Annotated in this window: 42 protein-coding genes (2 of these 42 cut by a window edge); 18 read left to right on the top strand and 24 right to left on the bottom strand. The window is 43.6% G+C overall.

Annotated features, from left to right (window positions below):
• On the bottom strand, window positions 1-1,156 hold the 5' portion of the coding sequence (locus ACVBIL_RS07110; RefSeq protein WP_447166283.1) for an FAD-dependent oxidoreductase. It extends 68 nt beyond the left edge of the window; only the first 1,156 of its 1,224 coding nucleotides appear in the window; it begins with the start codon at window positions 1,154-1,156; the stop codon falls past the left edge of the window.
• Window positions 1,157-1,220: 64 nt separating this feature from the next.
• On the bottom strand, window positions 1,221-2,747 hold the full coding sequence (locus ACVBIL_RS07105) for a phytoene desaturase family protein (RefSeq protein ID WP_447166282.1): 1,527 nt from the start codon (window positions 2,745-2,747) through the stop codon (window positions 1,221-1,223).
• A 203-nt stretch (window positions 2,748-2,950) separates the two neighbouring features.
• Between ACVBIL_RS07105 and ACVBIL_RS07100 the strand changes: the two genes are divergently transcribed.
• Window positions 2,951-3,184, top strand: a complete 234-nt coding sequence (locus ACVBIL_RS07100; RefSeq protein ID WP_447166281.1) for a hypothetical protein — start codon at window positions 2,951-2,953, stop codon at window positions 3,182-3,184.
• Window positions 3,185-3,391: 207 nt separating this feature from the next.
• Here the strand turns inward: ACVBIL_RS07100 and ACVBIL_RS07095 are convergent, their stop codons facing one another.
• Together ACVBIL_RS07095 and ACVBIL_RS07090 are read right to left on the bottom strand one after the other, a co-directional pair.
• Window positions 3,392-4,729, bottom strand: a complete 1,338-nt coding sequence (locus ACVBIL_RS07095) for an NAD(P)/FAD-dependent oxidoreductase (RefSeq protein ID WP_447166280.1) — start codon at window positions 4,727-4,729, stop codon at window positions 3,392-3,394.
• Between the two features lie 66 nt (window positions 4,730-4,795).
• Window positions 4,796-5,836, bottom strand: coding sequence for a proline racemase family protein (locus ACVBIL_RS07090; RefSeq protein ID WP_447166279.1), 1,041 nt, complete (start codon window positions 5,834-5,836; stop codon window positions 4,796-4,798).
• A 178-nt stretch (window positions 5,837-6,014) separates the two neighbouring features.
• On the opposite strand from ACVBIL_RS07090, the gene ACVBIL_RS07085 reads away from it, so the two are divergent.
• From ACVBIL_RS07085 to ACVBIL_RS07065, 5 genes are all read left to right on the top strand, one after another.
• Window positions 6,015-6,929 (top strand): dihydrodipicolinate synthase family protein, encoded by a 915-nt coding sequence (locus ACVBIL_RS07085; protein ID WP_447166278.1) that lies wholly within the window; start codon window positions 6,015-6,017, stop codon window positions 6,927-6,929.
• A gap of 118 nt (window positions 6,930-7,047) precedes the next feature.
• Entirely contained in the window at window positions 7,048-8,049 is a 1,002-nt protein-coding gene (locus ACVBIL_RS07080; RefSeq protein ID WP_447166277.1) for a 4-hydroxyproline epimerase, read from the top strand.
• 42 nt (window positions 8,050-8,091) lie between these two features.
• Window positions 8,092-9,657: an aldehyde dehydrogenase (NADP(+)) gene (locus tag ACVBIL_RS07075; protein WP_447166276.1), complete on the top strand. Its 1,566-nt coding sequence runs from the start codon at window positions 8,092-8,094 to the stop codon at window positions 9,655-9,657.
• 108 nt (window positions 9,658-9,765) lie between these two features.
• Window positions 9,766-10,437: a GntR family transcriptional regulator gene (locus ACVBIL_RS07070; RefSeq protein ID WP_447166275.1), complete on the top strand. Its 672-nt coding sequence runs from the start codon at window positions 9,766-9,768 to the stop codon at window positions 10,435-10,437.
• 97 nt (window positions 10,438-10,534) lie between these two features.
• Window positions 10,535-11,599: a beta-ketoacyl-ACP synthase 3 gene (locus ACVBIL_RS07065; RefSeq protein WP_447166274.1), complete on the top strand. Its 1,065-nt coding sequence runs from the start codon at window positions 10,535-10,537 to the stop codon at window positions 11,597-11,599.
• Between the two features lie 51 nt (window positions 11,600-11,650).
• Here ACVBIL_RS07065 and ACVBIL_RS07060 read toward each other — a convergent pair whose 3' ends face one another.
• The gene (locus ACVBIL_RS07060) at window positions 11,651-12,241 is read right to left on the bottom strand and encodes a lecithin retinol acyltransferase family protein (protein ID WP_447166273.1); all 591 of its coding nucleotides are present in this window, start codon (window positions 12,239-12,241) and stop codon (window positions 11,651-11,653) included.
• Window positions 12,242-12,559: 318 nt separating this feature from the next.
• Here ACVBIL_RS07060 and ACVBIL_RS07055 point away from each other — a divergent pair, with 318 nt between their 5' ends.
• Both ACVBIL_RS07055 and ACVBIL_RS07050 read left to right on the top strand, forming a co-directional pair.
• Window positions 12,560-13,093 carry a heme NO-binding domain-containing protein gene (locus ACVBIL_RS07055; RefSeq protein WP_447166272.1) on the top strand — a complete coding sequence of 178 codons (534 nt, stop codon included), beginning with the start codon at window positions 12,560-12,562 and terminating at the stop codon, window positions 13,091-13,093.
• 23 nt (window positions 13,094-13,116) lie between these two features.
• The gene (locus tag ACVBIL_RS07050; RefSeq protein WP_447166271.1) at window positions 13,117-14,847 is read left to right on the top strand and encodes an ATP-binding protein; all 1,731 of its coding nucleotides are present in this window, start codon (window positions 13,117-13,119) and stop codon (window positions 14,845-14,847) included.
• Between the two features lie 85 nt (window positions 14,848-14,932).
• Here the strand turns inward: ACVBIL_RS07050 and ACVBIL_RS07045 are convergent, their stop codons facing one another.
• From ACVBIL_RS07045 to smc, 12 genes are all read right to left on the bottom strand, one after another.
• Window positions 14,933-15,610 (bottom strand): exonuclease domain-containing protein, encoded by a 678-nt coding sequence (locus tag ACVBIL_RS07045; RefSeq protein ID WP_447166270.1) that lies wholly within the window; start codon window positions 15,608-15,610, stop codon window positions 14,933-14,935.
• Between the two features lie 2 nt (window positions 15,611-15,612).
• Window positions 15,613-17,460: a DUF294 nucleotidyltransferase-like domain-containing protein gene (locus tag ACVBIL_RS07040; protein WP_447166269.1), complete on the bottom strand. Its 1,848-nt coding sequence runs from the start codon at window positions 17,458-17,460 to the stop codon at window positions 15,613-15,615.
• A 138-nt stretch (window positions 17,461-17,598) separates the two neighbouring features.
• A complete protein-coding gene (locus ACVBIL_RS07035) occupies window positions 17,599-19,317 on the bottom strand; it encodes a sodium:solute symporter family protein (RefSeq protein ID WP_447166268.1) in 1,719 nt (572 codons plus the stop codon).
• A 29-nt stretch (window positions 19,318-19,346) separates the two neighbouring features.
• Complete coding sequence (locus ACVBIL_RS07030) at window positions 19,347-19,613, bottom strand: DUF4212 domain-containing protein (RefSeq protein WP_447166267.1); 267 nt, start codon at window positions 19,611-19,613, stop codon at window positions 19,347-19,349.
• Between the two features lie 637 nt (window positions 19,614-20,250).
• Complete coding sequence (locus ACVBIL_RS07025; protein WP_447166266.1) at window positions 20,251-20,658, bottom strand: GNAT family N-acetyltransferase; 408 nt, start codon at window positions 20,656-20,658, stop codon at window positions 20,251-20,253.
• Between the two features lie 511 nt (window positions 20,659-21,169).
• The gene (locus tag ACVBIL_RS07020; protein ID WP_447166265.1) at window positions 21,170-21,808 is read right to left on the bottom strand and encodes a thiol:disulfide interchange protein DsbA/DsbL; all 639 of its coding nucleotides are present in this window, start codon (window positions 21,806-21,808) and stop codon (window positions 21,170-21,172) included.
• 93 nt (window positions 21,809-21,901) lie between these two features.
• The gene (locus tag ACVBIL_RS07015) at window positions 21,902-22,756 is read right to left on the bottom strand and encodes an SDR family oxidoreductase (RefSeq protein WP_447166264.1); all 855 of its coding nucleotides are present in this window, start codon (window positions 22,754-22,756) and stop codon (window positions 21,902-21,904) included.
• 87 nt (window positions 22,757-22,843) lie between these two features.
• The gene (locus ACVBIL_RS07010; RefSeq protein ID WP_447166263.1) at window positions 22,844-24,040 is read right to left on the bottom strand and encodes an HD-GYP domain-containing protein; all 1,197 of its coding nucleotides are present in this window, start codon (window positions 24,038-24,040) and stop codon (window positions 22,844-22,846) included.
• A 557-nt stretch (window positions 24,041-24,597) separates the two neighbouring features.
• Window positions 24,598-25,080: a DUF2919 domain-containing protein gene (locus tag ACVBIL_RS07005; RefSeq protein WP_447166262.1), complete on the bottom strand. Its 483-nt coding sequence runs from the start codon at window positions 25,078-25,080 to the stop codon at window positions 24,598-24,600.
• Between the two features lie 200 nt (window positions 25,081-25,280).
• Window positions 25,281-27,287, bottom strand: coding sequence for an NAD-dependent DNA ligase LigA (gene ligA, locus ACVBIL_RS07000; protein WP_447166261.1), 2,007 nt, complete (start codon window positions 27,285-27,287; stop codon window positions 25,281-25,283).
• A gap of 111 nt (window positions 27,288-27,398) precedes the next feature.
• Entirely contained in the window at window positions 27,399-28,331 is a 933-nt protein-coding gene (gene zipA / locus ACVBIL_RS06995) for a cell division protein ZipA (RefSeq protein ID WP_447166260.1), read from the bottom strand.
• Between the two features lie 23 nt (window positions 28,332-28,354).
• The gene (gene smc, locus ACVBIL_RS06990; protein WP_447166259.1) at window positions 28,355-31,798 is read right to left on the bottom strand and encodes a chromosome segregation protein SMC; all 3,444 of its coding nucleotides are present in this window, start codon (window positions 31,796-31,798) and stop codon (window positions 28,355-28,357) included.
• 215 nt (window positions 31,799-32,013) lie between these two features.
• On the opposite strand from smc, the gene cysZ reads away from it, so the two are divergent.
• Both cysZ and ACVBIL_RS06980 read left to right on the top strand, forming a co-directional pair.
• Window positions 32,014-32,787: a sulfate transporter CysZ gene (gene cysZ / locus ACVBIL_RS06985; protein WP_447166258.1), complete on the top strand. Its 774-nt coding sequence runs from the start codon at window positions 32,014-32,016 to the stop codon at window positions 32,785-32,787.
• A 234-nt stretch (window positions 32,788-33,021) separates the two neighbouring features.
• Window positions 33,022-35,358: a DUF5916 domain-containing protein gene (locus ACVBIL_RS06980; RefSeq protein WP_447166257.1), complete on the top strand. Its 2,337-nt coding sequence runs from the start codon at window positions 33,022-33,024 to the stop codon at window positions 35,356-35,358.
• A 392-nt stretch (window positions 35,359-35,750) separates the two neighbouring features.
• On the opposite strand, the gene ACVBIL_RS06975 is transcribed toward ACVBIL_RS06980, so the two are convergent.
• Together ACVBIL_RS06975 and ACVBIL_RS06970 are read right to left on the bottom strand one after the other, a co-directional pair.
• Window positions 35,751-37,007: a diguanylate cyclase gene (locus tag ACVBIL_RS06975; RefSeq protein WP_447166256.1), complete on the bottom strand. Its 1,257-nt coding sequence runs from the start codon at window positions 37,005-37,007 to the stop codon at window positions 35,751-35,753.
• 198 nt (window positions 37,008-37,205) lie between these two features.
• The gene (locus ACVBIL_RS06970) at window positions 37,206-38,447 is read right to left on the bottom strand and encodes an RDD family protein (RefSeq protein ID WP_447166255.1); all 1,242 of its coding nucleotides are present in this window, start codon (window positions 38,445-38,447) and stop codon (window positions 37,206-37,208) included.
• A gap of 229 nt (window positions 38,448-38,676) precedes the next feature.
• Here ACVBIL_RS06970 and cysK point away from each other — a divergent pair, with 229 nt between their 5' ends.
• Window positions 38,677-39,645, top strand: a complete 969-nt coding sequence (gene cysK, locus ACVBIL_RS06965; RefSeq protein WP_447166254.1) for a cysteine synthase A — start codon at window positions 38,677-38,679, stop codon at window positions 39,643-39,645.
• A gap of 58 nt (window positions 39,646-39,703) precedes the next feature.
• Here cysK and ACVBIL_RS06960 read toward each other — a convergent pair whose 3' ends face one another.
• Complete coding sequence (locus ACVBIL_RS06960) at window positions 39,704-40,369, bottom strand: TetR/AcrR family transcriptional regulator (RefSeq protein ID WP_447166253.1); 666 nt, start codon at window positions 40,367-40,369, stop codon at window positions 39,704-39,706.
• A gap of 171 nt (window positions 40,370-40,540) precedes the next feature.
• Here ACVBIL_RS06960 and ACVBIL_RS06955 point away from each other — a divergent pair, with 171 nt between their 5' ends.
• The 3 genes from ACVBIL_RS06955 (at window position 40,541) to ACVBIL_RS06945 (ending at window position 46,098) form a co-directional block, all read left to right on the top strand.
• Window positions 40,541-41,614, top strand: coding sequence for a methyltransferase (locus ACVBIL_RS06955; RefSeq protein ID WP_447166252.1), 1,074 nt, complete (start codon window positions 40,541-40,543; stop codon window positions 41,612-41,614).
• 266 nt (window positions 41,615-41,880) lie between these two features.
• A complete protein-coding gene (locus tag ACVBIL_RS06950) occupies window positions 41,881-42,867 on the top strand; it encodes a TDT family transporter (RefSeq protein ID WP_447166251.1) in 987 nt (328 codons plus the stop codon).
• Between the two features lie 519 nt (window positions 42,868-43,386).
• Window positions 43,387-46,098, top strand: a complete 2,712-nt coding sequence (locus ACVBIL_RS06945; protein WP_447166250.1) for a TonB-dependent receptor domain-containing protein — start codon at window positions 43,387-43,389, stop codon at window positions 46,096-46,098.
• Between the two features lie 111 nt (window positions 46,099-46,209).
• Here the strand turns inward: ACVBIL_RS06945 and yfcC are convergent, their stop codons facing one another.
• From yfcC to focA, 3 genes are all read right to left on the bottom strand, one after another.
• On the bottom strand, window positions 46,210-47,790 hold the full coding sequence (gene yfcC / locus ACVBIL_RS06940) for a putative basic amino acid antiporter YfcC (protein ID WP_447166249.1): 1,581 nt from the start codon (window positions 47,788-47,790) through the stop codon (window positions 46,210-46,212).
• Between the two features lie 135 nt (window positions 47,791-47,925).
• A complete protein-coding gene (panF, locus tag ACVBIL_RS06935) occupies window positions 47,926-49,371 on the bottom strand; it encodes a sodium/pantothenate symporter (RefSeq protein WP_447166248.1) in 1,446 nt (481 codons plus the stop codon).
• Between the two features lie 487 nt (window positions 49,372-49,858).
• Entirely contained in the window at window positions 49,859-50,806 is a 948-nt protein-coding gene (gene focA / locus ACVBIL_RS06930; protein WP_447166247.1) for a formate transporter FocA, read from the bottom strand.
• Between the two features lie 1,141 nt (window positions 50,807-51,947).
• On the opposite strand from focA, the gene pflB reads away from it, so the two are divergent.
• Both pflB and pflA read left to right on the top strand, forming a co-directional pair.
• Entirely contained in the window at window positions 51,948-54,230 is a 2,283-nt protein-coding gene (gene pflB, locus ACVBIL_RS06925) for a formate C-acetyltransferase (protein WP_447166246.1), read from the top strand.
• Window positions 54,231-54,294: 64 nt separating this feature from the next.
• The gene (gene pflA / locus ACVBIL_RS06920; RefSeq protein ID WP_447166245.1) at window positions 54,295-55,035 is read left to right on the top strand and encodes a pyruvate formate lyase 1-activating protein; all 741 of its coding nucleotides are present in this window, start codon (window positions 54,295-54,297) and stop codon (window positions 55,033-55,035) included.
• 24 nt (window positions 55,036-55,059) lie between these two features.
• Here pflA and yfbV read toward each other — a convergent pair whose 3' ends face one another.
• Window positions 55,060-55,503: a terminus macrodomain insulation protein YfbV gene (yfbV, locus tag ACVBIL_RS06915; protein WP_447166244.1), complete on the bottom strand. Its 444-nt coding sequence runs from the start codon at window positions 55,501-55,503 to the stop codon at window positions 55,060-55,062.
• Between the two features lie 195 nt (window positions 55,504-55,698).
• Between yfbV and ackA the strand changes: the two genes are divergently transcribed.
• Both ackA and pta read left to right on the top strand, forming a co-directional pair.
• Window positions 55,699-56,895, top strand: a complete 1,197-nt coding sequence (gene ackA, locus ACVBIL_RS06910) for an acetate kinase (protein WP_447166243.1) — start codon at window positions 55,699-55,701, stop codon at window positions 56,893-56,895.
• Between the two features lie 105 nt (window positions 56,896-57,000).
• A protein-coding gene (pta, locus tag ACVBIL_RS06905; RefSeq protein WP_447166242.1) for a phosphate acetyltransferase crosses the window boundary here: on the top strand, window positions 57,001-57,671 show its 5' end (the start). It continues 1,477 nt past the right edge of the window; the window shows 671 of its 2,148 coding nt (coding positions 1-671); it begins with the start codon at window positions 57,001-57,003; its stop codon lies off the right edge, out of view.

Here is a 57,671-nt window from a genome sequence, read left to right as displayed (position 1 = left end):
CATACAGATAAGCTCCGACATAATAGCTATGGTTACTGCCATTATTGTCGATAATATCGTGGCGATAATAAAATGCTTCGACGCTATAAAGTGGCGTATGGTGCTCAAAAGTTTGAATGACATTTTCTTTGGCTATTAAACAATCAATATTATAGCCCAAACTGTATCGCTGCTCTGTTGGCAAGTCACAAATACGATTTAAGTTTGCGTTATAGCCCCAGCCTGCTTGAGTCTGAAAAAAATCAAACTCCGAAGGATGAGATATACCATAACGCTGGTAAACCAAAGAGTCTGTGTGCAGAACAGTTGTAGCTGCATTCTTTTTCCAAGGGGAAAACCTCTCGATTTCAGTGGCTGTAGGGTCGGATATCAGCGTCAAAACCTGATCTGGCGGAACGGCTAAGATTAGCTTATCAAAATGCTCCTCGATATTATCACCCCATTTAAGAGTCACCCCACTATCAGATCGCCTTATTGAAGTTATATTGGCATTTAGGCGTACACTACCATTTAGTTGCTGTTCAATTTTCTCGATATAGCTGTAGACCCCTCCATCAATACGTTTCCAGTCAGCCCAAAAGTAGCGCCTAAAAATAGTAAATGCCAATTCTGCAGGAACCTTGACAATCGCTTTGTAGGGCATTGAAAAACAATACATAGTAAACAGCTTTAACCAGGTATTTTTAATCTTATGTTGACCCACATAATCCGCCAAAGGCTTACCTCTTAGCGTTGAAGCTGGTTTAAGGTATACCTGCAGCAATAACCAATTTGCTGAGAGGTAAACAAAAGCCAGTTTAACGAACTCGACTAAAAGACCAGCACCCTTTATATTTCCGGTGATCACAGAGGGGGAAAGAAAACGTTTCTGATTACGTTTAAATAGGGCCGAGCCCACTTTTAAAGGCTTAAGTTCAACACCGAGTTCTTGCATTAGTGAGCGGAAATGCTTGAAGTTACTAGAAAACTCAACCACCCCACCTTCAAGAGTGATCTTTGGATCGATCCCCGCTATTTTTACATTCTTATTAACGGTGCGAATATGACCACCTAATATAGGCTGCTTCTCAAACACGGTGACAGTATGCCCTAGCTTACTCAGATAGTAGGCCGTCACCATCCCACTGGCACCACCACCGATAATCGCAAACTTCATTGCGTCCTCCCGACTCTCATTCTACTGAACAGGTATGGGGATCATTTAATGATTCAATCAGTAATTAAATACGCTCTCCACTGAGCTTTTGATACAAGTTTGCACCGGTCCAGAATGTCCCAGCAAATCCCGCATAACCGGATGAAGCATTACAGAAATAGAGATCTTGCAACGAGCTGTTCTCGGTTAATCTCCACAAGTTAAAATAAGCAGGTGTCATCGCCGAACCATAGGAGTTCCCCTCAGGACACCAGCAAAAGTTTTCATTAGTCGTCGGACTACCGGTATTTTTATACGCTAAGTAGTCTCTAAAATCTGCAATATAATGCTTTTCAACCGTATCGATTATGGCGTCAAATATCTCTCGTTTTTTGTTTCGATATGCTCTGGGATCACTTTGTTTTAACGCTTTAAAGTATTGGTAGTCAGCAACCGTTAAAAACTCTATAACCTGCTGTCCTTCAGGCCTATCAGAACAGTCATGGGTCAAAAAACCTGGGGTAGAAATTGCAAAACTCGGAGCCGAATAATCGTGCTGGTAATACATGGTATCAAAAGCGGTATTAAGATCTTGATGACTGGTGTGGAAGATATTCCACTTACCAAAACCATAGTCTTCTAACTTGATATCTTTGACCACACAGTAGGCCATAAAATTTGAAGGGGAGTAGGCATAATCTAACTGTTTTCTGAGCCTAAAAGAGAACTTTTCTATACCGATTAAATGAGCCGCTTTTTTAGGATCCATATTACAAATAGTGCGCTTACCTTGATAGCGGCTCACTTCCTCGCTGACAAGGTTTCTTGCTTCAACCCCGATAACCCGATTACTTTCGACGATAAATTTCTCCACTTGAGTCTGATAGATAATCTGCCCACCATTGGCAGTAATCGTATCGACTAACGAATTGATGACATGTTCGAAATGATGTGTCGGGTAGTAGGCTCCCCTCTGATATCCGGTAAATAGTAGAACCCAGGCACAAAATGAAAGCTGATTAGGCGGCAGTAAAAAATCAGGCCACTGAAGTGCCAGTAGTGTTTGCGCCTCTAGCGGTAAATGGTGTTTATCAAAGACCTGTTGCAGGGTAAACCTTATGTTTCTACATGCGGTTACCGTTTCTCTTAAATTTGCGAATATATTCTTATAGCGTTCGTCGCCTGATAGCACTGCTAAACCATCGGCCGTTCGTCTTACTTCATCGATAAAAGCCGTGCATTGTGTCCCATGGGCAGGAAAAAGGGATTTAAGTCTTTTAAGCAGTTGCTCTGTATCATAGGGGATATCCAACTGGTATCCCGGCATTCTCATATGATCGAAGCCTTGAGGATCAAATGATTCAAAAGTGACCTGTTTATCCAATTGTAGTTTTTTTAGTACCTTGTTAACCGTCTCCCCCTCCCCGCAGTTCCAAACATAATGCAGCTGTGCATTAAATCTATAATGCTTGCCAATTGGGAAGGTATGACCAAAACCACCAGGGTATTGATGCGCCTCTAACATCAGTACTTTACTTCCCGACTTTGCACTGAGAGCACCAAAAACTAACGCAGATAAACCACTACCAAGGATCAAATAATCCGCATCCATTATCCACTCCACTTGTATCGTGAGGGTAAAGTATCTTAAACAGCCTTATTGATTGTAGTGCGCGGTTGACTCGCCAGCAAATAAGCCAATCGCGATAAACAAGTACTGGCAACTCATCTGTGCGACTTACACTACACCAGCATCGATGTGATAGGTTAATCATATCAATGACCCTAGATCATAGCCTATGCTTAAGGAATATCATGGATAATACGGAAAACGTGGAAATGATAAAGTCCCAAGCAGTCATGCTTAAAATTACAAAAGTAGTCGAAACAGAATGTCATCAAGACGCCTGCGCACTACTGAACGAGGGATTTGTTTTACTGGGGATAAATACCAACGTATTTGAAGACAGTGAAAATCGCTTTGTGTACTCGCTTGGCTTTCCAAAACCTGCAGATAAACTCAGTGATTGGGCTAGATCAAACTTTTAAGAGTCCAATCATCTTTGTACTGTGAAAATCAGCAGGAATACTGCAAAGATAAATCCATCCAGTACTTCAACAACAGAAACATTGTAAATGAAGTTAGGCTCAACTCCATTTACAACCACAGATGCTGATATTTAAATCGCCTGCTTAGTTAACTTCCAGCCACTCTATTACTTAACGATAAGCTGTTAGCTCTAAAGATAGGCCAACCTAGTTAAACCTATCGATTCGATAGGGACTTAAGTCGATATTAGCTTGCTGACCTAGCACCTCTTGAGTCAACAGTTTAGCCGTTAACGCCGACCAGGTAAGACCTAAATGTTGATGGCCGAAAGAGAAAAACACATTGGCGTGGGTTTGACTACGACCTAATACCGGTAGGCTATCAGGCATAGACGGCCTAAAGCCCATCCAGCGTTCTCCATCATTAACTGAGGCATCGGCAAATAAATCTGGCAATAATGCCTTACCATGGGGAAATAAACAGTCAGCCCTAGCATCGACTAATGGCGCTTTTAAACCGCCAAACTCCACCGTTCCGGCTAATCGCGTGCCATCGAGCATAGGCGTTATAATGAACTTACGGTTATAAGATGCCACGGGCCGAGATAAGCTACTTTTTTGTGGCATCATTAAATGATAACCACGCTCAGTTTCCAGCGGCACAGAATAACCTAATTGCTTAACAAAAGGCTTTGACCAAGCACCAGATGCTATCACCAACCTGTCAGTATTCTCGCTAGCACCAGAGCCCATATCCAGCTTGATGCTCGAGCTGGTATTCACCGTGTTGATTTTAACAACCTCTTCTGTGCGTAGCTTGCCACCTAACGCTTTAAATTTGGCTTCAAACGCTTGGCATAAACGGAAAGGATCGCTTGTGTGACCGACATGGGTAAAATACAAACCATGGGTGATCTTGTTACTCAGTGATGGCTCCAGCGCCCTAACTTGATCCCCATAGAGTAGTTGCACTTCTACACCCGCATCAGCATAAGCTCGAAACTCCTTTTGAACTTCCTCTATCGCTGTGGCTTCAAAAACCAATAAGCTACCATTGAAAACCAATAAGTCTTCACAGCCACAAAACTTAGCAAGCGATTTCATTGCCGCTATTGAATCTTGATTAAGCGCCTTGATTGCACGGCTATTTCTAGCTCTACGTGATGGCAACATATTGTGTAAAAAGCGCATAAACCAAGGTAAGGCTTTAAAAAAGTACTTAGGCTGAATACGAAATGGCCCTAGGGGATCCATTAACATTCCAGGCAACTTTGGCAGCATGGCAGGATCGGCTAGTGGGAATACCTGCTCAGTGGCAAAATGCCCTGCATTGCCCTTAGACGCCCCGGCACCCGTCCCCTCTTTATCTATAACCGTGACATTAAACCCTTCTCGTTGCAGCTCAATCGCTGCAGATAAGCCCACGATTCCTGCACCAATGATAGTGAGATCACCAGGTTGGCTATGATTTTGATTGTGACTGTGCTGATTTAGACTCTGGTTTTGATCCAGGCCCAGCTCTGAACCTTGACTACTGCTGTTCATTTATATCTCTCCAATCTCGTTCTCCATTTACTGTTGTAACCGCTATTTAACCCAATCTCAGGTTATTTAACGCAACATAAAGCCATCTTGGAAGACGTCATCAGGGTCAATAAAGAACTGATGTTTCCCTGTGATAAATGAGCGGCCTGACACTTCTGGGATCACCGCTTGCTTGCCATAAAATTCGGATGTTGCAGCGGCACTAACAATCATTCTGCCATCAACAATACTCTCAATCATCAGCGGTGTATTTAGCTCGACCTCACCTTTTGCGTGCAACAAGGCAATACGACCCGCCACACCAGTGCCGGTCGGCGAACGGTCGACTTCACCGTCAGCAAAAATGCACACATGACGAGAATGAGCCTCAGGGTTTGTTACCTTTTTAGAGGTAAACATGGTGCCATACAAAAAGCTTAGGTCTTCTTCTAATGGGTGCGTTAATACGTGAGTCGCCATAACGGCATGCTTAATACGACGCCCGATATCGATTAATTGAGCGACGTTATCTTGACCACAGCTGATCCCATGTTCATCAGCATCGACATACGCATAGTAAGCCCCACCAAAACCAATATCGTATTTTACCTCACCAAAACCATCAACATTCACGCTGCAATCCAACGCGTCCGCCCAAGAGTCCACATTTTTAAAACTCGCGTGAATTTTACCCGCTTGGTCGCGATAGGCTTTTGCCGTGATTAATCCTGCTGGCGCATCTATTTTTATAACTCTAGACGAGTCCGTTAATTCAATCGTTCCGGTTTCACACATGACTTTAACCAAAGCCAAGATGCCATGACCACACATGCTGCTATAGCCTTCGTTGTGCAAGAATAGTACGCCAAAATCAGCATTTTCAGTCACGGCTTCCGTAATAAGTGCACCATACATATCCGCATGACCTCGTGGTTCATGCATTAGCAACTTACGGTAAGTATCTAAATGCTGTTGCACGTATTGGCGCTTTTCTAAGATTGTATCGCCCTTAATCTCTGGGTAACCAGAAACGATTATCCTTAACGGCTCACCTTCTGTGTGTGCATCTATAGTGACAAAGTCTTTGAAACTACTCGCCAATTCTGCGTTTATTGTGATCGACTGCATTTTTTTATTGCTCCCGCATTAACATTTGGATATTGTATACAATAATTCTTGTGGTTTTAGTAGCACTTTCTCAGATACATACCCTAAACAAAAGGGTTTCAATTTGAAAACATGCGTATACAATATACCAATCTATGCATAACTCCAAACGCTACACTGCAGTAAATAGAGGCTTAGTATGAAGGTAAATTGGCAAGGTGTTTTTCCAGCAATATCAACACAGTTTAATGAAGATGGTTCAATCAATTACGAGTCAAATTCTCGTATGTTGGAAGACTTAATCAGAGATGGTATTGACGGAATTATTGCTTTAGGCACAATTGGAGAGAACGCCTCTCTTAGCTCAGAAGAAAAGCGTGAGTTCATCAAGCACACTGTTGAAACTGTAAAAGGTCGTATTCTTGTTTTATCAGGTTGTACTGAAAACACTGCAGAAGTCGCATCTTTATATGCACAAGATGTAGAAAAGCTAGGTGTTGATGGCCTGATGCTACTTCCTGCTATGGTATATCACGGCACTGACCGTGAAGTGGTAACTCATTACCAAACCGTTGCTCGTTCAACTAAATTACCTATCATGATCTACAACAACCCTGTTGGTTACGGTATTGACATCGATCTTGAAATGACAGCGATTCTTGCAGAAGAAGAGAACATCGTTGCAATCAAAGAGTCAACCACTGATACGCGCCGCCTAACAGAGCTGCAAACCCGTTTCGGTGATCGTTTCAACATTCTATGTGGTGTTGACGATATCGCACTTGAAAGCCTATTCCTTGGTGCAACGGGCTGGATTTCGGGCCTAACAAACGTATTCCCACGCGAATCAGTCACCCTTTATAAGCTAGCACGCGCAGGCCGTATTGAAGAAGCACGTGAAATCTATCGCTGGTTCATGCCACTGCTGCGTTTAGACACCATCCCAACACTTGTACAGTGCATCAAGTTTGCCGAGCAAATTGTCGGTCGCGGTAGCGAGAACGTTCGTCTTCCACGAATGACACTCATCGGTGAAGAGCGTGCATACGTTGAGCAAGTTATTGCTAAAGCACTTGAAACTAGAATCGACTTAGACAAGTACAACCTCGACTAATAAAAGTCGGTTCCGTAAAAGCCAGCCGTTTAATGCAAGTTAAACGGCTGACTTTGCTCACTTTATCAATAACGAAAACAATAATGAAAACAACAATGATTACAATGGAGTATTTTACATGCTGAAAGGCACTTTTTTTTGTGTAGATGCCCACACTTGTGGCAACCCAGTTAGACTTGTCACCAGCGGCCACCCTCACCTGCTTGGCGACACCATGAGCGAAAAACGCCAACATTTCCTTCGAGAATATGATTGGATCCGTAAGGCATTGATGTTTGAGCCACGTGGCCACGATATGATGTCAGGCGCCTTTCTTTATCCTCCCTGTTCTGACAATGCTGATGCTTCAATCCTATTTATCGAGACCAGTGGCTGCTTACCTATGTGCGGGCACGGTACTATTGGCACCATCACCGCTGGAATAGAATCAGGTTTGCTTACCGGTAAAACCCCCGGCCAACTCATCATTGACGTACCAGCGGGTCAAATCAAAATCGACTACCAGCAAACAGGTGAAAAAGTCGACTGGGTAAAAATCTATAATGTTGCTGCTTACTTAGCCCATCGAGACCAAATCCTTGATGTTCCAGGGCTAGGCACATTAAAAGTTGATGTGTCTTACGGTGGTAATTACTACGTTATTGTTGACCCACAAGAAAACTTCCCCGGACTTCGTCATTGGAGCGCGGGTGACATTTTAAAGTGGAGTCCGATTGTAAGAGAAGCAGCTCAACAGCAACTGACCTGTGTTCACCCAGACGATCCAACGGTGAGTGGCGTAAGTCACGTACTTTGGACTGGTGACACGATAAGTGAGGGGTCCAACGGCGCCAATGCCGTTTTCTATGGCGACAAAGCCATCGACCGTTCACCTTGTGGAACAGGCACCAGTGCACGTCTTGCACAACTTTATACCAAAGGCTTATTAAACGTGGGCGATGAATACACCCACGAAAGCATTATCGGCAGCCAATTTGTTGGTCGTATCGAAGCCGAAACTAGGGTCGGCGAACACAAAGCAATAATGCCGAGCATAAAGGGTTGGGCGCGAATTATTGGGCAAAATGCCATCACAGTTGATGACAGCGATCCATACGCGTTCGGCTTTCAAGTCATCTAACCATACGAATTTCTAAATGAGCTTTAAAACTCAGGAGTAAACATGACAGATTTAAACAAAGTTGCCATCTCTGGCCAGCATTTTGTAAACGGTGCTTGGACTAACCAAGAAACTGAATTTAGCAGTACGAATCCTGTTACCAACGAAGCGCTAGTTTGGCGCTTTGCCAACGCTAGCAAAAGCATTGTTGAAAACGCAGCCACCGCCGCCAAGCAAGCATTTGTTCAATATCGCAGCTTAGCGCCAACGCGTCGTGCCGAATTTTTAGACGCGATTGCCGATGAAATACAAGCCGATATTGCAGCGATTACTGAAACAGCCCATTTAGAGACGGGGTTACCAATGGCACGCCTTCAAGGCGAAACAGGCCGTACTTGTGGCCAATTACGACTATTTGCTGGCAACCTAAGAAATCCAATTGATAGTCGCTATGTGGATTTAGCCAACCCAGAAAGACAACCACTGCCTAAACCCGATACCAGACTTACAACTTTGCCACTTGGCCCAGTTGCTGTATTTGGCGCATCGAACTTCCCACTAGCCTTCTCTACTGCTGGCGGCGATACAGCATCGGCACTCGCAGCAGGTTGTAGTGTGGTCGTAAAAGGTCACCCGGCTCACGCAGCGACAAGTGAACTGGTAAGCCGTGCAATAGAGCGCGCCGCTGTTAAGTGCGATATGCCAAAAGGTGTTTTTAACTTGGTTCAAGGTGTCACGCCAGAAGTATCGACCCAGCTAGTAACAGCCACTGAGATTAAAGCCGTTGGTTTTACAGGATCACTAAAGGTTGGCCGTATTTTGTCAGACCTTTGCGCCGCGCGCCCAGAGCCGATCCCATTTTATGGCGAGCTAGGTTCAACTAATCCACAGTTTATTTTGGCGAATATCCTAGAAGAGCAAGCAGAAAGCTTAGCCTCGACTCAAGTGCAATCAATGCTTATGGGACACGGTCAATTTTGTACTAGCCCTGGCGTGATTGTAGCGATTAAAGGTGACGCGTTAAATCGTTATACGGCGACGCTCGCACAAGACGTTGCTTCTCAAAGCGCGGCAAGCATGCTGACTGCAGGTATTGCTAGCACTTATCAAGCACAGATTGACGCCTTGTTAACTAACCCAAAAGTTGAACTCATTGCTCAAGGTGAGTCTTCACCTGCCAATCACTTTACCCGCCCTACAGCGTTAAAAGTGACGGCTGCAGACTTTATAGCTTCAAGAGCGATCCAACAGGAAGTGTTTGGTCCTTGCGCAGTACTGGTTGAGTGTGACGATTGTGCACAAATGCAAGTTATTGCAGAGCAACTCGAAGGCCAGCTAACAGCAACGGTTCACGGCTTAGTGTCAGAGTTTGCCGATAACAAAACGTTAATTGAAGCCATTGCATTCAACGTAGGCCGCTTAATTTTCAATCAAATGCCAACGGGTGTTGAGGTTTGTCACTCCATGAATCATGGCGGTCCATACCCAGCAAGCACTGACAGCCGAACCACCTCTGTTGGTTCTGCGGCCATGGCGCGTTTTGAGCGACCTATTTGCTATCAAAATATGCCAGAAGCTTTACTGCCTACTCGCATAACTGAAGGCGAAACAGGCGTCATCACCTTCTAGAAATGTCAAAAATATGGAAGGGAAACCATCGGTTCCCCTTTCATTATATTGGCATTAGCGGTAACCTAGGACAGATCAACTTGCATAAATAACAAAAAATCGGGAACTATGAGCAGAACAACACCTATCGTCCATAAAACTCGCACACAAATTGTGGTCGAGGTGCTTAGGGAAAAAATCCTTTCTGGTGAAATCGCGGCAGGCAAACCCTTACGTCAAAGTGCCTTAGCTGATGAATTGAATGTTAGTCGAATTCCAGTAAGAGAAGCCTTATTGCAATTAGAGGCCGAAGGCTTAGTTAAGTTTGAAGCTCATAAAGGTGCAACAGCAACACTACTTTCAGTAGAGCATGTCACCGAACTTTTTGATTTACGAGCATTGATCGAAGGCGACTTACTGGCTAAGTCGATACCGAATTTAAGTGAAGAAGACCTCAACCAAGCCGAAAGTATTCTGCAAGAAATGGATGCGGCTTTCCAAGATGAAGAGCAAATTGAAAATTGGAGTGGTCTAAACTCACAATTTCATATATGCCTTTATAGTGCGGCGAACCGCCCACACACACTTGAGGTTGTTCAAGGATTGAATACCAACTGTGACCGTTACGTTCGATTACAACTATTTTTAGCAAGCGGTGTGCCTAAAGCGCAACAAGATCACCGTGAGTTACTAGAATATTGTAAGAAGAAAGATGTCGATAATGCAGTGCAAGTATTGCGCGCACATATCTTACACGCTGCCGAAGCGATCCGCATATTAGTTAGCCAACAAGAGGGCTAGCTCACTGTTGCTTAGCAATATTATTGCTAAGCTTTACTTATACAGATCCCATAAGGCAGAGCTCAGGTTCTGCCTTTTAAGTTAAGAGAATACCTAGATGCAGTACGCCACAATTACGGGGTGGGGAAAGTGTGTCCCACCAGCAGTCCTAACAAATCATGATCTTGCAACATTTATCGAAACGTCTGATGAATGGATTAAACCACGCACCGGGATCAGCCAAAGACATATTAGCCACGTTGACACCTCAGAGCTTGCCTCTGTAGCAGCTCAAAGAGCACTTGCAGCAGCGGGTATTGATGGTAGTGAACTAGATATGATTATTCTAGCCACTGCAACGCCTGATACGTTAATTCCAAATATCGCTTCAACTGTCCAAGCAAATATTGGCGCAACCTGCGCGGCTTTTGACATTAACGCTGCATGTAGTGGCTTTTTGTATGGTGTAGGCTTAGCTAGCTCACAGATCAAAAGTGGTCAATGTAAGAAAGTACTCGTGATTGGTGCTGAGCGCCTATCTTTCTTCCTTGACTGGTCTCGTCGTGATACAGCGGTATTATTTGGCGATGGCGCAGGCGCTGTAGTCCTTGAAGCCACTGATGAAGCCATTGGTGTATTAGGCTATGAGCTTAATAACGATCCTGATGGTCGCGATATCCTAAAAGCCGGTTTTGGTACTGCGATGGATAGATTTGAAGCTTCATCTCTAGACTTCTATATCGAGTTTAATGGTCAAGAGATCTTTAAACGTGCAATCGCTGGTATGAGTAAGCTAAGTACTAAAGTCATCGAAAAGTGTGGTATCGATAAAGAAGATATTGACTGGGTTATCCCTCATCAAGCAAACGAACGTATTATCGATACGTTAATTAACCGCATGAAGATCCCGAAAGAAAAAGCGGTTGTTAACATTGCCAACTATGGTAATACCTCTGCTGCGACGATTCCTATCGCTATCTGTGATGCACTAGAGCAAGGTAAGATCAAGCCAAATCAGACTATTTTGTCATGTGCATTTGGTGCAGGCCTGACTTCTGCTGCAGCATTGATTAAGTGGGGTGACAGAGTCACGCCAATTAATACTAGTGATGCAGAGTTACCGCCTTGTGATAAGACGGGTATTGAACTTGTTGCTAAAGCTGTCAAACATTTTTGTGGCTAAGCATTCATCAGTAAATTAACCCCAAAAACACCGATTTATATCGGTGTTTTTTTATGTTTGTTTTTCAACCTCCAAGGTTAACTCATCCCAATAGACAGCTTCAGAGAAGTAACCACCAATCTTGTTATTCAGTTTACTAAAGCTTGATAAGCTCTGCTCTTCTCCACTCAAACAATGCCAGACAAAACGGTGGCAATTATTATCAAACAAATCATATTCTCGATAACTGAAAATGAATTGCTTAGCTCTATTTAGCGTCTGTTCACCAATCAAAGGCTGATGCTGATGATCACAGGCTTGATAGATGCGACTGCCGCTGCGACCCGCTAAAAATCGCTCGGCTGATACCGCCCGCACTAAGCCGCTACCATGAAGCTCCACCAAGGTATTATCACCCACCCAAATACCGCTATGCTCAATGACTCCAAATACAAAACAGCAGACGATGCTTCCTGGTTGAGGCCTAACGCGCTGATGACCTGTTTGCCATAAACTTGGAGCCAATTCAGCGCCATTAACATGCTTACTGCTTGCCTTACCTTGCTGCCGTTTCAATGCGAGCTGCTTCTGTTGTTCTTTTTCCTCCGCCACTATCACAGCGCCAATTGCAGCTGCCCCTAACCAAATTAACGGAAATGCCATCCCCTCCTCCTTTCGTTCAATTAAACGTGTCTAATTCATTAAATATATAGTCAATTCAGAAGCGCTTCCCTGCAGTCAGGATAGCGACTTAATGCAATTGATATCACTCACCTATTTATAGAAGAGCCTGACACTGTTGAATAGCTAAAATGTAACCAAAATCCACACTTAAACGGATTCAAGCCAAATACCATCTCTAACTTTGTGATGAAAGCATGAATAATTAACCTAAACCCAAAATTACCTTTCCCCTAATGCATTGAATAATTCCTGTTAATACACTAAGTTATAGGAAGTGGGTTAAATTAGGAGCGAGATATGAAAGGGATTATTTTTGCTGAATTCTTAGAACTGGTTGAGGACACTTTTGGATTAGAAACCTGCCAGAAAATGCTAGATGAAAACCAAAATGATGGTGTCTACACATCGGTTGGTACCTATGATCATAGAGATCTCGTCAAGCTCATTGTCACTTTAAGCAAACTGACGGGGATCTCAGCAGAAGAGTTGCAGCAAGTCTATGGCCGTTCTATCTTTAACACCTTGTATAAAAGTATGCCAGGCCTTGAAGGTAAAGCCCAAACCACATTTGCTTTTATTAATAGTGTCGAAGCGTACATCCATATCGAAGTAAAAAAGCTCTATGCTAATGCCAACCCTCCCTCGTTTCATTTTATATCAGAAACTGAAACTCAACTTGTAATGGACTACCTTTCGGCTCGCTGCATGTCTCATGTTTGTCTTGGTTTAATTCAAGGTTGCGCAGACCACTTTAACGAAACCATTAATATACAAATGCAGCCGATGAACTCTGATCAATCCGAAGTACGCTTTATCATAACCACTCTATAACGATAGCAGTCTGAGCGATACTTATGCCAAATGATGAAATTAATCAGTTAACTGAGAAAGTAAGCTTGCTCACCAGAAAGATTGAGCGAGTAAAGGCTGCCAAAAAAGCGGCTGAAAAACTATTAGAAGAAAAGAGCCGTGAGCTTTATACCGCAAAACAACTGGTTGAAGACTCACTCATCAACATTAAAGAAAAATCCGAACAAGATATCGCCCTATTACAATTTAAAACTTATTTAGAATCCATTCTATTGGATTTTAACCAGCTATTTTTACAAAAACCGATCTCCGATATTTTATTACAGCGCTTGCTTGACGCTCTCATTGGAATCGATGAGATAAAAGCCAGTAAAGTTCGATTTAAATCATTAGATAATAATGGCAAATTCAAATCATTTTATGCTGGAGATAAATCGCTGATTAAAGAAGATAGCACTATCTCTTCACCGCTCTTTTGGAGTGAGGACCACCGCCAAATTAAGATCATGATTAACTCCGAAGAAGTGATCCTTGGCAGTCTTACGTTAGTCATTGACTCGCCAACATCATGGCAGCATACCATCGAAAAACAACTTCTACTGTTCTGCGATATGATTAGTGCAGCCCACCGTCGGCAGGAGTTGTTGGCACGTACCATTGAAGAAAAGCAACGAGCAGAGCGCTCTGAACAGTCGACCAGGGACTTTGTTGCCATGATTAACCATGAGCTAAGAACCCCCTTAAATGGTCTCTTAGGGTCGGCAGAGCTGATGGGCGATACTGATTTAACTGAACATCAGCAACAGTTATTAGGCACTATGCATCAATCCGGTGAATTACTACGAGTGATCATTAATGATCTGCTTGATTTAAGTAAGATGAGTGCCGGCATGCTGCAAATCGCTGAAATTGATTTTTCTCCTAAGAAACTGTCTGACATGATTTACGATATCTTCAAGCTCAGGACACAAGAGTTTGGACTTGAGTTTATTTCCAACTATCAAGAAGATATCCCGAAACGGCTTATGGGCGATCCGGATCGAATCAAACAAATTCTGGTCAACCTTATCGGTAATTCTATTAAGTTTACGCAGAAAGGTAAGGTCTGCGTCAATATTGAATGGAAAAACAGGGCTTTTTACTTCTCCGTCTCCGATACGGGATGTGGCATACCCCAAGACAAATTAGATACCTTATTTGATCCTTTTACCCAAGTGAATAACTCCAGTAATCGCGCCTTTGAAGGTACAGGATTAGGCTTAGCCATCTGTAAACATTTGATTGATGAAATGCACGGAACGATAAGCTTAGTGTCCGAATTAGGTAAAGGTACACAATTCACTATCAGTTTACCGCTCAAGCAAGTGACAAGCCCTAAAATTCGAGTCGACTCAGCTAAGGTTGATTTTCCAATAGAAACGCTTTCTGTTCTTGTTGTAGAAGACAGCGCGGTTAACCAGGTATTAATCGAGATGATCTTAGCTGAATTTGGTATTAAACCTACCATTGCCAACAACGGACTAGAAGCTATCGAATATTTAGCCGCACACCAAGTCGACATTGTTTTTATGGATTGCCGTATGCCTGTTGTCGATGGCTTTGAAGCCACTAGAAGACTTAGAGATAACGGCTATAAAAAGCCTATTATCGCCTTAACCGCGAGCACTACGTCTACTGAAACAGATCAATGCTATCAATGCGGTATGGATGAGATAGTAAATAAACCCTATCAAAAAGAAGATATCAGAAATGTACTGATAAAATGGGGGAGATAATCAAGTTACAACGCCCAGCGCAGCCTAATCGATAACTGTTTTATGGCGACGCTAGCGCGTAGATAGTCTCATGACTTAGTGACCATTAAATTAATAGATCCGCCAATGCCAGTTCGTCACTACCCGCAATCCCCGCCATTTGCGCAAGCAGTAATTCACCACACGCTAGCGCATCGACAGCGGCATTATGAGCCGCGTAAACAGGTAAGCCATAACGTTGACGACAAGCATCGAGTCTCAACGTGCCCTCTTTAATCACATCATGCTGCCTAAGCAGGCGCTTCTTCTCAACAGCCATGGTATCAATCGCTACAAACTGTATGTTCAAACCGTAACAGCGTTGCAATAGGGCCTTTAAAAAACATAAGTCTAACGGAGCATGGTGAGCCACTAACACATGCCCTTGTGTTTGTTTTAAAAACCACGCCATTGCTTGCTTAGGATTAACAGCCTGTGTCAATTGTTCGTCCACAATACCGTGAATAACAGCACTATCACCAACACTCCCCTCTATTTTAACCAACACATGTTTTGATTGTGCTACTTGCAGCAAACCATTTTGAATTGGAATAACACCGATACTCAAGATTTGATCATGCTGGCTATCAAGCCCTGTCATCTCTAAATCAAATGCCATCAACGGAATTTGAGATAACGGTTTTGTGATCTGCTGGGTTAACGCTCGATAATAGTCAGCAATCTCCTCTTGTTTACATAAAAGTGCATTGAGCTGTAATCGCGTTTTTAAATATAGGTTTCTCACGGCTAATAACTCCGCATCATTTTAAGCTTAAGGCCAACCTGCCCGTCATGCACCACCTTAAATGCATCACGCAACTGATGCCTCACCAAAGATGACACGTTTTGCGGCATTAAATAGTTAGTCACCGGCAGAGAGTGAGTATGTTGATAACCTTGATTTGACAGGCGCATATGGGCAATGAACTCATGGGCATCGGCCAGATTAAGTGCATCTTTGCGATTAATGATATTTTGCTCCATCAACGCACGTATGCGCTTGGCTGTATTGACCTCTTTAATACCAGCAGACAGCGCATACACCCGCGCAATATCATTTATCAAGGCGTTACCTTTATGCTTTAAATCTATGCCTTTTACTTCACTGCCATCACGCTCTAGCACAAACTTTCTGAAAAACCCTAGTGGTGGCGCGCTGATTAACGAGTTGCCCGTTAAGCCCGCGAGGAAGATATCGTTACCTTTAGTATTATTGAGAACCGCATCTTGCAAGCCATCAAACAGAGTTTGTGGCCCAAAAACGGAGCGCATATCGAAAAAGATACTGGCATGCATCAACGCCTTAGGCTCTGGCGTATTAACCCATTTGTCGAAGACTCGCTTCCACTTATCGAGTGACATTCGCCACTTAGGGTTTTGCGCCATAATATCACCTGGACAATAGATATAGCCGCAGTCATCTAATCCTTTGCATACCGCATGAGACAGAGCGTCGAAATAACCTTTTGCTTCCTCATCTGGCTCGTGGGCGAGCAATAAGCCGTTGTCTTGATCTGAACACGCGGCTTGATCTTGTCGCCCCTGCGAGCCGAAAGCCAGCCAACAAAATGCCATTGGCGCCTCGCCTAAAATCTTCTGGTTAAGCACAATCAATCGACGCGTAAGTGCATCTGTTACCGAGGTCAACACTCGGCCTATCTCTTCGGCTCTGGCATCAGCACTAATCAAATTTTGCAGTAATAGCGGAATTTGTTTACTGACTTGAATTAAACTTTGCAGGTCTTTTTGCCGCTCGATTTCACCGATAAGTAACAGCGGCTGCGAACTTTGGCCACGCAATATGTCTGTACTGGTCACCACGCCAGTCGCGAGGCCATTATCGACAACAGGAAGATGATGAATATTATGTTCACTCATCAGCAGCATAGCTTCAAATACAAGGGAAGTGGACCCTATCGTCACCGGAGTGGTGGTCATGGCTTGGTGGACAGGTAAGCTACCATCAAAGTTTTCAGCTAAAACACGATTACGCAGATCTTTATCGGTTAAAATACCGACCAGTTTATGGTTATCAATAACCAAAACCGACGACACTCGCGAGTCGCGCATCAACCTGCTTGCTTGGGTAACCGTTGCTTTCATATCGATAGTGAGCGGTGACTTAGACATAAGGCTAGTGATCCGGCTTGTCGTTGTCAGCTCCCTAGCTTTAAACCGACCTTGATGTCGTAGCCGTTTTGCAAAAGCGCGATTAAAAAAGCGGTCAAACTCTCGGCTCTCCTTTCTCAAATAATCAAACATCTGTGGCGGCAGGTGATATACCAAACCATCTTCTAAAATAGCGACCTGGTTACTGGCCTCCTCACCCGAAAGCAGCGAAGGAAAACCAAAATAATCCCCTTCACCTAACCTATCAAGCAGTTCGCCATTTTTATCACGTACTTCAAATGCACCACTGCGAACAATATAAAGCTGGGGATGATTAGGATCTAACGGCACAAAAGCGGACGCTTTACTGTAATAACCTATGGTTAACGCGTGGCAGCAGCGAGAGATGGCAGCTTCATTTAAGGAATCGAAGGGTACTCTCTGTTGTAAAAACTGCATGATGGGCTGTAATTCACTGGCATCCATTAAGTCATTCCCACTATCAAACAATTATTTACTATATGCGGTTTTCCCTATTGGCTCTATTCGACTAAAGGCCAGTGATTAGAAAAACAAAAAGAGCGCCGAAGCGCTCTTTTAATTTATTCTATTTGAAAGCAACAATTAGTGATCTTGTGCTTCGCCCGACCCTTTAGGGAAACGAATAGACTCAACCATATCAACTACATCTTGCGGTACAGCGGAGGTGACTTTACTCACACCAAATGCCACGGCAAAGTTAATCAGCATACCAAACAGACCTATACCTTCAGGTGATACACCAAACAACCAGTTGTCGGCGGTGTTCGCGCTTGGGTTAACAAACTTGAAATAAACAATATAAGACGCGGTAAATAGTAGACCAGTAACCATACCCGCGATGGCACCTTCTTTATTCACTGTCTTAGAAAAAATCCCCATAATAATTGCAGGAAACAGTGACGATGCCGCTAAACCGAATGCAATCGCGACGACCGCAGCGACAAACCCTGGTGGATTAATACCAAAGTAACCTGCCATCACAATACCGCCCGCTGCGGCAATACGTGCAAACATCAGCTCTTTCTTGTCGGAGATATCCGGCATAAGGTTTTTCTTCAATAAGTCATGAGATACCGACGTAGAGATAACCAGCAATAGACCCGCAGAAGTAGACAGTGCAGCCGCTAAGCCACCAGCAGCCACCAGTGCAATCACCCATGCAGGAAGGTTAGCAATTTCAGGTGTCGCCAATACAATGATATCGCGGTCAATTTTCATCTCATTTTCTGGACCATTAGCGTAATAAATTAGGCCATTGTTATCCTTATCTTCCCACTTAATTAATCCTGTCTTTTCCCAGTTCTTAATCCACTCAGGAGCGTTTTCATAAGGTGTACCAGCCATTTCAGGACCATTAATAGTTTCAATCATGTTTACACGAGAGAACGCTGCCAATGCTGGGATAGTGGTAAACATAATTGCAATAAATACTAATGTCCAACCCGCTGATACACGTGCATCTTTCACTTTTGGTACCGTGAAGAAACGCACGATAACATGGGGTAGCCCCGCGGTACCGAACATAAGTGCGCCAGTAATAAAGAACATATCAATGGTACTTTTAGAGCCTTCAGTGTACTGCGCAAAGCCAAGATCTTTTGATAAACCATCAAGCTTATCGAGCAAGAACTCGCCGGTACCATTACCTGCTGCATCGACCAATTCAGCACCAAAGCCCAGTTGAGGCAGAATATGTCCTGTCATCATCACTGAGATAAAGATAGCTGGCACCATGAATGCGAAAATAAGTACACAGTACTGAGCAACCTGGGTGTAGGTAATCCCCTTCATGCCACCAAGTACGGCATAGAAGAACACCACACCCATACCGATATACACTCCGGTATCGACTTCAACCTCAAGGAATCTTGAGAAGACAACCCCCACACCACGCATCTGACCCGCGATGTAAGTAAAACAGATAAAGATGGCACACACGACCGCTACCGTTCGCGCAGCTTGAGAGTAATAACGATCACCAATAAAATCAGGTACAGTAAACTTGCCGAACTTACGTAGGTAAGGAGCCATACACAGTGCTAATAATACATAGCCACCAGTCCAACCCATTAGGTATACCGAGCCGTCGTAACCGACGAATGACACGATACCCGCGAGCGAAATAAATGATGCTGCAGACATCCAATCGGCAGCCGTTGCCATTCCGTTAAGTACAGGGTGAACACCGCCACCTGCAACATAAAATTCTTTAGTCGATCCGGCTCTAGACCAGATAGCGATTCCGATATATAGGGCAAATGTAAACCCGACAATCAGATATGTTAGTGTTTGTACATCCATCTCATGATTCCTTATTATATGGGTTGGGTTTAGTCTTCGTGTACATCATATTTTTTGTCTAATGCATTCGCCTTAGCGACATAAACAAAAATCAATGCAACAAATACATAAATCGCGCCCTGCTGGGCCACCCAAAATCCTAGTTTGAACCCCATGAAATGAACCTCATTGAGTACATCGACGAGTAATATTCCGCAGCCAAAAGATATTGCTGCCCATATTGTCAATAATTTAAGTACTAGGCGTAAATTCTCACGCCAATATCCCTCTGCTTTTTCATTGCTTTCAAAACTCATAGTGACTCCCATGTGCTGTTTTTATATTTAAGTCATGAGTTAATCTAACAACCACAGGGGGAACAACAATCGCGACCTTAGTCTAACGCCAACGGCAACCTTAATAGGAGAAACATAAAAATGACTTATTAACATACAGTTAGAGGTTGACGCCAACGTAAGCCCTGAGTGTTTTTCAAACAAAACCTTAGACCAAGGTCGTAATGGAAAACAACGGAAATTTTATGTAGCGCGTCGCAAAGTTTGAGATTTGAGTTCGCTTGGTTTGAGACTTACTAAGATATGATTTGATATTTTTGGAGCACATCATCTAGTTGTGAATGAGTATCTAGACTGTAAATCTTACTTCTGCCAGCCATACCATAGCTGGGAAAAAAGGTGCGGTAGAGCAGATTAACGGACTAATACGTCGATATTGACCTAAGGGAACTGACTTTGAAACGATCACTGAAAATCAAATTTTGGAAATTGAAAATGCACTAAACTCAAGGCCAAGAAAGTGTCTTAATTACCAGACACCTTTTGAAACCTATACTGAAATGAGTGGTGCACTTCTACTTTGAACAAGGGTAGACGAGCCTCTATCTAACAATTCTGGGTGTCTGGTTATTCGGTTATTCGATTATTTTTGATGCCGTTAATGCTCCGTTCCCGAGTATACCCACATAGGCTCAGTTTTACCCGCGCGCACAAAACCTAAGGTTTTATAAAAATCTATAGCCTTGCCGTCTGCCGTTAGCATTTGTTGATGCAAATGACCATATATTGATTGGAACGCTTCCATCATTTTTCGCCCAATACCTTTACCTTGATAATCTGGATGAACCAGCATGTGAGGATAATAAACGACTAAGTGCCCATCAGATATGGCATTACCTAAACCGACTAATTTGCCATTAAGCCTAGCGGTTACTAAAGAGTGAGAGTTTGTTAACGCTGCCATCAGTTCTGCGGGTTTATCAGCAGAAGACCATCCATTAGCCTTATATAAATCGATAACTTCATCTTCATTTATATCCCTGTCGAGATTAACTTCAATGTTCATTCATACTCCATCATTGCCAAACAACATAACGCCAAACTGTACTTTCGGTTTGAGCGTCTTGCTGTAGAGGTCTCTACATCCTTTACCCAAACATTTCAATTTCAATAACTTATCAAATTCACGGTAAACTATCGAGCGTAAGGATCTAGTTCTATTTAATTTTCTCACTTCCTCACAATTCCTACAGCGGTATATTTCGCCTCAACTGAGCTCATTATTGACTAAAAGTACCTCACTACGAAGAAAATTGATGGCACGAAAAGGCACAGTTCTAGCCTTTTAAGTGCGTGCTCTTTAGCTTCATATTCTTTGTGAAAGCATCGCGCTTGGTGATGTGGTGAGATTAGCCTTTGGGAAGAGGTATTAGTGATTATCCTGGCCTGTAATTTTGAGCGCTGTGATTTTTGAACATCAGTGATTTTGAGCGCTGTGATTATTTAGGTTTGGATAACAAAAAGCCCACGGTTAAGTGGGCTCATCAACAACAGCAAAGCTATTAAGGTAAAAGCCGCTATGGCTTGTTGTCTTCCTCAAGATTACTTAGATAGCGGACTAGCTTGGCTAAATCCTCTGGCGTCTTTCCTGGATTCTTAATCAAATATTTACCGTTAACGACTAGCGATGGTACACCACGGATCTCGGCTAATTGCGCTTGGGTATCGTAGTTCATCAAAGCAAGCTTGGCGTCGGTTGAATTCATTGCCGCCTCAATCTCTTTTGCATTAAGCCCTTGGCTAACAAAAAAGTCTCTCAATTGGTCTGGACGCGTAAAAGCCCCCTCTTGTTCATGAATACGAGTGAAGATATTACCGTGTACTTGCTTAGTCACATTAAATTTTTGTGCTAAATAGTATGCTTCTTGACTTAAAATCCAACTATCACGTCCCGCACCGACTGGCGTCCGCTCAAATTCAACATCATCAGCGAGAAGATCTGCAGTCTGTTCGAAGAAAGGTTCTTGACGATAGCAGTGACCGCAATTATAAGAAAAGAACTCTCGCACCACAGGGGTTGTTGTCTCTGGGATCCCCGATATTTTCACGTAGTCTACGCCTTCTTGATAGGGCGCAGCCAATGCACTTTGCATCGGTAACCATAATATGGCGAAAAGAATAAAAATACGTCCAAGTGATTGTTTAAAGTTGTTCATATTTATCCCTAGATTTTATTTTGCTGTTATCTCAACTCGCTTTGGGCTCATAAACTCTTTATCAGTTTAACTGAGCCTGTCTTCAGCAGTTTATTAGCAGGCTTTCAGCATATCCATAGGATCGCTAAATTGATACTCAAAATTGAACTCTGTAATCAATCTATCACTATTAATCAGCTTACCAGAGAGTGAGTTGTGCGAGTCGATATCAACAAATTGTGGTACCGCTAACCCTAAGTCACTTGCCGCGGCGCTGTAGAATGTTTGGCGTGTTGGATGGATCGGCGCGCACACATTGTAAACCCTGCTTGCTGAAGGATTAAATAACAGCGTCGTCACCGCAACAATGCAATCATTGAGATGAACTAAATTGACTGCGCTGCTGGCACCGGCTACGCCTGTTTTACCCGCAAGAAACCGTCCAGGGTGGCGTTTAGGGCCCACTAGCCCCGCGAAGCGCACGATACAAGCATTAGTATTAGCGGCAAACAACGCCTCGGCTTGTAATAGTTTGTCGCTCACCTCTGAGTGCGCTTTTGCATCGTCTTCGACGCATTTAACGAGCACGCCATCGACTGAGGGATAAACCCCAGTAGTACTGATAAAAATAAGCTTTTTATAACAGTGACTGCCAATAAGTTGTTTTAAGCTAGCCAATCGTTGTAAATAGGCGTCGGGATCGTTGCGTAACCCTGGTGGGATATTGATGACTAAACAATCTGTCGCTAATGCATTTATCAGTTGCGCTTTGTCTTGCTGCAAATGTTGCTGGTCATCTAAGTCGAGCTTAACAGCATTAATGCCCTGCTCTTTTAATACTTGTACTTGTGGTAACTCGCGTTTACTGCCAAACACTGTGAGTCCGCGCTCTACCAGTGCCTTAGCAAGTGGAAGGCCAAACCAACCACAGCCGACAATACAAACTGATTTAATCCTAGTGTTTTTCATTAGCACTCATTTTAGTATTCATCATTTATACGTAAGTGCTCATGATAAGAAATAAGCTTAACGTGATCTAGCGGATTTAGAGACTTGTTATAACGTACTGAAATAAAAACTGACTGGCGATGTTGCATCGAGCGTTTTTACCACTGCAGAGCAAAGCTCTTCAATTTTTATCACGCCGGTGATTTCGTACTCCTCTTCAGCTAAAAAGCGCAACGTTCCATTCTGCCCATCTATATTGCAGCTCCATACTATCGGTTTCTTAACTTGCGATGTCGTCACCATGACTTTGGCTATTTCGCCACAGGAAAGTGTCACTAAGGTGCCCGGAGGATAGATCCCCAGCACGTTAACTAAGGTCGAAATAAGTACTGCATCATGTTTATCTACCCGATTTTTAAACAAGTAACCTAATGCTATTTGAGGCGAGCGAGCTTCACCGGCCCTAAGCACTCCCTCAAAATCATTGGCGAGACTGACCACTTGCGTCAATAACGAGATTTGATTGCCTTTGAGTCCATGAGGATAACCGCTTCCATCAATCCACTCATGATGATGCAAGATGCTATCTAATACGGCTTGGGGAAACAGCCCTAACTTATCCAACATGTTGTAGCCAAACTGAGGATGCATATTTAAGAAATTAGTTTCATGCTCAGAGAGTTGACCTTTCTTACGTCGAATAATATCTGGTACTTTCTGCTTGCCAATATCATGAAATAGCGCGCCCATGGCGATATCACGTAACTGTGAATGAGTAAGCTCTAGGGCTTGGCCTATCATCATAGACAACACCGCTATCGAGACACCGTGCTGATTGACCGATATGTCATCTCCTGCATTGACTAATGTTAGTTGCGGAGTATCGGTTTCTTTCAGGTGATCCATTAGCTCTTCAACCAAGGTTGCGGCGCTACGGTAAGCGCCTTGCGGATCTGAACCTAACTTGGTGAATGCCGCCCTACAATCACTCGCGCCTTTGGTAAATCTTTGTTGCCCGATACGAATAGACTTTCTCACTAAAGCGCTATACTCGGCGGCAATATCCTCAGCAGAGGCGACTATCTCTGCTTTGACTGGGGCGGCCTTTTTTGACAGCAGTTCAACACCAGATAGCAGGTACACGTAGGGTACATTAAGCGTTTTAATTAACTCAATGTGCGCTAACTTTTCTATTTCAACACGATTAAATAGAAAGGGATGGTTCGTCCATGAAAGGGGAAGCTTAACTGTCATCCCGACTTTCAACTCTGACAAAGGAATTTGCACTTCCGCAGCCTTTGACATCAAGTCACTCCTGCATCGGTATCTACACCGACCTTTATTTATCACCAATCAAGCGTGCTTAACACTAGCCACTGTTTTACTCACAATTAACTGTTGCCAAAAACCTAGTGACTATAAGCCCTAGGTTTACTAGCGAATTGATTATAAGTCGTTTATTCACTAGGAACTATAGACCCTAGTGTCAACTTTATGACAGGTAAAGTAAAATTGACAAGAAAAATTTCGAAATGAATGTTATCAATCTTAAATGAGGCTTAAAAAATGCTATTTGAGTATATGTTATGCTTTATTTTTCTTATTTCAGCAGCAATTCTCACACATCGAATATTGCATACAATATTCAAACTGCATATACTGAAATTGTTTCTTAATATCGGTCGCCCCGAAGATGATGTTTAGGAAACAATACTGTCAATTGTCCTTTAACATGATTAAGTCTTAATCGTAGTTTGATTATTATTTATCAGTGAAGGTTTTTATCGTAACTCTTTGGATCCCCTGTACAGAGTGACTCTCTGAATAAAGATTCTTTTGACGCTGCTTGCAGCGTCTTTTTTTTACTCTTTTTCCCTGCAATCGCTTTCTTTCCAATCGCTAAAGTACAGCGCTAATCGCTTCGACTGATACAGATACAGACTAGCCCAGAACAAGAACAGTGCATCTAAGCCAATGCTCCAGCTATAGGCATAGTAAGTATGTAACACCCGCTGGATCAGTAAGCCACCGTCGATAAGCAACAGCAAAACAAGCATCCACTTCATATAGGGGAATATTGGCCTAACCCATTGTGGTGAACGTTTTCTTTCCGCAATCACCGCGCCGTACACGACCAGGGCGCCAGCCCCCGCCGCTAAGGCCATCAGAAAGTCACTTTTATGTGGGTAAAATAGCGCGACCAAGGCCGCTCTGTCGCTAGCCTGAGTGAGTGATGCAATAAACACACACCAGCCGCGAGCAATAAACACCAATAATAGATAAAGCATGATTGGCGGTTTTACGTGCCCTTTATCATCAAGCCAAGTGATATTACTAAAATTCAAACCATTTCCTTTAATTGATGACTCAAGACAGCTAGCAAGTTCTTAAGTACGACTATGTTCTTAGATGTGGTGGCAATTAAATGATTTTCAAGCTTTATTTTTCTCAAGACAACAAAAAAGCTCCTCGCTTGAGAGCGTAGGAGCTTTACGTTAATCAAACTTAGCAACTAAGTCTGTCACTCTTTTTTGAAAAGTACCTGCTAAGCTAAGATAGCAATCAAGGCCTCTTCATCAATCACCTTTACGCCTAGCTCTTGTGCCTTAGCTAGTTTTGAACCCGCTGCGGCGCCAGCCACTAAGCAGTCGGTGTTTTTAGAAACGCTACCAGCAACCTTAGCGCCTAACGCCTGTAACTTAGCCTTGGCGTCATTACGGTTGAGTTGAGTCAAGGTGCCAGTTAATACCCAGGTTTGACCTTTTAGCGATAAATCGTCGTCAGCAACCTCTTCAATAGCAGGCCAGTGCACGCCGACTTCAATCAATTTATCGATGACTTCAAGGTTATGAGGCTGGGCAAGAAAGTGCGCTAAGTGCGCTGCTACGATAGTGCCGACATCATCAACCTTTATAAAGGTCTCTTCATTGGCCGCTTTTAGTGCATCCAATGTCTTAAAATAAGCCGCGAGATTTGCCGCCGTTGCCTCACCCACTTCGCGGATCCCTAATGCATAGAGGAAACGTGCAAACGTGGTTTGTTTTGCCACCTCGATAGCTGCAACAAGCTTAGTTGCCGATTTCATTCCCATGCGTTCAAGCATGGTCATGGCTGAGGCGGTGAGCCTAAATAGATCTGCGGGGCTTTCAACTAACTCTTTATCAATCAGCTGTTCAACGACTTTATCCCCCATACCATCGATATCTAACGCCTTGCGTGATGCGAAGTGTTTAATGGCTTCTTTACGTTGTGCTTCACAAAACAGTCCCCCTGTACAACGTGCTACAGCTTCCCCCTCGACGCGCTCGACTTCACTGTCACACACAGGACAACGAGTAGGGAAAGTAATATCTTGAGCATCTTCAGGGCGCTTTTCAGTCACCACGGCAACAATCTGCGGGATCACATCGCCAGCACGGCGGATAATAATGGTGTCACGGATCTTAACCCCAAGACGAGCGATTTCATCGGCGTTATGTAAAGTTGCATTTGATACCGTCACGCCACCAACAAATACTGGCTTTAGGCGTGCGACAGGTGTGACGGCGCCAGTACGGCCAACCTGAAAATCAACGCCCTCTAATAGCGTCATCTCTTCTTGAGCGGGGAATTTAAATGCCGTTGCCCAGCGCGGGGCTTTGGCAACAAACCCTAGACTTAATTGATGCGCAATCTGGTTAACCTTGATCACCACGCCGTCGATTTCAAACTCTAAGCTACTGCGGCGTAGTTGAATATCATTATAATATTCCATTACCTGAGCGATAGACTCGCAAACTTTAACCTCTTGGCTAACAGGTACACCCCATGAACGCAGCTGTTCAAGCTGGCCATAATGACTATCGGCAAGCTCCCAACTATCGGGTTCCACCACGCCTAATGCATAAGCATAAAAACCTAAAGCGCGACTGGCGGTGATTTTACTGTCTAACTGACGCAGGCTGCCAGCTGCTGCATTACGTGGATTGACAAACAACTTCTCGCCTTTAGCGCGTGCACGTTCATTGAGTGCATCAAATGCTTTGTGCGGCATAATGACTTCACCACGCACTTCAACGAGTGGTGGAAAATTATCGCCACGCAATCGCAGTGGGATCGATTTAATCGTGCGCACATTTTCGGTGATATTCTCACCGGTCTGGCCGTCACCTCGAGTCGCCGCTCGCTCAAACACGCCATCACGGTAAATAATACTCACCGCAAGGCCATCTAGCTTTGGCTCGCAGCAGTAACTAATACTGCCCGTTTTATCAGTAATACGTTGATTGAACGCGGTAAACTCTTGTTCATCAAACACGTTGTCTAAGCTGAGCATTGGTTTCAAATGTTGAATTTGCTCAAACTTGGCTAATGCTTCACCGCCAACTCTTTGTGTCGGCGAGTCAGCTAGACAAAATTGTGGATGCTCGGTCTCTAACGCTTTCAGTCTGTTCAATAGACGGTCGTATTCCACATCAGGAATAGAGGGACTGTCATCAACATAGTAACGATAGTTGTGTTGATTGAGTTCAGCGGTAAGCTGAGCAATTTCAGTTTGAATAGCTTCTAGCATCTTGTTGTCCAAATAATAACAAAGGCCGCTGCTGCGGCCTTTCAAATGTTTTACGTTTCAAGAGCCTAAATCTAGGCTCTGGCTTATATCTGTAAGCCCATCAATCGGCTTTTAGGCTAGCGCTCTGATCCGTTGAATGTAGTTTTGTTTAGTGCTCTCTAACCATTCATCACGGCCACCGTCAAGCACGATGCCACCTAAGTCATCGGCGATTTGATGTGCTGAGTTTAGCATGATGGAGAAGTTCATTAGCGCATCGCCATAACAAGGAAGCGTCATAAATAGCACCACACCTTGAGTACTAAACTGCTCCATATTATCTGGGTCAAATACACCTGGCTTAACCATATTGGCCATAGAGAACAAAACCTTCCCTGTACCAGCATTATCTTCATGACGATGGAAGATGTTCATCTCGCCAAACTTAAAGTTAAGCGTTAGCAAACATGGCAGTAACTCGGCGCCGCTGAGCTCTTCGCCCTCTTTAGCCACAACATGCAAAACTAACACATCTTGAGGCTCACCTAACGCTTCAGTCTGTGCAGGTTTTGGCTCAGCAACAGGCTGTTGCACTACAACTTCCGCCGCAGCGTGTTGAGATGCAGCCAACACTGGCTCAACGACTTCTGCCAAAACAGCTTCTTCAGTCGCAAATAAAGATTCTTGTACCGGAAGCTCCGTACTAAAGGCCGGCACTTCTGGCGATAAAGAAGGTTCAACTCGCGCTTTATTCACTTTCGTTGCTGGCGCCTGACTGAGTTCAAAAGCGGCTTCTTTGGGCTCTTCTACGATCTGCGCCTCTTGCGTATCATCCTCGTCCTGAGTAGCAGGCGCTTCAACAGGATTAACTTTAACGACTCTGACTTCGCCAATACCATCGTTATCAAAACCTTGTGCATCACGACGTTCACGATTGATATCGGCCATCGCCCCCTGTTTGTACCCTTTAGGCTGGTGCTTTCTAATGGACCAAAAACCATGCACAAGTACGGCGATAATGGCTATCGCACCTATAAGAAGCAATACCAGCTGCAAATTTTCCATTGATTACCCTGTATTTCTTATGTTTATCCAGCGTCGGCTAATGCCACCGCTTCATCTATATCAACTGCCACGATGCGTGATACACCGGGCTCATGCATAGTCACACCGATAAGTTGATCCGCCAATTCCATGGTGATCTTGTTGTGACTAATATATATAAATTGTACGCTTTGGGACATCTCTTTTACCAAACGACAAAAACGTTCGACATTGGCATCATCCAAAGGTGCATCAACCTCATCCAACATACAAAATGGTGCTGGATTCAATCTAAAAATAGCAAAAACTAATGATAAAGCGGTTAGTGCTTTTTCTCCACCAGAAAGTAAATGAATTGTACTATTCTTCTTACCTGGTGGCCTGGCCATAATGGTCACACCCGTTTCCAATAGGTCATCATCAGTTAAGGCTAAATAAGCACTACCACCACCAAAGACCTTAGGAAACAGGATCCCTAGGTCGGTATTCACTTTATCGAAGGTCTCTTTAAAGCGACTCTTGGTCTCTTTATCGATCTTACGGATTGCTTCCTCTAAACTGGTTAGCGCCGCATTAAGATCGTCATCTTGACTGTCTAAGTACAACTTACGTTGATTTTGCTGATCGTACTCTTCAATAGCCGCTAAATTGATAGCCCCTAACTCTTCTATCTCTGCTCTGAGTCTTTCTAGCTCTTTTTGACGCCACAACATGGACTTTTTATCGTCTAATGTCGATAGAATCAGTTCAACATCAACATTTTGTTCGTTTAGCAACCGCTGCTGACTATCAATTTGACCTTTTAACCCCTCACGACGTAACTTTAACGTGCTGGAGGATTGAGTCAAGTCTTCTAACTTCGCAAGCTGTTGTTTTTGATTCGTTCCTGCACTATCGCACAGTTCCTGCAACTGAGCTTGCTGCTGTCTTAACACTGTTAATGCTTCTTGCTTAATTTGTTGCGCGTGTAGGGCCTGATCTAATTGCTCTTTAAGAGATTGGGACTTCCCCTCTTCCTGCGCGCTGTCTTTAGCATCTAACTGCTTATGCAGTTGCTGTTCAGTTTGTTCAAGCTCTAGTACACGCAGCTTATGTTGATTAACCTGCTGCTCAATGAGTACCAGCTGAGTATGCAAGTCCTGCTCACTCAATGAGGTTTGTGTCACTTTTGCGTCTAACTGCTGTCGTAACGGTTTTAACTGCGCCACTTTTTCAACGACTTGTGCTTTTTGCTGCTGACCATGAGTTTTAGCGCGCATGGTCTGTTCGAGTGTCTCATTGAGTAAATGATGTTGCTGCTGACGCTGTTCTACATTCAGTTGAAAAGCCTGTAGCTCTTGCTTAGCTTCGCTCAACTCTTGTTCAACACTAACAAGCCTAGAAGCAATATCGGTTATCGATTGTTGCTGTGAGCGAAGTTGTGAGCTTAAACTTGCAAGCTCTATCTGCTTGGTTTGGATCAACTGCTGCTTTTGCTGCGTTTGGCTAACCAGCGGCGACAGCATTAACTTTGTCTCAGTTAGAGACTCACTTAACTTTACTAAACGTGCTTGGCTGTTAGCGACACTAACCTGCAAGGCAATTTGCTCATTTTTAAGCTCGACAATAGAGCCAGCGGCTTGAGTTTTCTCGATAATAAAGTCAACACCCACTAGATATCCGTCGGCGGTTGCAATTAACTCGTCATCCTTGAGCGTGCTTCGCTGTAGTATTGCTTGATTTTGCGTTTCAACCCAAGTGACATGCCTTAACCAAGGGGCTAAGTTTACTGGTGCTTTAATAGCAGCAAGTTGTGTAATTCCAGCTTCAAAGCCAAACGGCGGCTGATTAGCAGCATGATCTTGGCTGTCACTGTGAGCACCATTCTCTAAAAGCACTGGCGCACTCAATAGCCCAGACAATAAAATATCAACGGCGCTTTCCCAACCGGGAGCAACATCGATAACTTGCCATAGCTCTTGGCAAGAGCCGTCTTTATCTGCAGGTAATAATTGAGACACGACAGATAGTCGCCCTTGCTCATCTGCAAGTTTGACTTTCACATCATCGAGCTCTGCCAGCAAAGTTTGTTCAGTTTGCTGTTTTGCTTCAAGCTGAAAATGTAGTTCATCGAGCACTTCTCGTTCTTGCTCGATAACGCCGCTAAGTTCACTCACCTGCTCAGTGATATCCTGCGACTTAAGTAATCCAAGCTCTGTAGCAGTTTGCTGTGCTTGTTCTTCTAGTTTTGCGATCCGCTTATGCTTACTAGTAATATCGGTATTAGCATGACTCAGTTGATTACTATTCATCTCAAAAGCAAGATGCGCTTGAGTATGTGCTTCATTCAAGCCATTTAAGTGCTCGCTTAAATATTCAAGTTGCTCAACTAAGGTAGACAGCTCGGCATCATGCTCAGCCAACCGCAGCCGTATTAGACTTGCTTCAGGTAACGCATTGGCTTGTTGCTCGTTTAGCAATGTCTGTTTAGCTTCATCTTCGGCTAAGCGGGCGCGATAAGAGATCATCTGCGCTGACAACTCTTGCAGTCTAAGACTCAGGCTTTCGTCTTGTTGTTCACGATGCTTTAGGGACTGCTCGAGTTTAGCGATATGCGTTTTAGTCAGGTAAAAGTCTTCAACCTGATGCGCTTCTTGAGTATCGAGTTCGCTTAATTTCAAATTAAGCTCAGTTAAGCTCAGCTCTATTGTTTGCTTTTCAGCTAAAACTTGAGCTTGCTGTAATGATAACTTACCGAGTTGCTCATCGATTTTAGCGGTTTGCTGTAACAACTCATGGTAACGCGATACTGACAACTCGGCGTCGCACTTGCGCTCAGCTTGTTTCAGCTCACGGTACTGTTTAGCCGTTTTTGCTTGATCGGCTAATTTATCTAACTGTTTGGCTAATTCGGAGCGGATATCGCCAAGCCGCGCCAAGTTTTCTCGGGTGTGGCGAATACGATTCTCGGTTTCACGGCGACGTTCTTTATAACGAGAGATCCCTGCCGCTTCTTCGATGAAAACCCTTAGGTCTTGGGGCTTAGATTCAATTAACCGTGAAATGGTGCCCTGCTCAATAATGGCGTAACTGCGCGGACCAAGACCCGTTCCCATAAAGAGATCGGTAATATCTTTACGGCGGCACTTTTGATTATTAAGAAAATAGCTTGAATCACCGTCACGGCTTACTTGACGTTTAACGGCAATCTCTTGATAACTTGAATACTGACCCGCTAAGCGACCATCTTTATTATCGAATAACAACTCGACACTGGCTACTGACACGGGGCGTCTAGCCGTTGAGCCATTAAAAATAACATCGGCCATGGAGTTGCCGCGCAAATGTTTAGCTGAGCTTTCACCTAATACCCAGCGCACCGCATCAATAACATTTGATTTGCCACAGCCGTTCGGCCCAATGATGGCGCTTAATGGGTTAAGTAGAGGTATTTTAGTTGGATCGACAAATGACTTGAATCCGGCAAGTTTAATCTGTTTAAGTCTCATGGTGCCGTTTGGTCATTTCCTCGCTAAGTTTTAGCGATTAAGTTGGAGGGTTAGCATTAAAGCGCTAGCCATCGCGCTAGCGTAGGGGGTAACTTTACCAAAGCTCAGTGCATTTTGTAACGCTTTTATCGATGATTAAGTGCTTTTAACTTGTGATTAAATACCGACTGACTCACAATCGTACTAATGCGCAATTTTAGCAACCTAATATTTCTATGAATAAAACCAAACAAGTACAAAAAAAAAGCGGTGTTAATTATTTTCTCGAGGGCTTTAGTCTTATTAAACAGCCTGGCCTTAGAAGATTTGTCTTTATTCCCCTTTCAATCAATTTATTGTTATTTGCAGGCCTAATCTATTTTGCAATAGGCCAATTAGAGAATGTGTTTACCTGGCTTTCAGGCCAACTTCCAGATTATTTAAGCTGGCTTAACTTTATCTTGTGGCCCTTAGCTGTGTTGACCTTATTAGTCGTACTGTCGTTTGTGTTTAGCTCTGTGATGAACTGGCTGGCGGCGCCATTTAATGGCTTATTGGCCGAAAAGGTGGAGCAGCAACTCACAGGCAAACCGCTCAATACCGGCGGCGGGGTCGATCTGATTAAAGATCTGCCACGGATCATGGGCCGAGAATGGATGAAACTTAAATATTATCTACCTAGGGCTATCGTATTTTTGCTGCTGTTCTGGATCCCTTTTGTTGGGCAAACCGTGGCCCCTATTTTATGGTTCCTGTTTAGCGCATGGATGATGGCGATACAATATTGTGATTATCCTTTTGATAACCATAAAGTCCCTTTCCAAGATATGAAGTTTGCCCTCAATCAAACCAAGGGCAGCAGCTTTAGTTTTGGTGCGGCGGTAACCCTGTTCTCGATGATCCCAATTTTGAATTTCGTGGTGATGCCGGTCGCGATTTGTGGCGCAACCTCCATGTGGGTTGATAAGTATCGCACCGCATACCGAAACGATATGATTGCACCAGAGTAAATCTGCCCTATATATTTTTGCATTTGACACTCTAAAGCCATGGTAAAACATGGCTTTCAAATTACTTATCCATTGCTTGCTCAGCTTAACAATCAAGATGCTACAGTTGAACGCTAACATTATTGCAGCATAACGTGATGACAAGCTTTGTAACAATATCTTAAACATCCTCAGTCCAAATCTCGCGTTAAATCTGGCACAATCCCGCCACCAATACCATAACAACTATAACAAATGATTAAAGTTTGCTTTTTATTTTTGGCTCTTGTTTTAAGTGCTTTTTCTGCCTACCAGGCACATGCTGGACAAGCCTCTCAGTTCAATATTCAAATACCGACCATTGAAGGCGTAATCAACATTGACGGCGAGTTTGATGAGCCACAATGGCAACAAGCGGCTACTGCAGAGCTCAGGTTTGAAACTCGCCCCGGCGAAAACATCGCTGCGCCAGTACAAACTCAGGTCAAAGTGTACGCCACCCAATCAAGCTTATTTATTGCTTTTACAGCTAAGGACCCAAACCCTGAGCATATTCGAGCTAACTTAAGCGATAGAGATAGCGTTTGGGGTGACGATCTTGTTGGAATAAAACTTGATACCTTTAATGATGCAAGATTAGCTTACCAATTTTTTGTTAACGCTTATGGCGTGCAAATGGACTCGATTGAAAATGAATTAACCGGCTCTGAGTCTGATGCTTGGGACGGCATTTGGTACAGCGCGGCGAAACGCACGAGTGATGGCTATCAAGTTGAAATCGAGCTTCCTTTAAGGTTGCTTAACTTTGCCCAAAAAAGTGATCAAAAGTGGGGCGTAGAGTTTATCCGTTTCTATCCTCGCAATGAAGAGCATCGTATCTCTAGCCACAAAATTGATAGAAACAATAATTGCCAACTGTGCCAATTAGGCATAGCAACCGGGCTTGCGGATATTGAGCAGGGCAATGACTTACAGTTCACTCCATCATTTGTGGTCAATCGCAATGGTAAACGTCCTCATAAAGAAGGTAGCGAATGGGATAACGACAATAATATTGAGCCGAGCTTAGATATTCGCTGGGGAATAACCCCAAGTACCTTACTTAGCGCCACAATTAACCCTGATTTTTCACAGGTCGAGGCCGATGCTGGCCAGTTAGATATTAACAGTACCTTTGCTCTCTTCTATCCTGAAAAACGGGCCTTTTTTCTGGATAATAAAGACTATTTTGATACTCAACTTAATTTGCTGTATACCCGCAATATCGGCTCTCCAGACTATGGGCTCAAGCTCACCAGTAAAATGGGGGACCACACTTTTGCAACTCTACTCGCTAATGACACCAGTACCACCTTTCTCGTTCCGGGTAATTTAAGTTCTGATATTGCCAGTCTGGATCAAAAAAGTAATAACGTTGCCGGTCGCTATCGTTTAGATCTTGGTAAACCGCTATCCATTGGCGCTCTGATAACCGCTAAAAAGAGTGACGATTACCATAACTATGTCAGCAGTGTCGATGCTAAATATCAGCCGACGGATCACGATACCTTTGTCGCCCAATATGTTGTATCAGACACCTTGTATCCAACGCAGCTTTATCGTGAGTTTTGCAGTAATGATGATTGCTTGCCTAAGGAAAACTGTGATCTTGCCGATTGCGGCGTCAATGAACGTGTACTGCGTACCCAAAAAACCAACGCCTTTAGCGATGATATGTACTTACTTAAGTATCAGCGTGAAACTCGTAACTGGGATGCCTTTGCCCAATACCAATCTATTGGTAAAGATTTCAGAGCGGACCTCGGTTTTATCGAAAAAGTGGATTTCACTAAGTTCGTCGCCGGTGGAGGCTACACTTGGTATCCACAATCGGGCTTTTTTAACCAAGTTGAACTGCGTGGCGACTGGGATATCAGTCATAATCAAGCAGGTGAAAAACTGGAACAAGAAGCCGAAGCCAAAATGGCGTTTCAAGGCCAGTGGCAAAGCTATACCGCCTTTGGCTTGGCCAATCGAGACCGTGTTGGCCGTCGTCATAATGGCGCATCATTAGCCATAGACGGTAACACCCAGATGTTTACTGAAACGATGGGCTGGTTTTACGCCAACATAAAACCCACTCGAACGCTATTTTTAGAACTCGATATCAATTATGGCGATGATATTGACTTTGCGAATGACCAGTTGGGTACGCAAGTGATGTTTAATCCAGGGGTGAACTGGAAAGTGTCAGACTCTATTGCTCTTGATGTTTCACACGTTTATCGCACTATGGATGTTGATGATGGTCGTCTGTTTACCGCAAATCTAAGTGATTTGCGCCTTAGCTGGCATATTGATATCTATAACTTCATCCGTGTATCAAGTGTTTATACCGATATTGAGCGGGATCCAAACTTATACTTGTATAGCAAGCCAAATAGAAATTACCAACAACTAGGCAATGAAATTCTATACGGCTATAAGCTCAACCCACAGAGTGTTTTTTACCTCGGTTACTCTAATGGACTCAAGGCTGATGACAATATCGAGTCGATATTAAAAACCGAAGAGACCTACTTTATGAAAGTCAGCTACGCGTGGTTGCTTTAGTGATGCTGTAAATAATGATGGTTCAAATAATAGTGTTGTAAATGGTGCTCTTGTCATCGTTACAAGAGCAAATACTAGCTAGAAAATAGTGAGCCCTTAATTACGCATTGTGGATTATAAAAAGCAGATTGTAGGCTGAATGCCGTTCACTGAAGCAAGTTACTCAGAGAAAATTTGATGACTTAGAAAGATAAAAATGACCAGCGAGGACACGAAGTGAGGCTTCGTGGTTTATAGTTTTTAAAGCAAAGAACCCAGTTTGTGCTGGGTTCTTAGTTTATTGTTTATTGTTTATTGTTTATTGTTTATTCATCAGCTTTGGACTTAACTTACCAGCATTGAGCCTCTTGGCTGCTTTTTGTGGGTTGCCATTAAGCTATAACAGCTCACTTTCAGCAATACGCCCCCTCTACACTACGAACTAAGTTACGCCCTGCACTCTTAGCTTCATACAAGCCCGTATCCGCCCGATTTAGCAACTCATCAACGGTTTCTTCATCAGCAAATTCAGCCACTCCGGTGCTGACTGTAATCGTTAATGGCCCCTTTGAGGTTGCTATCGGCGTGATCTCAAGTTGCATGCGGAATCTATCGAGTAAAGCGTAAGCTTTTTCGACATTAAGACCTTTAAATCCCACCACAAATTCTTCGCCGCCAATTCGTGCCACGGTAAAGTGCTGCGAAAATGACTGCTTTAACCTCGAGGAAAACTCGATTAACACCTCATCTCCCACATCATGGCCGTAGGTATCGTTGACCTTTTTGAAAAAATCGATATCCAGTAATGCCAACGATAATGAACCTTGTTTTTGAGAAACCAAAGCTAACTTTTCTTGATAGAAATTAAAGAAGTAGCGCCGATTAAACACGTTGGTAAGATAATCGAGATTCGCTTGTTCCCACAGTTTAGTGACCATATCTAACGAGTCCAGTGTCGTTAACACTCGGCAATGAAACTCTTCATGTACGAACGGTTTTTGTAAGAAGTCGTTAGCACCATTTTTAATAAAACGTGCAGATAAGCTTTCGTCACTGTCGCTAGACAGACCGATAATCGCAAGCTCTTCACGGCTCAGTCGCTCTCGCACCTTAATGATGAGGCCAAAGCCGTCAAGCCTTGGCATATTATAATCTGTGATAAGCAGGCTGATGTCAGGGTTATCATTAAGGGTCTCCAGTGCAGAAACACCGTCGTCAGCCTCGATAACCTGAAATAGATGCTGCTCTAACAGGCTACGAATAAACTTACGGCTGACGACCGAGTCATCGGCAACCAGCACTTTGACATTTTGATTTCGGCGTAATCGCTTAACCAGCTTAGCGGTATATTCATAGCTAAAGCGATTTTCTTTAAATACATAATCCACAATACCAAGTTGCAATAAGCGTCCGCGTTGCTCGGCGTCCCAGCTACCCGTTAATACAATACAAGGGATCTGCTTTGCCAGAACAAATTTAACGATCTCGCCTTCTTGCGCGTCTGGAAGATTTAAATCTGTAATTGCAACAAAGTACTCATTCTGCGCTAACAGCTCTTTGGCTCTAGCCATATCAGGGGCAACGTCCACCTCACAACACAATTCTTGAGTCAGTAGGTGCCGCATAACCCTAGAAACCACTAGGCTATCTTCAACCAATAATATCCGCAAACTTGCTCTCCTTCTTCCCATACTCCTTATCATGCTAAGTTAACAAACTGTAACCGACGCGACATCGGTCAATTCGTTTGACTGAATATGTTAGGTCTACATAATAAAATGGGAATGATTACGCCGTCGCATAATTTTCCTATGCGCTTCTTATGGCGGCAAGCTTAACCAATGTTGATAAAAAACGGTATCATTATGTCAAATATTTGCACCATCTTGTACGCTTAGATTAACGGAGGAGTTATCAATAGGTGAGTGTTCCTGTGCCGCTTCATGTTTAGTCTTACGCACATCAATCACTACGGTTGCTGATATTTTATCTTGTATTGCCTGTCTATTCGCATCCCAGTAAATTTGAAAGAAACCCAATAAACCGGTAGTAAACCCCGCTGCGTAGCCACCATAACGACCAAATGCATCCCAGAGTGAAATTTTAGTACCATCGAGTTGAATAACACGGATCCCAAACAGCTTTTTACCTAAGGTTTGTCCATCAAACCAAGCAGTAAATACCGTAAAGTAAAAAGCTGCCCAACCAAAACCTAGCCCGAGATCGTTTAATAAACCGTTGAACCATGCAAGTGGGCTAGTTGACGAAGTGTCATCTTCCGTGGGCTCGTCGCCAAGCTGCACGGTTTGCTTTTCTAACGCTTGTGATGTTTCTGCAAGTGTTTCAAGCCTCTCTTCCAAGCCCATTTCAGACATAAAATCTTGCTCGAACGTATCACCAGAGGCGGTGATGTTTTCGGCCGCTTCAGAGAGAGGAGTTATTTCCGCGTTTATATCGGCACTCGTTTTCAGTTCTGTTGGTCGCAATACCGGTTTACCTGTCGCCTGCTGTTGAGATAACAGCTGCTTCTGCGTTGCGGTAAGCGGTAACTCTGCGACTAAGCCATCGATTATTTGTGTCTGCTTTGCAGCAGAAAGACTAGACTTTGCAAACGCCTGTTGCAATTTAATCAGGCTTTTTTCTGCACAAGAATAATCAGAGCACTGGCTCACAGCAATAATCGCGGGGCCATAATTTAGTAACCCAGCCAGATTTTCAAGATTTACGTCAATCTCTTCAGGTTGAAGTACGACCTCATTGTTAGCGATAGAGTTACCCAATCGAGGGGGCTCAACCTTAGACTCGTAGAAATAACTCGCAAGCGCCGAAATCAAAGCAAGCAGCATCAGAATGTACAGCCCCCACTTAAGTAACTTTCCCACCTTTTTACTCTGCTTTTGGATAAACAGCGTGCCAAGCACCAATAAGACAAAGATCCAGCCTGCACTGTCGGCTAATACTGCAACTAAGAGGCCATCAATCAACATGGCTAAGCCACGCTTAAGCGGGCTGGCCAGCGGTAAATATAAAATATTAGGCGCCACATCAAAGGCAAAGGGGGTTACCCAGGTCTTAGGGTCATCATGTTTGCTTATTTGTTGTTGATTCATCAATATCCTCATTAGCCTGAATAATCTTGTCCTAAATGCTTAATTTAACTGGCGGAATCATCCACAAGAAACACAATGTTAACATCGTGTTATGCATTTACCCTCTGACATTTACGAATAACAGCAATCGCTTTAATAACTAAATGGAATAACGAAGAACAAACTATCACTTCTATTACCGCCAAAGGCTATTATGATTTAGCTGTGCATATAAAGGAGCAAGCAATCCATGAGCAAAATTTTTGAAGATAATTCACAAACAATTGGTAACACCCCTCTTGTCCGTCTAAACCGTGTCAGCAATGGTAGAGTACTTGCCAAGATAGAAGCTCGTAATCCAAGCTTTAGCGTTAAGTGCCGTATCGGTGCCAATATGATTTGGGATGCTGAGAAAAAAGGTCTTTTGACTCAAGAGCACGAGCTTATTGAGCCAACCTCAGGCAATACAGGTATCGCTCTGGCTTATGTTGCCGCCGCTCGCGGATACAAATTGACGCTAACTATGCCAAACACGATGAGTTTAGAGCGTAGAAAACTACTTAAAGCACTTGGCGCTAACCTTGTTCTTACTGAAGGCGCTAAAGGCATGAAAGGCGCGATTGATAAGGCTGAAGAAATTCGCCAATCTGATCCAGAAAGATATGTGTTATTGCAGCAGTTTAATAACCCTGCCAATCCAGAAATCCATGAGAAAACAACGGGCCCAGAGATCTGGAACGACACCGATGGTGAAGTCGATGTTGTTGTTGCCGGTGTAGGTACCGGTGGCACCATTACCGGTGTTAGCCGTTACATTAAGAACACTCAAGGCAAGGCGATTACTTCTGTTGCGGTCGAGCCTGTTGATTCACCTGTTATTGCGCAGACGCTTGCGGGCCAAACTGTTCAGCCTGGACCACACAAAATTCAAGGTATTGGCGCTGGCTTCATCCCTGGCAACTTAGACCTTACTCTTATTGATCGCGTTGAAGCTGTCACAAATGAAGAGTCTATTGAAATGGCTCAACGTCTGATGAAAGAGGAAGGCATTTTAGTCGGTATTTCATCGGGTGCTGCCGTTGTTGCTGCAAATCGTATCGCAGCATTACCTGAGTTTGAAGGCAAAAACATCGTGGTTATTTTACCTTCAGCAGCAGAACGTTACTTATCTTCAGCGCTATTCCAAGGCCAGTTTAGCGACGCAGAAAACGTACAGTAAACATTAGTTTGTTACCAAGAAACCCAAGCATTAGCTTGGGTTTTTTATTGCTTTGACTTTATATCGCTTTGACTATGTGACTCACGGTCGAACGAATAATCTCCAGCATCTGTTCCTCATCGATTTCAAAACGAATAAGATACTGATACTCCAATAATTTAATAATCGCTAAAATTTGATAGGCATCCGCGTTAGCTGAACTTGATCCCATGCCGGTAAAAAAATGTTTGATACTCTCTAGAAAGGTTTCATCTAATGCTATGATAGCCGCCGCCAGTTGTGGATGACGTAACGCCTCTTCATGAAATGCTACCTCAAGAACTCTATCGTCTCTATGAGCTAACTGCTCTTTAATATGCTCACAGATAAATAGACTTAGGTTTTCAATAATAAACACCTTCATCTGCGACTCATCAGCCGTTTCTTGCTCCAGCTTGACACTCTCGACCAAGGCGTAACTTTTCTGCTCTAAGGCCTTATTCATCCACAAGGTTTTTTCAGCAAAATACGTTAACGAATCACTGATAAGATCTTTTATATCATCAAAATAATAGGTGGTTGACGATAAAGGGACATTGGCTTCACTGGCCACAGCCCGATGACGAACTCCACGGATCCCCTCTTTTACAATTAAGCGCAATGTTGCTTCTAAAATGTCAATCCGCCTTGCCTGGCCGTCGCTGCGATTTGATTGTCGACCAACATAGGTCAAAGGTACGAGCATATCTGCCTCCTTCAATCGATAAATACGCTGGAGTTCCCTATTAAACTCGCTGCTAATGTCTTGAAACACTCAGCTAACTGCTGAAGTCAGATCAAGTTCAAACAATAAACAAACTGTAACATGTAAAATTTAGCTTCACGAATATTGTCGAAGCTTATGTTGGTTTAACTTATGTCTTTTTATCGCTCTGCGCTTTCTATTAGCGCTTTTGACGCAAAATTTGAAGCTCAAAAAATTGCTTTTGCTCCTATCAGCTTTCAAGTTGCTCGCTGCCTGTTAAAATTTAACTTATTACAATTCATCTCTGAAAGTGGAGAAAAAGGGATTGGTTTACATAACTTAGCCCTACAGTCAGAGTTATCTGAATATGCCGTAGGGGTATTGGTCGACATGGGTCTCAGCATGGGACTACTTTATCTTAATGAAGACGCGTATGTTTTAGATAAAATTGGCCACTTTTTACTGCACGATGATATGGCAAAAACCAATTTAAACTTTACCCATGATGTGTGCTACCAAGGTTTATTTGAACTTGAAGCCTCATTAATCGAGGGTAAGCCTAAAGGATTAACCTCTCTTGGTGATTGGCCAACGATTTATCCAGGTTTAAGCCAGCTACCCGATCAAATTAAGAAAAGCTGGTTTGAGTTTGACCACTACTACTCAGACCATGCCTTTGAATCACTGCTGCCGTTAATTTTTCAAGCAAAACCAAAACACATCGTCGATGTCGGTGGTAATACAGGAAAGTGGGCATTAGCCTGCACAGGGTATGACAGTCAAGTTCAGATCACCATTATGGACTTACCTGGTCAGTTAAAAGTCGCAATGGATAACGCCTTGAAGGCTGGTGTATCTGAGCGAGTGGCTGCCTATGTCACCGATCTACTCGATGAAAACAAACCTTTTTGTGAAAATGGCGATCTGTATTGGATGAGTCAATTTTTAGATTGTTTTTCCGAAACTGAAATTCTGAGTATCTTAAAGCGGGCAGCCTCAGTGATGAAGCCTGGTAGTGAACTGTGTATCTTAGAAACCTTCTGGGATCGCCAGCCATTTGAAGCCGGTGCCTATTGTGTCAACGCCACCTCACTCTATTTTACCGCAATCGCCAATGGCAATAGCCGCATGTACCACAGTAAAACCTTACTAAAGCTCATTGGCCAAGCAGGGCTTTTTGTTGATGAAGATATTGACAATATCGGCCTTGGCCACACCTTGTTACGTTGCAAGCTGAAGCCATAGACAAGAAATATCCATTAAAGGCTTTCACCTAGAGCCTTTAATGGGTTATGCCAACCTTATTATCCATCTGAGAAATTCTCGCCTTTTATTATTTGCTATTCTAGGCGAATTGATGAGTAAAACGTTATTTACAACCTAGAAGTGGTATGCCGGAGCCGACAATAGCAGATTAAATAAAATTGAACCAAAGCTTAATGCCATTTCAATTTTAATTATTTTATTACCACTATAAAATACGTTCATAAGATTGATTGCAGGAAAATAAAATGAACACAACAAGTAACAAACTACGACACCGAGTAGCACGTTTACCTAGCCCTATGGCAGGCCTTGCACTGGCTATCGCCAGTTTAGGCTGGGCATGGGAAAGCATGATGCCAAGTTTGGGTGGCCAAGCTCAATTGGTAGGTGCTTTGATAGCGTCCGTAATGCTGCTGATGTTAGTCGCCAAGTTTGTGCTTCATCCAAAGGTACTAATTGAAGAATTGACTCATCCAGTCATTGGCAGCGTGATCCCTACCTTTGCTATGGGCTTAATGGTGGTTTCTGCGGCCATTGGACAATTCGATCATGCCGTTGCAGTCACGATATGGTTATTAGCAATTGCCATTCATATCGTGTTTCTAACCATGTTCGTTTATTTCCGCGCTATCGATTTTAAACTCGAGCATATGCTGCCGAGCTGGTTTGTGCCACCTATCGGAATTATTGTCGCTGCGGTCTCTTTTCCCCATGGTTCAGAAATGCAGTATCAATGGTTGGCAGATGCCATCCTTACTTTTGGCATGGTAAGTTATCTAGTGATGCTACCGGTAATGCTCTATCGTCTGATTTTCTGTGAACCTATTGCGGATGCGGCTAAACCTACCATCGCTATTTTGGCGGCACCGGCTAGCCTGTCGTTAGCGGGTTACCTAACCATTTCAAGTCAGCCATCACTGATTATTGTCGGTGTATTGTTAACACTTGCTTTGTTAATGACGAGCGTCATTTACTTGGCTTTCTTTCACTTACTTAGATTGCCATTTTCGCCAGGTTACGCCGCATTCACTTTCCCGATGGTGATTGGTGCAACGGCCTTATTCAAAACCGTTAACTGGTTAGTCTCAACATATGGCGCTAGTACAACTTCATTTGAGCTGCTGATCACCGCTAAAGTTGAGCTTATCGTAGCCACGCTGGTAGTCGCTTATGTTGCGATAAAATATCTTGCTCATTACAAATCGAGCATTTTAGCTAAAACGACAATTTAAAAAACTTGATGTAAATGAGTCAGTTTAAATTTCAGTTAATCCGCGACTAAACTTCTCAAAACAATATCGCAACACTTCAGCATTGAATCAAGCTCAAACCTTAAATGTGATCACCTTCACAATTAAGGTTTTTTGCACATAAGAACACCACACACTCTACTCACCTGTATACAAAACCAAAGCCACACCAAAACCACACCAAAACAACACCAAGCCACAAACAAAGCAGAAACATAACGACTACAAACAACCACCGAAAGCAACCGCTCAGCAACAATCAACAGTCGAATACTCACCATTAAACCACTCGAGTTACTACAAGGATAACCAGATGTTAACAATGGGTAAATTAAAGCCATCGATTCAGAAAAGACACCTGTAAATAGCATGTTGCTACCGTTGCGCACTTGCGGTTACATTCAGCGCAAGGAACTTCTTCATTGATGAATTTGCAACATCTTAAGAAGCAGAACCTAAACACAACATATAACTATTATAAGTTCCAAGGGAGTAAACAATATGAAGCGTAACTCAAGATTGGCCAAAGCCATTCGCTTTGCGTTAGCAACAGGCGCAGCAACTGCCGCGCTGAGCTCGCCAGTAGTTCTTGCAGCCGTTGATGATGAAAATGTAGAACGCATTCAGGTGACAGGTTCTCGTATTCAGCGAAGCGACATGGAAACAGCAACACCTGTTACAGTATTAAGTGCCGACGAGATGGCTAATCAAGGCTTTACTAGCATTCAAGAAGCCTTAGAAAGCTTAACTTCATCTACAGGTGCTATGACCACTCAATCGGTTCATGGCTTCACGCCAGCTGCGTCATCTATTAGCCTTCGCGGCGCTGGTGCAAACCGCACATTGACACTGATCAATGGCAAAAGATTAAACCAATATCCAAAACCTGCTGGCGGCACTGATAACTTTGTTGATACAGCAAACCTGCCGATGGAAGCGGTGCAGCGTATTGAGATCTTACAATCAGGCGGTTCAGCGATTTATGGTGCCGATGCCGTTGGTGGTGTAATCAATATTATCTTGAAAAAAGACTTTGAAGGTGTTGCAGTTAAGTACCGTCACGGTGATACCACCAATGGTGGCGGTGGCAGCGATCGTGTCGCGCTATCAATAGGTGCATCGTCTGATAGAGGCAACGTTTCTAGCTTTATCGAATTTACTGACAATGAGTCACTAAAAGCGACAGATAGAGAGAACTTTGGTCTACATACAGACAAAGTCCCTCACAGCCCATACTCTCAATACAGCTCATACGGTGCAAGAATCGCAGGTAGCGGTGATGGTGCACGCCAATTAACGGCTGAAGAATGTACTGCAGGCGGTTTCTTATGGGATTCAGCTCGCAATATCTGTGGTTTTGACCGCTCTCAATGGCGCGACTTACAACCTGAAAGCACACGTTTTATCAGCTCAACGATCTTTAACTATGAACTTGCAGATGACGTAAGTTTTGTCGGTCGTTTAGATTTTGCAGAAGCAAAATCAGTAACGAATATCGAACCATCTGCAATCGATGATTACGATATTGCCGTTGATGGCGATCAATTAACCGTTAGCTACGGTCAAGTTGGTGCAGATAACTACCTAAGCAAAGTATTTGACGATAAGTCAAGTGCGCTAAATGGTGACTTTGCCAATGCTGAAGATGGTGATTACTACTATGCTCGCCGTCTACATGAGCTAGGTAATCGCACATCAGAAACCAAGACCCGTAACTACTTCTTCACCGCCGGTCTTGAAGGCATGATTGCTGATGAATATAGCTGGGATGCATCCGTTAACTACGGCCGTACCAGTGTTGATGTCTTTGGTAACGGTAACGCGACTGTAGCTGGCATGTTCAACTATATTACAGCTGGCGAGAATGGTAATTCACTTCTAGAAAATATGTCCGCTGAAGATGCTGAAAAAGCCTCTTACAGCTCTTTTGAGCGCGCTCAGTCTACGCAAAAGAACATTCAAGCTAACATCACAGGTGCCCTATTTGATATGGACGCTGGCGAGGTGATGTTTGCATACGGTGCTGAATACACCATTCAAGACTACTCAACAGACTCAGATTCAGAGTCTAAAAATGGCAACATTCTAGGTAAGGGTGGTTCATCTGGCGCTGGTGAACGTAAAAACTGGGCAACTTATGCAGAACTAAGCATTCCAGTATTAGACGTTTTAACAATCGATGCAGCGCTTCGTTACGACCATTACGACAACTTTGGTGGCAATCTTTCACCACAAATCGCCGTCGAATATCGTCCACTAAGAGAGCTATTGGTACGTGGTTCTTGGAGCTCAGTATTCCGTGCTCCAGATATGCACCGTGTATATGGTGACCCAACCAACGGCTTTAACACGGTAATCGACTTTAAACAGTGTCAAGCTATGGGCGGAACACCGGGTACGAGTTACCCAGATGAAAACCTAAATGCAATCTGTAATGAGCTACATATCGATACCACTACGGGTGCGAACCAAGACTTAGAAGCTGAAACAGGCTACACAGCAAATCTTGGTGCGGTATGGGGCGGTGATTCATTCAACGCCTCGTTCGATCTTTGGCAGTGGAAACTGGACGACATGGTAAGTGATATCAGTGCTTCACAAGCCGCTCGTGAATATGAGCTGTATGAAGACATGATCACCCGTGACGATAAAGGTACCATTACTCATATCAATGCAACAGCGCAAAACTTGGCGTACCAAGAAGTACGTGGTTTTGACTTAACTGCGGGATATAACTGGGATCTAAACAACTTTGGTGAGCTAAAGCTTAACTTTAGCGGTACCTATATCTTAAACTCTGAGTACCAGCTAAGCCAGAGCGACCCTATTGAAGACGATATCGAAAACGGTGGTCTGCCACAGTACCGTGCAAACCTAGTACTTGGCTATTTCATTGAAGACTTCGAGGCGACACTTGGCGCTTACCACACAGCGCGCATGCATGGCTCACAATATAAGTCATTCAAACAAGCTGCTGAAGCCGCTGGTGACGTATTTATTGAAGAAGATCATGAAGTTGCTTCTCAAACAAAGTGGAACCTAACAACGGGTTACACTATCTCTGATTCAATTAAAGTGAAAGCCGGTATCGTTAACTTGTTTGATGCAGGTCCTAACTTCGACCCAACGGCAACATCATGGCCACACTACCCACGTAGCATATACAATGCACGCGGTCGAGAGTGGTTTGTTGAAGGCGAAGTGAAGTTCTAAATAAGCACTTATTTAAGCGCTAACTATCGCTTTACGCACACTAAAACGGCATCCTAGGATGCCGTTTTTTATTAGATAATTGAATCTTCAACGCTTAATGGTTACTTTTCCCTAACTAAATCCCATGTAGTGCGCCACTATCACTATCACGCTCGACACCGTAAATAACGCCAGCATAAAGCGCCAAATAAACTTAAGCCACTGGCCCCAATCGACTCGGCATACACCCAATGTCGCCATCAAGGTGGCTGAAGTTGGCACCAGTACGTTAGTAAAACCATCACCTAGTTGGAACGCCAATACCGCGACTTGGCGCGTGACCCCAACGAGATCTGCAAGCGGCGCCATAAGTGGCATGGTGAGCGCAGCCTGACCCGACCCCGAGGTCACAAAGAAGTTAAACACCGATTGAAACACAAACATAAACCAAGCTGACATCACACTCGGCAACTGACCAATAAACTCTCCTGCTGCACTTAAAATGGTATTGAGTACACTAGGTGTCTTAGCATCGCCACCGCCAAGCAGCAGTAAAATACCGGAAGCACAGCCTACTAACACAGCGGGTTCAAGCATAGTGGCTGCGCCCTGTTTAAAGCTTGTCGCTACAGTATTGACGTTCATATTATTTAATTTGAACACGATACCAATCACACCGACGACAATACCCATGGTAAAAAATTGACTGGCGATTTCAGGGATAAACCATGCCTTTGCTATCACCCCCCAAATGATCCACGCTACTGTCACGACTATGCTTGATAACACTAATATGTCACCAAGATTAAAGCGGCTATCTAAATTGGCCTGCTTTTGGTTTTCTCTAAAATACTGGTCACTTTGGTAACTAAACGAGTGCTCAGGTTTGGCTTTTACTTTTGCACCATAACGCATGGTGAAGATTACACCCATCAAGGTAAAACCTGTCCACATAACAAAGCGCATGCCAGAGCCCGATAATACTGGCACGCCAGCAATTCCTTGAGCTATTGCAACGCTAAACGGGTTCATCCAAGATGCGGCAAAGCCAATCTGAGTTGCCACATAGGTGACCATTACTGTGGTAATGCCGTCGTAGCCTAGACGGATCATTAATGGGCAGATAATAATGGCAAAGGCAATCGCCTCCTCTCCCATACCAAATACGGCGCCGCCAAGTGAAAACAGGATAAATATAACGGGAATAAATAGCCCCTCTTTACCGCGCGTGGCATCAATCAACTTCAAGATCCCGTTATCAATCGTGCCCGTTGCCATCACAATGCCAAAGGCACCACCGATAACAAGCATAAACATAATAACGCCAATGGCACTGCCCCACTTGGAGCCAGACACTAAACCCTCAAAAGCAAAGTTGAAGAAACCAACGCCACCATGCCCTTCAAATAGTGCGACAGGTTGGAGAATAGGCTCTCCGCGCTCATCCACTTCATAGACGAAAGAGTTGGGGTCAATAACACTTCGGCTCTTTTCTACACCATCGACGACATAGCTGACATCTTGAGTTTGAAATGAGCCAATAGGCACGAGGTAGGTCAAAATCGCAGCAGCAATAGCAACAAAAAAGATAATCACCAAGGTATCTGGCATTTGCCATGCTTTACTAGAATGAGATGTGTGATGTGATGATTGAACAGCTTCGTGGCTAACCACATGATTAGCTGAAGTATTAGATGTGTTAACAGGGTTCATTATGCCACCATTTTATTATTATATGGCGGCAAATATAAACCAATGATCAACCCTTTTCCAGCAACAGATTAACCATTAGCAGCAAAACGCTTACCCTATTGCTACTATCAAGCTACAAGCTATAGACAAGGCCGGTTAATAATCACTCTGAACAGAGCGTTTTTCGCGTGATAAGCATATTGCATGACTGATGACTAACATCAATAATGAGAATAGTAACGCGGGCACAATAGGGTGAATATTGTGTGCCAGCGGTGCCTGCAACTGCAGCGCCAGGTAACTCACTATCCCGCTGGACATTGCAACTAAAGCACTTTGACCATTCACACTAGGCCAGAATAGCCCAGCTATAATAGGCCATAGGAAAACAGCTTGCAGCGCACCGAAAGCCGCAAGGTTAATCCAAACAATCATGTCTGGTGGATTGATTGCCCAAAAACAGGCTAAACCTGTGATCAATACCATCACGACTTGAGTCAAGCGTACCTGCGCTGTTGCACTCATATTTGGCAGACTCTTAACGACCCCATCACGAACGATGCTTACCGCAGATTGCAATAACATGGAATCGACCGATGACATGACCGCAGCAATCGGCGCTGCCAATAAAATGCCCGCCCAAAATGGTGTCAGTAATTGTGCAATTAAGGTTGGCATAATCTGATCGGGAACCGAGAGATTTGGAAATAATGCACGCCCTAAAAACCCACAAAGATGCGGCAGTAATGTCATCAAGAAACAGATTAATGTGCCCCAGACCATGCCACGCTTTAATGATTTACTATCTTTGACAGCGAGTAGCCTGACAATAGTGTGGGGCAGCCCCATAGTACCAAAACAGATCAGCACCCAAAACGAGAGCATCATAGGCCAACCAAGAAAATCTCCCATCCCATGAGGGCTGAGTAACTGGGGGGACTTTGCCGTTTCTACGCTAAGCTGCGCACTGAGCTCTGGTTGTGTGAGGATCACGAGTAGTAATATTATCAGCCCTACCAACATCACTATGCCTTGCAATGCATCAGTAAGCACTACCGCCCTAAAACCACCGGTTAAAGTGTAAGCCATCACTGTGGTGACAAATATCGCTAGACCTAATTCGTAACTAATGCCTGTCACACCAGAAAGTAATCGAGCACCACCAATAAACTGCACCGAGATCATTGCGATAAAGCCGATAACTAAGCTCAGCATTGCAATGATGCTGAGCCAGTTATTTTGATAGCGCTCATCTAGCCATTCAATAATGGTGCTGTATTGTTTTCTTTGCGCCAAAAACTTAGGGCCGAGCACGCCCAAAGTGAGGATCACAACCGGAACTTGAATAAGCGCTAACCATACCCAACCTAAACCAAACTTATAGGCTGCGCCAGGCCCACCAATGAATGAACCCGCACTGGTGTATGTTGCCACTAAAGTCAGTGCTAACAATGGACCAGTAAGAAAGGCACCGCCAATAAAGAAACGCTTGGCTTTATCTTCATGCAGTGCCTGAGATTGTTTAGATTGACGCGCGCTCCATACACGGGTGACAACCAAGCTCAATGCAAGATAAATAAGCACGGGAAGCAAACTAGTCATCTTGTTTGTCAGCCATATTTGTCAGTAAAAAGCTAAGACTGATTATCAATAAAATAGGTGCTGCAATACAGGAAAACCAAAACCATAAAGGTAAACCAAACCAATTTCCCAGTTCGCTCAGCCATAAAGGGCCAAAGCACCAGAGAAAAAAATAGCTAAAGGTCAGTACTAATGAGGTTTTTGTAAGCAAGCACATAAAATTGCAGGTAGCCACGTTATGGAAGATTTAGCACGGGATTTTAATCAATATTGATAAGTGATACCAGCAACTGCTGCCAGACAGACTCAGAAACATGATAGCAAAACAAACTATCCGTAAAATTATTGCGTAAAGTCACATTTATCCCCATCTAAAAGCACGCCACAAAATTGGTCACAAAGCTGCAGGAAAGCTGCAGGAAATCTGTCAATCGCTAACGTATGGGTAAAAAAAAGCAGCTCATATAAATGAACTGCTTATTTTCGATGCTGCCACTCGCTTATCAGCTTAACTGTCAGCCTTACTCTTTGTATCAATCTGCTGTGAATTGTCTTCGGAGGAGTAGCTCTTAGCCCCGTTTTCAATCATCAAGTAGCCTAAACCGACAAACACACCACCGCCAACAATATTACCTAAGGTAACTGGGATCAGGTTATTGAAAACAAAGTTCATTACGGTCAGATCTGCATACTGTTCGCGGCTGATATTCAGCGCATCAAACCAAGCTGGATCGGCAAACTGTTGAATTGTGATCCCAAGTGGCACCATGAACATATTAGCAATACTGTGCTCGAAACCACTGCTAACAAACATAGCCACTGGCAACATAAGCAGCACAACTTTAGTCAACACATCTTTGGTTGCAAATGTCATCCACACCCCTAGACAGACCATCATGTTACACAAGATCCCTAGTACAAAGGCCTGGGTCCAACTATGGTGCAACTTATGCTGAGCGATATTGAGTGCACTTAAGCCCCAACGACCGCCATCAAGCTGATACATACCAGCCAGAGTGATCAATAGCACCATGAGCATAGCGCCAACAAAGTTACCAGCATAGACTCTAGCCCAACACTTCAGCAATGCGATATGACTCACTCTTTTTTGAGCCCACGCTACGCTGCTAAGCACGGTACTGGTAAATAGTTCGCCACCGCAAACCACAACAAGAATTAAACCTAAACTGAAAGCAAGTCCGCCAACAAACCGCGTGAGGCCCCAAGAGCCTTGGCTACCGGTAGTAACGGTAATGTAAAAAACAAAAGCGAGTGCGATGAAAGCACCGGCAAAAATAGCAAGCCCAAAAGATTGCCCTTTAGATTTAAAGACTTTATCGGCTCCATAGTTCGCCGCTTGCTGAACTAAGCTCGGCTTCACTAACGCATTGGTGTTAGATGTTTGCTGTGAACTTTGAGTCTGAGCTTCCTGACTGTTCTGCTTATTAATTGCCATTATTCCCACCTAGTATCACTACTTTTCCAAAACCGTATACGAATCGCATAAACTTTCTCCACAACACCGATAACCATCAATCGCTTACATTAAACAAGCTTAGAAATTTTTTAATAAAATCAAAGACAATTACTAAATAGACAAACCAAAAGGTAAATTGGTCTGACCAATTTAATTTTAAGACAAATAAGATAACATAGCCATAAACTAAAGGCATTAAAAACGCCTTACTAATATAGTGAAATGTGATAATTGTTTAACCTAGATCTAATTCTGACTCATTTTGTTAGCCAATGTTGCACCATTAGTCAGGCTTACGTTTCTGATTGACAGGCTCCTACCCATACAGCCTAACCGTACAAACTAGTCCCCCTCTTTACTCTTTAAAGCTAACCATCAACTAAAGCTAGACTGACTTGTTGTTATTTACAATCAAATAACTCACCGTACTCAAGGCCCAGCTAATGCTGTCAATCACACTGAAAAAATATGCGTTCATAGTAGGTTATGAGTAGGCACACCTACATCAAGGGGAGCTATGTCACCTCAGTCGCGATGTTTTAATAATGAGGGCAAGTGAATCAAGATATAGGCTGCGCATCCAAAAACGAAAAACGTCAGCAATTATTCACCTATAATTCATCTGCCTTAAGTCGTATGAGTCATACTTTGCCGCTCTAATTATCTAAGCGACTGGGCCGAATAATGACCAGCAAAAATACTGAAGTCTTAGGCTGAAAATTGAGTAGCGAAAATTGGGCCACTTTTAAGGCATATCAATCGATTAAAGCTCAGTCAAAGCGTGTACGGTTAAAAAATGCTACCTTGGTAACAGTTTTCGCATTTGCAAGCCAATTAAGACCTGATTTGGATGCAGTGCATCCAAGGTTATGCTAATATAACTATGGTTAATTGGTCTTACCAATTTGAATTCTTCAGTCAGAATAGATACTGGAGAACGAAAGACGATTAAGCCAAACAGATTACAATGAAGTGAATTCACTTCGAAAACGCGCCAAGTAACATAAGGCTATCCGCCGTTGGGGCGTTTAAGACTTAGCTATTGGTGTATCGCACGCCTCGTTTTTGAGCCTATATCGATACCCAATAACCTTTATCTAAAACAGAAGGTAATAGTACGATGACCGAAAAAACTGAACAGTTTGCAACCGCGTGGGAAGGTTTCACCGCTGGCGATTGGAAAACTGAAGTCAATGTGCGTGACTTTATTCAAGCTAACTACACTCCTTATGAAGGCGACGAGTCTTTCCTTGCTGGTGCTACTGAAGCAACAACCGAACTTTGGGACAAAGTTATGGTTGGCATTAAGGAAGAGAACCGCACTCACGCACCTGTTGATTTTGATACTTCACGTGTATCAACAATCACTTCTCACGAAGCCGGTTACATCACTAAAGATCTAGAAACAATCGTTGGTCTACAAACAGAAGCGCCTCTAAAGCGTGCTATGTTGCCAAACGGTGGTATTCGTATGGTTGAAAGTTCTTGTGCTGCATACGGTCGTGAACTAGACGCTGACGTTAAGTATGTATACTCAGAGCTACGTAAGACACACAACCAAGGTGTGTTCGACATCTACACGCCAGAAATCATGCGTTGTCGTAAGTCTGGCGTATTGACTGGTTTACCAGATGCATACGGCCGTGGTCGTATCATTGGTGATTACCGTCGTGTCGCTCTTTACGGTATCGATTTCCTAATGAAAGACAAGTTTGCCCAATTTGGCTCACTACAGTCTGATTTCGAGACTGGCGTAGACTTGTCTTACACTATGCAACTTCGTGAAGAAATTGCAGAGCAGCACAAAGCACTAGGCCAGATGAAGAAGATGGCAGCAAGCTACGGCTTCGACATCTCTTTGCCTGCAACTAACGCTAAAGAAGCTATTCAGTGGACTTACTTCGGCTACCTAGCTGCAGTTAAGAGCCAGAACGGCGCTGCGATGTCTTTAGGTCGTACTTCTAGCTTCCTAGACGTGTTCATTGAACGTGATCTTAAGAACGGCACATTGACTGAGCAACAAGCTCAAGAAATGGTTGACCATTTCGTAATGAAGCTTCGTATGGTACGTTTCCTACGTACTCCAGAATACGATGAGCTATTCTCTGGCGACCCTATCTGGGCAACAGAGTCTATCGCGGGTATGGGTCTAGACGGCCGTACACTTGTGACTAAGTCTAGCTTCCGTTTCTTGCACACTCTATACAACATGGGTCCTAGCCCAGAGCCAAACATCACGGTTCTATGGTCTGAGCAATTACCACTAAGCTTCAAGAAGTACGCGTCTAAAGTATCTATCGATACTAGCTCTATCCAGTACGAAAACGATGATCTAATGCGTCCAGATTTCGAATCTGACGATTACGCTATCGCGTGTTGTGTAAGCCCAATGGTTGTTGGTAAGCACATGCAGTTCTTCGGCGCGCGTGCAAACCTTGCCAAGACGATGCTTTACGCTATCAACGGTGGTGTTGACGAAAAACTTAACGCTCAAATCGGTCCTAAGTCTGCGCCAATCACAGACGACGTTCTAGATTTTGATGACGTTCTAGGTCGCTTAGACACTATGATGGACTGGCTTGCTACGCAGTATGTGTCTGCACTAAACGCTATCCACTTCATGCACGACAAGTACTCTTATGAAGCTGCACTAATGGCACTTCACGACAGAGACGTACGTCGTACTATGGCATGTGGTATTGCTGGTCTTTCTATCACGGCTGACTCACTATCTGCGATTAAGTACGCAACGGTTAAGCCAATCCGTGATGAAAACGGTATTGCTGTTGATTTCGACATCGAAGGCGACTATCCAAAGTTCGGTAACAACGACCCACGTGTTGATGATATCGCAACTGAATTGGTTGAGCGCTTCATGGCGAAAATCCGTAACATGAAGATGTACCGCAACGCGATCCCAACTCAGTCAATTCTAACTATTACCTCTAACGTGGTTTATGGTAAGAAGACGGGTAACACACCTGACGGTCGTCGCTCTGGTGCACCATTTGCTCCAGGTGCTAACCCAATGCATGGTCGTGATGAAAAAGGCGCTATCGCTTCTTTAACATCTGTGGCTAAACTACCATTTGCTCACGCACAAGACGGTATTTCTTACACATTCTCTATCGTTCCTAACGCGTTAGGTAAAGATGATGATACCCGTAAGACTAACCTTGCAGCACTTATGGATGGTTACTTCGCTCATAACGATACTCGTGAAGGTGGTCAACACTTAAACGTTAACGTAATGAACCGCGAAATGCTTGAAGATGCAGTGGTTAATCCAGAGAAATACCCACAGCTAACAATCCGTGTTTCTGGTTATGCTGTACGCTTTAACTCGCTAACACCAGAGCAACAGCAAGACGTTATTACCCGTACCTTTACTAAAGGTCTGTAAGTTTACTTAAGTGTCGATTGAGCTGATGCTAGCGTATGCGAGCATCAGCTAAACAGGAGTATAAATGGCAGTTATAGGTCGGATTCATTCAATTGAATCTTTTGGAACAGTTGATGGTCCCGGCATTCGGTTTATCACCTTTATGCAAGGCTGCTTAATGCGCTGCTTATACTGCCATAACCGAGACACTTGGGACTTACACGGTGGTAAAGAAATGAAAGTCGATGACTTAATGAGTCAAATCATTAGTTATCGACCTTTTCTTGAAGCCAGTGGCGGTGGTGTGACCGCAAGCGGCGGAGAAGCAATTTTACAAGCTGATTTCGTTACAGAGCTTTTCAAAGCGTGTAAACAAGAAGGTATTCATACTTGTCTTGATACTAACGGCTTTGTTCGTAAACACACACCCATTATTGATGAACTTCTCGATAACACAGATTTGGTGATGCTAGATATTAAACAGATTGATGATGCCAAGCATATCGATCTAACCAATGTCAGCAACCAGCGCACGCTACAGTTTGCAGAATATTTGCATAAGCGTGGGCAAACAACATGGATTCGCTATGTGGTTGTTGGTGGCTATACCGACGATATTCCATCAGCTCAAGCGTTAGCTGAGTTTATTAAGCCTATGACTAATGTGGAAAAGGTTGAGTTACTCCCTTATCACGAGTTAGGCAAACATAAATGGGAAGCCATGGGAGAGAAATATGAGCTTAATAATATTTCCCCACCAAGCACTGAGACTATGGAACAGATTAAGAAAGTCTTTACTGATATGGGAATAAAAGCGGTTTATTAACCGCGTAATACAGCGCTAGCCAAACTAGAGCTCTTCCCAGTAACTGGCATCTAAGCGTTCGAACGCCGCTTTTAATATGAGCGCCATATCGAAGTAGCATGCTTTAGCGCCAAGCGGCCGACAATTAACGCCCATTTGCATTAATTTAGTCGAGAGCTGATTACCCCAGTCAAGTAGAGATAAAGGTAGAGGATGGCGAGAACGCCAACCGAGCCAAAGTAAGCCCTGAATGGGCAAACTGATAAAGAATAATGCGATGGTTATCGCTTGGGGCAGATAGCTCCAACCGTGCAAGTACAACTGACTCGCTGCAGCCAATAAAGCCAACACAGGCATTAACGGTAACGCCAGTTTAGTCGCTCGCATAACGCGATACTCAGGAAAGTAAAAACTGAGTTGTCGAACCATAGGCCAAGTCTTCATATAACGATGACCTTCACCTAATGTTTTGAGAACTTGAATGCTCAACGATGGCACCTATAAATAAAATTAACAGCCTAACTTTAGCATAAACACTCGGCCTGCCCCAAGGGCTACAGCAGAGTAATACACAATTTTGCTCTTTTAAAGAGCATACTTTACGACTTCGGCTATAGTTGCCATATGAAGTTTTGTTATTAGGTGAGCCAAACGGCTTCACCCTTTATTGCGAAAGGTTTAAACATGTCAAACAAACTAGTATTGGTGCTTAACTGTGGTAGTTCATCGCTAAAGTTTGCAGTAATTGATGCGATTTCTGGCGACGACCAAATTTCAGGTCTAGCAGAATGTTTTGGTCTTGAAGATTCAAGAATCAAATGGAAAGTTAACGGTCAGAAAAGTGAAGCGAGCCTAGGTGCTTTCACTGCTCACAGAGAAGCTGTTGAATACATTGTTAACGACATTCTAGGTGCTCACCCAGAAATCGCTGCAGAGATCCAAGCAATTGGTCACCGTGTTGTTCACGGTGGTGAGAAATTCACTCACTCAGTCATTATCGACGAATCTGTAGTTCAAGGTATCGAAGACTGTGCGACTTTAGCACCGCTTCACAACCCTGCTCACCTTATCGGTATTCGTGCAGCACAAGCATCATTCCCAGCGCTTCCACAAGTTGCTGTATTTGATACTGCGTTTCACCAAACTATGCCTGAAAAAGCATATGTATATGCACTTCCATACAAGCTATACCGTGAAAACGCGATCCGTCGCTATGGCATGCACGGTACTAGCCACCTATTCATCAGCCGTGAAGCGGCTAAAGCATTAGGTAAAGATGAAGCTGACACAAACATCATTTGTGCTCACTTAGGTAACGGCGCATCAGTTACTGCTATCAAAGGCGGCAAGAGCGTTGACACTTCTATGGGTCTTACTCCACTAGAAGGTTTGGTAATGGGTACACGTTGTGGTGACGTAGATCCATCAGTTATCTTCCACCTAGTTAATCGTCTAGGTTACACACTAGACGAAGTTGAGTCTGTACTTAACAAGCAAAGTGGTCTGCTAGGTATTTCTGAACTGACTAACGATTGCCGTGGCATCGAGGAAGGTTTTGAGAAAGGTCATAAAGGCGCAACGCTAGCACTAGAGATCTTCTGCTACCGTCTAGCTAAGTACATCGCTTCTTACACAGTGCCACTAGAGCGTCTAGACGCAGTAGTGTTCACTGGTGGTATCGGTGAAAACTCTGATCTTATCCGTGAAAAAGTACTGAACTCATTAGCTATTTTCAACTTCAACGTTGATAAAGAGCGTAACGCTGCAGCTCGCTTTGGTAACGGTGGCAAGATCACGACCGACGAAGGTACTGTTGCTATGGTTATTCCTACTAATGAAGAGTGGGTTATTGCGCAAGACGCAATCACACTAATCAAGTAACTAAAAGCACAAAAAATGCAGCTAATACCAAGTATTAGCTGCTGTTAGCGCAGTATAGATTTAAGTCATACTTTGTATGACATCACCGTGTTTTAAGAGGTCAATATGTCTCGTAACATTATGCTCATTCCAGTGGGTACAGGCGTGGGTTTAACTTCCATTAGCCTAGGTATGGTTCGCGCACTAGAACGTCACGGCGTTAAAGTACGCTTTTTCAAGCCAATCGCCCAGCAACGTCCAAATGACAAAGGTCCAGAGCGCTCAACGACTATTTTGAGCAAGTCTCCAACCGTTAATCCGCTCGAGCCATTCGAGATGGAGCATGCAGAAAAACTAATTCGTGCAGACCAAACTGACGTGTTGATGGAGCAAATCATTGCTCGTGCAACAGAATGTGCTGATGATACTGAAACATTGATCGTTGAAGGTTTAGTCCAAACTCGTAATCATCCTTTCTCTAGCGATGTTAACCATGCAATCGCTAAAGCACTTGATGCTGACATTATTTTTGTTGCCACTCCTGGTAGCGAAAGCGCGACAGCATTAATGAACCGCCTAGAGATTTCACATAACTCTTGGGGTGGCAGTGAAAACAAGCGTTTAATCGGTGCTATCGTCAACAAAATTGGCGCACCGGTTGATGACGAAGGCCGTGCACGTCCAGATCTATCAGAAGTTTTTGATCACGACGAAATGCCGCGTCCAGATGCAGCAAGCATGTTCCAACTTCCAGGTAAGAGTCCACTACGTATTTTAGGTAGCGTACCTTACAACTT

This window comes from Shewanella sp. 125m-7 (assembly GCF_052977045.1).
Note: the sequence above shows the minus strand (reverse complement) of the source record. Positions and strands in the feature narration are given on the sequence as shown.

Excerpts from the sequence above, each read along its gene's own strand:
- cysZ (WP_447166258.1), top strand. The coding sequence starts at position 32,014 with ATGAATAAAACCAAACAAGTACAAAAAAAAAGCGGTGTTAATTATTTT.
- ACVBIL_RS07065 (WP_447166274.1), top strand. The coding sequence starts at position 10,535 with ATGCAGTACGCCACAATTACGGGGTGGGGAAAGTGTGTCCCACCAGCA.
- zipA (WP_447166260.1), bottom strand. The coding sequence starts at position 28,331 with ATGGAAAATTTGCAGCTGGTATTGCTTCTTATAGGTGCGATAGCCATT.
- ACVBIL_RS06945 (WP_447166250.1), top strand. The coding sequence starts at position 43,387 with ATGAAGCGTAACTCAAGATTGGCCAAAGCCATTCGCTTTGCGTTAGCA.
- ACVBIL_RS06980 (WP_447166257.1), top strand. The coding sequence starts at position 33,022 with ATGATTAAAGTTTGCTTTTTATTTTTGGCTCTTGTTTTAAGTGCTTTT.
- ACVBIL_RS07025 (WP_447166266.1), bottom strand. The coding sequence starts at position 20,658 with ATGAACATTGAAGTTAATCTCGACAGGGATATAAATGAAGATGAAGTT.
- ACVBIL_RS07050 (WP_447166271.1), top strand. The coding sequence starts at position 13,117 with ATGCCAAATGATGAAATTAATCAGTTAACTGAGAAAGTAAGCTTGCTC.
- smc (WP_447166259.1), bottom strand. The coding sequence starts at position 31,798 with ATGAGACTTAAACAGATTAAACTTGCCGGATTCAAGTCATTTGTCGAT.
- ACVBIL_RS07100 (WP_447166281.1), top strand. The coding sequence starts at position 2,951 with ATGGATAATACGGAAAACGTGGAAATGATAAAGTCCCAAGCAGTCATG.
- ACVBIL_RS06970 (WP_447166255.1), bottom strand. The coding sequence starts at position 38,447 with ATGAATCAACAACAAATAAGCAAACATGATGACCCTAAGACCTGGGTA.
- ACVBIL_RS07070 (WP_447166275.1), top strand. The coding sequence starts at position 9,766 with ATGAGCAGAACAACACCTATCGTCCATAAAACTCGCACACAAATTGTG.
- ACVBIL_RS06955 (WP_447166252.1), top strand. The coding sequence starts at position 40,541 with ATGTCTTTTTATCGCTCTGCGCTTTCTATTAGCGCTTTTGACGCAAAA.
- ACVBIL_RS07080 (WP_447166277.1), top strand. The coding sequence starts at position 7,048 with ATGCTGAAAGGCACTTTTTTTTGTGTAGATGCCCACACTTGTGGCAAC.
- ACVBIL_RS07040 (WP_447166269.1), bottom strand. The coding sequence starts at position 17,460 with ATGGATGCCAGTGAATTACAGCCCATCATGCAGTTTTTACAACAGAGA.
- ligA (WP_447166261.1), bottom strand. The coding sequence starts at position 27,287 with ATGCTAGAAGCTATTCAAACTGAAATTGCTCAGCTTACCGCTGAACTC.
- pflA (WP_447166245.1), top strand. The coding sequence starts at position 54,295 with ATGGCAGTTATAGGTCGGATTCATTCAATTGAATCTTTTGGAACAGTT.
- ACVBIL_RS06950 (WP_447166251.1), top strand. The coding sequence starts at position 41,881 with ATGAACACAACAAGTAACAAACTACGACACCGAGTAGCACGTTTACCT.
- pflB (WP_447166246.1), top strand. The coding sequence starts at position 51,948 with ATGACCGAAAAAACTGAACAGTTTGCAACCGCGTGGGAAGGTTTCACC.
- ACVBIL_RS07105 (WP_447166282.1), bottom strand. The coding sequence starts at position 2,747 with ATGGATGCGGATTATTTGATCCTTGGTAGTGGTTTATCTGCGTTAGTT.
- ACVBIL_RS07075 (WP_447166276.1), top strand. The coding sequence starts at position 8,092 with ATGACAGATTTAAACAAAGTTGCCATCTCTGGCCAGCATTTTGTAAAC.
- ACVBIL_RS06960 (WP_447166253.1), bottom strand. The coding sequence starts at position 40,369 with ATGCTCGTACCTTTGACCTATGTTGGTCGACAATCAAATCGCAGCGAC.
- ACVBIL_RS07030 (WP_447166267.1), bottom strand. The coding sequence starts at position 19,613 with ATGAGTTTTGAAAGCAATGAAAAAGCAGAGGGATATTGGCGTGAGAAT.
- ACVBIL_RS07035 (WP_447166268.1), bottom strand. The coding sequence starts at position 19,317 with ATGGATGTACAAACACTAACATATCTGATTGTCGGGTTTACATTTGCC.
- ackA (WP_447166243.1), top strand. The coding sequence starts at position 55,699 with ATGTCAAACAAACTAGTATTGGTGCTTAACTGTGGTAGTTCATCGCTA.
- ACVBIL_RS07020 (WP_447166265.1), bottom strand. The coding sequence starts at position 21,808 with ATGAACAACTTTAAACAATCACTTGGACGTATTTTTATTCTTTTCGCC.
- ACVBIL_RS07010 (WP_447166263.1), bottom strand. The coding sequence starts at position 24,040 with ATGTCAAAGGCTGCGGAAGTGCAAATTCCTTTGTCAGAGTTGAAAGTC.
- ACVBIL_RS07055 (WP_447166272.1), top strand. The coding sequence starts at position 12,560 with ATGAAAGGGATTATTTTTGCTGAATTCTTAGAACTGGTTGAGGACACT.
- ACVBIL_RS07015 (WP_447166264.1), bottom strand. The coding sequence starts at position 22,756 with ATGAAAAACACTAGGATTAAATCAGTTTGTATTGTCGGCTGTGGTTGG.
- panF (WP_447166248.1), bottom strand. The coding sequence starts at position 49,371 with ATGACTAGTTTGCTTCCCGTGCTTATTTATCTTGCATTGAGCTTGGTT.
- focA (WP_447166247.1), bottom strand. The coding sequence starts at position 50,806 with ATGGCAATTAATAAGCAGAACAGTCAGGAAGCTCAGACTCAAAGTTCA.
- ACVBIL_RS07090 (WP_447166279.1), bottom strand. The coding sequence starts at position 5,836 with ATGCAGTCGATCACAATAAACGCAGAATTGGCGAGTAGTTTCAAAGAC.
- ACVBIL_RS07060 (WP_447166273.1), bottom strand. The coding sequence starts at position 12,241 with ATGGCATTTCCGTTAATTTGGTTAGGGGCAGCTGCAATTGGCGCTGTG.
- ACVBIL_RS07095 (WP_447166280.1), bottom strand. The coding sequence starts at position 4,729 with ATGAACAGCAGTAGTCAAGGTTCAGAGCTGGGCCTGGATCAAAACCAG.
- ACVBIL_RS07085 (WP_447166278.1), top strand. The coding sequence starts at position 6,015 with ATGAAGGTAAATTGGCAAGGTGTTTTTCCAGCAATATCAACACAGTTT.
- cysK (WP_447166254.1), top strand. The coding sequence starts at position 38,677 with ATGAGCAAAATTTTTGAAGATAATTCACAAACAATTGGTAACACCCCT.
- yfcC (WP_447166249.1), bottom strand. The coding sequence starts at position 47,790 with ATGAACCCTGTTAACACATCTAATACTTCAGCTAATCATGTGGTTAGC.